This window comes from Pseudomonas syringae (genome assembly GCF_001698815.1).
Taxonomy (GTDB): Bacteria; Pseudomonadota; Gammaproteobacteria; order Pseudomonadales; family Pseudomonadaceae; genus Aquipseudomonas; species Aquipseudomonas syringae_A.
In genome coordinates this window covers 115,343-173,013 of sequence record NZ_LGSI01000051.1, presented here as the reverse complement: position 1 = coordinate 173,013, position 57,671 = coordinate 115,343, and the positions used below count along the sequence as shown (strand labels likewise).

Here is a 57,671-nt window from a genome sequence, read left to right as displayed (position 1 = left end):
CAAGTCATCGACCTGAGTCAGCGCCGGACGAATTTCGATTTGCGGGTCGACCAGCCCGGTCGGGCGTACCAATTGCTCAATGACCCGGCCGGCGTGCTCGGCTTCGTAATTGCCCGGCGTTGCCGAGACGAAAATGGTCTGCGGGCTGACCGCTTCCCACTCGTCGAAACGCATCGGCCGGTTATCCAGCGCTGACGGCAGACGGAAACCGTATTCCACCAGCGTCTCCTTACGCGAGCGGTCGCCTTTATACATTGCACCAACCTGCGGCACGCTGACGTGGGATTCGTCGATCACCAGCAAGGCATCGGCTGGCAGATAATCGTAAAGCGTCGGCGGCGGCGCGCCGGATGGGCGACCCGACAGATAGCGCGAGTAGTTTTCGATCCCGTTGCAGTAACCCAGTTCGAGGATCATTTCCAGATCGAAGCGCGTGCGTTGCTCCAGGCGCTGGGCTTCCACCAGCTTGTTGTTATTGCGCAGGTATTCCAGGCGCTCCTGCAACTCGACCTTGATGCCCTCCATCGCTTCGACCAGGGTTTCCCGAGGCGTTACGTAGTGGCTTTTCGGATAGAAGGTGAAGCGCGGCAGCTTGCGGATTACCTCGCCGGTCAGTGGATCGAACGCCGACAGACTTTCCACTTCGTCGTCGAACAGTTCGATGCGGATCGCTTCCAGATCCGACTCGGCCGGGTAAATATCGATCACATCGCCGCGCACCCGGAAGGTCGCGCGGGCGAAATCCATGTCATTACGGGTGTACTGCAAGTCCGCCAGACGCCGCAGCAACGCGCGCTGGTCGAGCTTGTCGCCACGGTCCACGTGCAACACCATGCGCAGATAGGTTTCCGGGCTGCCCAGGCCATAAATGCAGGAAACCGTGGTGACGATGATGGCGTCCTTGCGCTCCAGCAACGCTTTGGTCGCCGACAGCCGCATCTGCTCAATGTGGTCGTTGATCGAGGCGTCCTTCTCAATGAAGGTGTCCGACGACGGTACATAGGCTTCGGGCTGGTAGTAATCGTAATAAGAGACGAAGTACTCAACGGCGTTGTTGGGAAAAAACGCCTTGAACTCGCCATACAACTGCGCGGCCAGGGTCTTGTTCGGCGCCAGCACCAACGTCGGGCGCTGCACCTGAGCAATCACATTGGCGATACTGAACGTCTTGCCCGAACCGGTCACACCCAGCAACGTCTGGTGCGCCAGCCCGGCTTCGATCCCTTCGACCATCAAGCGGATGGCTTCCGGCTGATCGCCAGCAGGCTCAAAACGGGTGACGAGCTGAAACTCGGACATAACGTACCTCTGTGTGCGTTTTCGCCAGAGTGCGCGCAAAAACGAAAGAACCGCCAACGCCTGCTCCGTTTAAGGATCAGTCGTACAAAAAATGGTGTGATGGGACTACAAATGGAGTCTCCATTGCCGCCTTTCAAGCCGTGCCGCCGACATGCATTAAAGGATGTCGGCTGCAATGTGACTGACGGCGCGAAAATAACCGTAAAAACCTTGAAAAAACGCCGTCGCAGCTGTCGCCCCGGCCAGCGATGGCCTCTATACTAGCTCCCCGTTTGTGCACCGCTCTGGCGCATTCGGGTTAGAGCGGCATTCCCTCACTCCCCACTCAGAGCCGCCGCAAAAATGAGCCTGTTCTCCGCTGTCGAAATGGCACCACGCGATCCAATCCTGGGCCTCAACGAAGCATTCAACGCCGATACCCGCACCACCAAAGTCAATCTTGGCGTGGGCGTTTATTGCAACGAGGAAGGACGCATTCCCCTTCTACGCGCTGTTGCCGAAGCCGAGAAGATTCGCGTGGCTCAACACGCTCCCCGCGGTTACCTGCCGATTGACGGCATCGCCGCCTACGATCTGGCCGTACAAAAACTGCTGTTCGGCGCAGACTCGCCACTGATCGCGTCCGGTCGCGTCTTGACGACCCAGGCGGTCGGCGGTACCGGCGCACTGAAAATCGGTGCGGACTTCCTCAAGCAACTGCTGCCCGATGCCGTCGTGGCGATCAGCGACCCAAGCTGGGAAAACCATCGCGCCCTGTTCGAGACCGCCGGTTTCCCTGTTCAAAACTATCGTTACTATGATGCGACCAGCCACGACGTGAACCGTTCCGGCATGCTCGAAGACCTTGAGAACCTGCCGTCCGGTTCCATCGTCGTATTGCACGCCTGCTGCCATAACCCGACCGGCGTCGACCTGACCCTTGAAGACTGGAAAAAAGTCCTCGAAGTGGTCAAGGCCAAGGGCCACGTACCTTTCCTCGACATGGCCTATCAAGGCTTTGGCGACGGTATCGACGAAGACGCCATTGCCGTGCGCCTGTTCGCCGAGTCGGGCCTGACCTTCTTTGCCTCCAGCTCGTTCTCCAAATCCTTCTCGCTGTACGGCGAACGCGTCGGCGCGCTGTCGATCATTACCGAGTCAAAAGAAGAAACGGCCCGTGTGCTGTCGCAGGTCAAGCGTGTGATCCGCACCAACTATTCCAACCCGCCGACCCATGGCGCAATCATCGTCGCCGCCGTGCTCAACAGCCCGGAACTGCGCGCGATGTGGGAAGAAGAACTGGCCGAGATGCGCCTGCGGATTCGCGGCATGCGTGTGGCGATGGTCGAGCGTCTGGCGAACAATCCGGCTGGTCAGGATTTCAGCTTCGTCGGTCGCCAGAGCGGCATGTTCTCCTACTCCGGGCTGACCACCGAGCAAGTGCACCGCCTGCGTAACGAGTTCGGCATCTACGCCCTGGACACCGGCCGTATCTGCGTGGCTGCGCTGAACCAGAACAACATCGACACGGTGTGCAAGGCGATTATTCAGGTGATCTGAAGGCATTAGTGCCGTCCGTCACGATCCGTAGGACCGGCTTCAGCCGGGAGAGCGCTCTCCCGGCTGAAGCCGGTCCTACGGATTGCTGGCTCCTTGAAGAGAATTGTTTCTACCCCTTCTTCCGATACGCCATCGAATCATCGATCCGCTTGAGGATGTAATCCCCCGCTGCCACCGGCGGATACAGACTGCTCGCCGGATCAATCCCCAGATCACAAGGATCAACCACCGCGCTGTACGTCGGATCGTAAAAGGTTGCGATGGAATATCGCTCATGCCCGGATTTGTTGATCACCCGATGCAAGGTCGAGCGGAACCGGTTGTTCGACCAATGCGCCAGCAGATCACCGACGTTGACGACCAGACTGCCAGCGATTGGCGTTGCGTCGATCCAGTTGTTGGAGCCCAGCTCACGCACCTGCAAACCGCCGCTGTCGTCCTGATACAGCAAGGTGATGCAGCCGTAATCCGTATGCGGCGCGACACCGAATTGATCGGCTTCAGCCATGGGCGGATGCGGCGGGTAATAGACCATCTGTGTGCGTTGCAGCCGCTTGCTGTATTTGCCGACGAAAAAATCCTGTTCGATCCCCAGCCCGGCTGCCACGGACTTGAGCAGATCCGCGCCCGCCACACCGATGTGCGCGTAATAGTCGTCCAGCGCGCCACGCAACTCGGGCATGAACTCCGGCCATTGGTTCGGCCCGCGCAAGGCTTCACCGGCCAGCACACACGGATCGTCTTCCGGCAGCTCCAGGCCGATGCTGAAAAATTCCTTGTGATCAGGCTTGGTCGCTTCGTACATCAGCGCCCCGCCCAGCGCGTGCCAGCCGCGATGGCGTTTATTGACTGCGACCTGGCGCTTGACCTCGGCCGGATAAGCGAAAAAGCTCCGCGCAGCAGCCATGGCGCGATCAATAACCGCCTGAGGCACGCCATGATTGATGATGTAAAAAAATCCAGTCTCGCTGCACGCCTTGCGAATCGCGTCGCCGACGCGCTGAATGCTGGCAGGGTCGCCCTCGTGAACTCCGGTCATGTCGATCAAGGGCAGATTGGTATCGGTCATGCTGACTCCTGAAGAAACGGCAGGCGGTATATACAGGTGCAAGCATTTCCTGTGCCGGTCGACCAGACACTGGGTCGATGACTCAACCAACCTCCATATCGCGCCGATTTGCTGTTGGCCGCCTGACGAGTTGCCGAGTTCAGGCAGCGTTTCCAAGCGCCCCAACACTGGGCACGAGGATCACAAGTGGTGCAACTTTCGGTGACAGGTTCCAGGCATGCACAAACAGGCACGGTCGCCCGACCCGCGAATTCCGGGACAAGGTTGAACTGGCCCGGCTTTTGCGTTACCTGTATATACAGGATGATATGACTTAAAATGGTCAGTCGAAGTCAGCTCGAATTCGCCAGCATCCACCCGAATAACCAAAGCAGGAACAACGCCATGCCAGCTTCTCTTCTTCTCAAGCCCGGACAATTCGACCTCGATCAGCTGCGTGCGATCTATCAGCAGCAGGCGCCGTTTGAACTGGACCCTGATGCCCGGGAAGTGGTCGATGCCAGCACCCGTACGGTCAACGAGATCATCGCCAACAACCGCACGGTCTACGGCATCAACACCGGTTTCGGCCTGCTGGCCCGCACTTCGATCCCCACCGAATCCCTGGCCAAACTGCAGCGCAATCTGCTGCTGTCGCACTGCACCGGCACCGGCCCGCTGCTGGATGACGCCAGCGTCGCGCTGATCATGGCGCTCAAGGTTGGCTCGCTGGCCCGTGGCTTTTCCGGGATTCGCTGGGAAGTGATCCAGGCCATCAGCGCGCTGTACGCCGCCAAAGTTTATCCGTGCATTCCGTCCCAGGGTTCGGTGGGCGCGTCCGGCGATCTGGCACCGCTTGCGCACATGTCTGCGGTGCTGATCGGCGTCGGTCGCGTGCGTCATCAAGGCCGTGAAATGGACGCCGTGGAAGGTCTGGCGCTGGCCGGACTGGAACCGATGGTCCTCGGTCCGAAAGAAGGCCTGGCGCTGATCAACGGCACCCAAGTGTCGACCGCTTTGGCACTGCGCGGCCTGTTCGCCACCGAGAAACTGTTCACCGCCGCCGTGGTTGCCGGCAGCCTCAGTGTTGAAGCCCTCAAAGGCTCGGACGTGCCGTTTGACGCGCGTATCCAGGCGGTTCGCGGGCAACCGGGGCAAATCGACGTCGCTGTGCTGTATCGCGAATTGCTGGCGAAAAGTGAAATCCGCGACTCGCACATTGATTGCGGCCGCGTGCAGGACCCTTATTCCCTGCGATGCCAGCCACAAGTGATGGGCGCTTGCCTGGATCACATGCGCTTCGCTGCCAGCGTGTTCCTGCGCGAAGCCAACGCCGTGTCGGACAACCCGCTGGTATTCAGCGCCGATGGCGACGTACTTTCTGGCGGTAACTTCCATGCTGAACCGGTGGCCATGGCTTCCGACGTGCTGGCTCTGGCAATTTCCGAAATCGGCGCCCTGTCCGAGCGCCGCATCGCCCAGTTGGTGGACCCGGCCCTGTCCGGCCTGCCAGCGTTCCTGGTCAAGGAAGGCGGCTTGAACTCCGGCTTCATGATTGCCCAGGTAACCGCCGCGGCACTGGCCTCGGAAAACAAGACCCTGGCGCACCCGGCCTCGGTGGACAGCCTGCCGACCTCCGCCAACCAGGAAGACCATGTGTCCATGGCGACCTTTGCGGCACGCCGTTTGCTGGATATGGCCGGGAACAGCAGCGCGGTGGTGGGCATCGAGCTGCTCGGCGCGGCGCAAGGCGTCGACTTGCATGCGCCGCTGCACACCTCGGAAAAGCTCAGCGAAGTGCTGGCCATGATCCGCAGTGAAGTTGCTCACTACGATGAAGATCGCTACTTCGCCCCGGACATCGCCGCCGCGCGTGCCTGGGTCGAAAACGGTGCATTCACGCGCTGGTTGCCGTTCCAACGCCTGTACGGCTGATGCCTGACGGTCGGCGGACATGAAGTCCGCCGACTGCGCATTTCCTGTCCAGGTCCCTTTTTACTGTTCAAGGATTTGCATGCGCCGCTATCACACTGGCTCCGATTTCCGTCGCGCCCACAGCATCGCCGAACTCGCCGCCATGGCCCGACGCCGTTTGCCGCACTTCGCCTGGGAATACCTGGAAGGCGGAGCGGAAGAAGAACTCACCCTCAAGCGCAACCGTCAGGCATTTGGCGACATAGCCTTGCTGCCCAAAACCCTCGTGCCGTGCAGCGACGTCAATACCCGGCGCTCGATCTTCGGCCGTGAGCTGCCGCTGCCCATCGCCATCGGCCCAACCGGTTACAACGGCATGCTGCATCGCGATGCCGACATTCATCTGGCCCGCGCCGCTACCGAACGCGGCCTGCCCTTCACCTTGAGCACGGTGTCTACCAGTTCCATGGAACAGGTGGTGGCCGCAGTGCCTGACGCCAATTTCTGGCTGCAGCTGTATTGCCTGAAAGATCCGCATATCCAGGAAGACATGCTCCAGCGCGCCAGCGCAGTCGGCTGCCAGACGCTGCTGCTGACAAGCGATGCAGTGCTGCTGGGCAATCGCGAGTGGGACCGGCGCAATTTCGCCCGCCCCCGGCAGCTGAGCCTGCGCAACAAGTTCGACGTGCTGCGTCATCCCCGCTGGTTGCATCAGGCGCTTTGGCCGCAGGGCATGCCGAGTCTGGCGAATATCGAACGTTATCTGCCGCCGGAGCAGCGCAACGCCAGCGGCGGCGCGCACTTCATGGGTGCGCAAATGGACATGGGCCTGGATTGGGAATACCTGGCGCGCCTGCGTGATCGCTGGCCGCAACGTCTGCTGCTCAAAGGCGTAATGCACCCCGGCGATGCGGAAAAGGCCGTGGCGCTGGGTCTGGATGGCATCGTCGTAACTAATCATGGCGGACGCCAGCTGGATGGCGTACCAGCCAGTATCGATTGCCTGCCCGCCATCGCCGCGGTGGCCAAAGGCAAGTTGACGCTGCTGCTGGACAGCGGCATCCGGCGTGGCACCGACATTCTCAAGGCCTGCGCCCTGGGTGCCGATGCGGTGCTGCTGGGCCGGGCGACTTTGTATGGCGTCGCGGTAGGCGGTCAGGCTGGCGCGGGGCATGCGCTTGACCTGCTCGCCGAGGAGCTGCGCCTGGCGCTGTTTCTGCTGGGCCAACCCGATCTGGCCGCACTGCGTGCCGAGTTTTCCCCTTCCTGTACGGTGAGCTGACCGATGACCAATCTGCAACAGACCCTGGCTCAACTGCGCGAAGCCTTGGGTGAAGCGCAAGTCCTGACCGGCGACGCCATCAACGCTCGACACTACAGCGACTGGACCGGTCACGCGCCCGCCTGCCCGGCGGCATTGCTGCTGCCGCGCACCACCGACGAGGTGTCTGCCGCGCTGCGCATCTGCAACGCCGCGCAACAATCGGTGGTGCCACAAGGCGGCATGACCGGTCTGGCCGGGGGCGCCATTCCACGCACCAGTGATGTCGCCTTGTCCCTGGAACGCCTGCGCGGTATCGAAGAAATCGACGCCGCGTCAGCGACGATCAGCGTGCTGGCCGGCACCACCTTGCAGGACATCCAGCAGGCCGTGCATGACGCAGGCTTTCTGTTCCCGCTCGATCTTGGTGCGCGCGGCTCCTGCCAGATCGGCGGCAACATCGCCACCAATGCCGGAGGCAACGCCGTCATTCGCTACGGCATGACCCGCGAGCTGGTACTGGGCCTGGAGGTGGTGCTGGCCGACGGTCGGGTACTGAACCTGATGAACAAGATGATCAAGAACAACTGCGGTTATGACCTGAAACAGTGCTTCATCGGCAGCGAAGGCACGCTCGGGGTCATCACCCGCGCGGTGTTGAAACTCGCTCCGCAACCGGGCGAAACCACCACATTGCTGTGCGCCCTGCCCGACTACGCCAACGCGGTGAGCCTGTTGCGACGCCTGCAACGCGATGCTGGCACGCCGCAAGCCTATGAACTGATGTGGCAGGACTTCTTCCGCATGGGGGTTTCCTGGCTGGAAAACCCGGTATCGCCGATGCCCGACCACCATCCGCTGTACGTGCTGCTGGAATCGGTGGCTTCCCGCGAAGTTCTGGAACAGACCCTCGAAGCGGCGCTGGAAGCGGGCGAAGTGGTGGACGCGATCATGGCCAGCTCCCACACCCAGGCCCGCGCCTTGTGGAAGATTCGCGAGGCAACCGGCGAGTTTCCCGTGCGTCTGGCGCCGCTGAATTTCGATATCAGCCTGCCGATTGGCCAGATCGGCGACTTCGCACAGATGTGTCGCCAGCGCCTGGAGCAACAATGGCCGGGTAACCACAGCGTGTATTTCGGCCACATTGGCGACAGCAATCTGCACCTGACCGTGGATTGCAACTCCCTGCCGCAGCCTGCGCCGATCCTGGAAATCGAAAACTTGGTCTATACCGCCGTGGGTGAAATGGGCGGCGCGGTCTCGGCCGAGCATGGTATCGGCCTGCTCAAGCGCGAGTTTCTGCACCATTCGGTCAGCCCTGAAGCTTTGGCAACCATGCGCCAGCTCAAGGACTGCCTGGATCCAAGCGGCATTCTCAATCCGGGGAAGATCCTCGGCTGATTGCCGTTGCAGGGTTGTATATACCGGTATGGCACGCTAACTGCAGCGATAGTCACGGATATCACACCGAACCTGACTGAGACGAAGGAGTTACCCAATGCAACTGGATTCCCTGTTCAGTAAAACGTGCAAAAGCTTGAGCATCGCCGTGGCCCTGGCTGCAATGCCGCTGGTGGCTCACGCCGATCAGCTGGCCGACGTGAAGAAAGCCGGCGAGTTGGTCGTGGGTACCGAGTTGCAATTTGCACCCTTCGATTTCACCGAAAACGGCAAGCAGCAAGGCCTGAACTCCGAATTGTTCGAGCAGTTGGGCAAGGAATTGGGTGTCAAGGTCAAGTTCATCGACCTGCCGTGGCCGAGCGTGCTGCCGGGGCTTGAAGCGAAGAAGTTCGACATGGTTGCCGGTCCGATCATCGAGACCAAGGCGCGCCAGGAGCGTTACCACTTTGTCCTGCCAGTCGCCGAAGCGACGGTTGCGCTGATGGTCGGCGCCAAGGACGACAGCATCAAGAAACCCGAAGACATTTCCGGCAAGACCGTCGGCGCTGGCAAGGGCTCAGCACAGCTGGAAGAGCTGAAAAAGTTCGCCGAGACCCTGCCGGAAAAAGTCACCATCCGCGAATACGTGGACAACAACCAGGCCTACGCCGACCTGGCCGCCAAGCGCATCGTCGCAGTGGCCAATTCGCTGCCGAACATCTCTTACGTCGCGGCTAAACAAAAGGACAAGTACAAGGTGGTTGAGCCGCCGTTCGGCAAAAAATCCTACTTTGCCTATCTGGGCCGCAAGGACGCCGATGCCGACAGCCTGATCGCCGCCCTCGACGCCGCCATGCTCAAAATGCACGCCGATGGCCGCCTCGCCGCCCTGCAAAAGAAATGGCTGGGTGCCGAAATGGACGTGCCGAAAGCTGATTTCACGCCAACCTGGTAAGCCCGGATAACCGGGCCCGTTGGAGCGAGGCTTGCCCGCGAATCAGCCGTAGGAGCGACTTTAGTCGCGAAGGCGTCAATCGCCCTCCCGGCTAAAACCGGTCCTACAGCAAGCCTCACTCCAACAAGGGCTCGGCCCCTTTGTGCAAGAATTCTGGAGACACAATGTTCGACTGGCCCTTGCTCGCGCAAAACCTGCCGTTGATGCTCGAAGCGCTGTTGGTGACCCTTGAAGTCACCGTCGCGGCGCTGTGCATCGGTTTTGTGATCGGCATTCTGGTGGGCAGCCTGCGCTTGTCCCCCGTGCCCCTGCTCAGGCGTCTGGGTGGCGGCTATATTTTCGTGTTCCGCGGCATTCCGCTGCTGGTGCAACTGTTGTTCATCTATTACTTCCTGCCGCGCATTGGCCTGCCCAACGTATCGCCTACCGTGGCGGCGGTGATCGGCCTATCGCTGGCGGCAGGCGCTTACATTGCGGAAATCATGCGCGGCGGCTTCCTCGCCATCCCCGAAGGCCAGCTTGAAGCCGCCGGATTGCTGGGTTTGAGCGCCGGACAAATGCTGATCCGGATTCGCGTCCCGCAAGCCGTGCGCCTGACGCTGCCAGCCTTGATCAACGAAATGATCCTGCTGATCAAGGCCTCGTCACTGGTCTCGGTGGTCGGCCTCGCGGACTTGACCCGTACGGCGCAGAACATGGCGGCCAGCGACTACCTGTTCGTGCAGGACTACCTGATGCTGGCGGGCTTCTATTGCCTGATCAACATTCCGCTGGCGTTCTTCGGCGGCCTGCTTGAGCGGCGTTTGAAGGAGCAGTATTGATGATCTTCGATCCGCGAATCATCACTGATCATCTGGGCGAGATCGGCTCGGGATTCATGATTACGCTGGGCACCTGGACCGGCGGCGTCGTGCTCGGCCTAGGTCTGGGCATGCTGATCGCCGTCGCCCAGTTGTTCGGCAATGGCCTGGTGCGCGCGCCGTTACGGGTCTTCATCGAGTTGATCCGCAGCACGCCGTTTCTGGTCCAGTTGTTCCTGATCTATTACGCAGGCCCGACCTTCGGTTTGAGTCTCGACCCGATTCCGGCTGGCGTGTTGGGCCTGGGCATTTATGGCAGCGTCTATTTCGCAGAAATTTTCCGCACCGGCTTTCAGTCGGTGCCGCGCGGTCAGCTCGAAGCTGCCGATACCCTGGGCATCACCCGCAGCCAATGCATCATGCGCATTCAGGTGCCGCAGATGCTGGTGATCATCCTTCCGGCGCTGGTCAATCTGGTCACTATTCTGTGCAAGGAAACCGCCGTGCTATCGATCATTACCATTCCGGAACTGACCATGGTGCTGACCGGAATCGGCTCGGAAACCTTCGCCTTTGTCGAAACCTTGCTGGTGCTGTGCATCGGCTATCTGTTGTTGGTCGAAGCCTGTTCCCGGCTCGGCATGTTCCTTGAGCACAAGGTCGGCCGTTTCATGAACAGGCAAGCCCGATGAGCAGCGTTCAAATTTTGCAACCAGGTGAACTGATGAAAAGCTCCCAGCAACTGGCCGGCGACCGCGAACCCATGCTGACCTTGAACAAGGTCGGCAAAAGCTTCGGCCCCCTGCGCGTGCTCAAGGGGATCGACCTGCAGGTCCGCCATTCGGAAGTGGTGTGCCTGATCGGTCCTTCCGGGTCCGGCAAGAGCACCTTGCTGCGCAGCATGGCGTTTCTTGAAGAGTACGACGAAGGCGAAATCATCATCGAAGGCAAACTGCTCGGCTGGATGCCAGGCAATGGCGCGCCCGGCAAGCCTCGCAAACGCGCGCCGCAGGCGCAGATCAATCAGGTGCGGCGCAACGTCGGCATGGTCTTCCAGCAGTTCAACCTGTGGCCGCACATGACGGCCATCGGCAATGTCTGCGAAGCGCTGCGTCGGGTGCGCAAGTTGTCCGCTGATGAAGCCAACCAACGTGGCATGGCGATGCTCGATAAAGTCGGGCTGGCGCACAAGGCGGCGTCCTATCCGGCGCAGCTGTCCGGTGGCCAGCAACAACGCGTGGCGATTGCCCGGGCCTTGGCCATGGAGCCGCACATCATGCTGTTTGATGAGCCGACCTCGGCGCTGGATCCGGAACTGGTGGGCGAAGTGCTGCAAGTCATGAAAACCCTCGCCAAAGAAGGCATGACCATGGTCGTGGTCACCCATGAAATGGGCTTCGCCGCCCAGGTGGCCGACTCGGTGGTGTTTCTCGATCAGGGCGAAGTGGTTGCACGAGGCACGCCGCAGGAAATATTCCACAACGCCGAACAGCCACGCTTGCAGCAATTCCTGCAGAACTATCTGGATCGCAACGCGTTCTGGCAGGACAACAAGGAGGCCAGCAGCGTATGACCCTTGCAGACTGTGTGATTGTGAGCGCGTGATGAGCACTCCGACCCCGCAAGCCTTGTACCGGCGCGCCAAGGATTACGTGCAGGGCAAACTCAGCTGTGGCGAATGGAAACCGGGCGACCTGATCCCTTCGGAAAATCGCCTGGTGCAGGAGCTGGGCATGTCGCGCATGACGGTCAACCGCGCCCTGCGTGAACTGACCGAAGAAGGCCATCTGCTGCGAGTCTCAGGGGTCGGCACCTTCGTCGCCAAAAGCAAGCCGCAGTCGAACCTGTTGCGCATCACCAACATCGCTGACGAGATCATCGCCCGGGGCCATCGCTACAGCTGTGAGGTATTGCATCTGGCCCGGGAAGCGGCGTCGATGTCGATTGCCGCCGCGCTGTCGCTGACCACTGGCAGCTCGGTGTTCCATCTGCTTTGCGTGCATTGCGAAGAAGGCGTGCCGGTGCAACTGGAGGATCGCTACGTCAACCCGGAACTGGTACCGGATTTCCTCAAGCAGGCGTTCGGCGAACAGCTGCAGCCGGCCCGATATCTGTTGCAGACCATTCGCCCGGACGAAATGGAGCACATCGTCGAAGCCAGTCACCCAAGCGCCGACGAGAGCCGCTACATGCAGATCGACAGCCTGGAACCGTGTCTGGTCTTGATGCGGCGCACCTGGAGCAACGGCAAGATCGTGACCTTCGTACGCCTGACCCATCCTTCATCGCGCTATCGCCTGGGCAGCCGTTTGCCAGTCAACGGTGCGCATCGCGACAGCTGATCCTTTTCGCAACGGACAGTCGGTCACGAAAATGATCGAACGACCGCGCGCCATCGGCCTCGAATTCTTGCAAGCTTATGAATGAGAGGACACAACCATGACCGATCAAAGCCAGAAATCCGTCGACCGCAACGACCCCGCCATTGACCCTGAAAACCCCGATAACGAATTGGGTCAGGGCGAGCAATACCAAGACACCGCAGGCCAGTCCCAAGGCAAGCCGGTAGGCCAGCCTGATACGCAACTGGAGCAAACCCAGGAATCGGGCGGTAGCACCTTTACCCCGGATTATGAGCCAGAAGAAAAACCTGCAGACCAACGCAATCCGCAACCCACCCAAGGGCATGATGCGGATATCAATACTGATGGAGGCTAGTCATCACCCTGTTGGAGCGAGGCTTGCTGTAGGACCGGCTTTAGCCGGGAGGGCAATCGACGCCTTCGCGACTAAGGTCGCTCCTATGGCCGATTCGCGGACAAGTCGAAACGCCGCCCGCTCGCTCCAACAAATTACATCTCAAGTGAATTAATACAAAACATTGCGCAGCCATGCTGTAAACCGGCAGGATCGTTCTGGCGCCTGCTTCGCGGGCCTCTCCCTTGCGAAAAATCCTTCCGGAGCGTTGTTGGTAATGGCTCGACTCACACCCGAACTATCTGTCCCGGTCAGCAATAAACTGACGCCTCTCGAATTTCGCGGGATGGTTGCCATCCTGATTTCGATTGCCCTGGCAACGCTCGATACCGCCATCGCCAATACCGCCCTGCCCGCCATCGCGGCGGACCTGAATGCCTCGCCGGCCGCATCCGTCTGGATCATCAACGCCTATCAACTGGCGGCGGTGGCGACCTTGCTGCCGTTTGCCGCACTGGGCGGGGTGATCGGCCATCGCAAGGTGTATCTCGGCGGTCTGATTCTGTTCGTGGTGTCTTCGGCGCTCTGCACATTCTCCTGGTCGCTGCCCACGCTGACCATCGGCCGGGTTTTGCAGGGCTTGGGCGCCAGCGCGATCATGAGTGTCAATGCGGCGCTGATCAGCTCGATCTTTTCCCGCGAACGTTTGGGCCGAGGGCTGGGCATGAACGCCTTGGTGGTCGGTACGTCATTCGCAGCCGGGCCGACCATCGCTTCGCTGGTGCTGTCGGTGGCGAACTGGCCGTGGCTGTTCGCGATCAACCTGCCAATTGGCATCTTCGCACTGGTGTTCGCCTGGAATTCATTGCCAGTCGCCAAACCAGGCACCCTGACCTTTGATCCACTGACCGCGATGCTTAACGTCATCACCTTCGGCGCGCTGATTTTTGCCCTCAGCCAGGCGGCACAACTAGGTTCGTGGAACAGCGTGTTGATCGCGCTGGCTGTATTTCTCGTTGGGTTCGTGCTGATGCTGCGCCGTGAAGCCGGCCATCCCGCGCCAATGTTTCCTCTGGATTTGCTCAAGCGCCCGATGTTTGCCTTGTCGGCCATGACGGCTTTCTGCTCGTTCGCCGCGCAAGGCCTGGCGTTCGTCTCGCTGCCGTTTTTCTTCGAAACAGTGCTGGCCCGCGACCCGGTACAAACCGGCTTTCTGATGACCCCGTGGTCAGTGGTCGTGGCCATGATCGCGCCGTTTGCCGGGCGTCTTTCCGATCGCTACGCGCCCGGCCTGTTGGGCGGCATCGGCTTGGCTATCCTTTGCGCGGGCATGATTTCCCTGGCGTTCATGTCGCCGAATGCTTCGGCCTGGCAAATTTGCATCAGCATGATTATCTGCGGCCTGGGTTTTGGCTTCTTTCAGGCGCCCAACCAGAAGGCACTGATGACCAGCGCGCCCAGGGAACGGGCCAGCGGCGCCAGTGGCACCATCGCCACCGCACGCCTGATTGGTCAGGCGACCGGTGCGGCGCTGGTCGCCTTCAGTTTCGGGATCTCCGGCGAGCACGGCCCGGTACTGGCGTTGAGCATCGGTGCCGGTTTTGCGGCAGTGGGCAGCATCGCCAGCGGACTGCGACTGGTGACCAAAAACCAGCCTGGCTCGACATCCGCCCAATAGGCGAAGGCCGGATTAACGAGAAAATCTGCAGAGAGTTGACCCGGGTCAGAAAAAAATGTCTGCGTTCCACGACATCTTGGCTATGATGGCACATTGCCTTTAATTGACTGACTTCTCGAACGCATTCTGAGAAAACTCATGCACCACACCCTACAAGCAGAGCACCAACGCCTGGCCGCAGTGCGGGCGGTGCAGTGGCTGGAGACGGCCAACAACGAAAACTTCGACCGCATCTGTCGCCTTGCGGCCGCTTATTTCGATGTGCCAACGGTCCTGGTTTCCCTGGTCGAGGCCGACCGACAGTGGTTTGCCGCACGAGTGGGCTTCGTCCAGAGCGAAACGCCTATCATCCAGTCCTTCTGCGCCCACACCGCCAGGCAGCAGGGTGTGATGCAGGTAATTGATGCCTGCGAAGACACGCGCTTTGCCGACAACGACCTGGTGACCGCTCAGGACGGCATTCGCTTTTATGCCGGCGCGCCTTTGCTGACCCGCGATGGCCATGCCCTCGGCAGCTTGTGCATCATCGACAAGTCGCCTCATCAGCTGAGCCATACCGAAATCCGTGTGCTGGAAGATCTGGCCGAGATGATTATCTCGCAGATTGAACAACGGCAAATGATCCTGACGCGCAACCCGTTCTCGGGATTACCGAACCTGCGCCAGTTTCTGACTGACCACCAGGAACCTTGGCTGAATGAGGAATTCCCAGGCCGTTTGCTGGCCTTGATCGAAATTGTTGACAGTCAATACGAAACGGAACTGGCCCCGCTCAATAACATGACGTCCCTGCAGATGCGCGCCCAGGACATCGCCGGCCGCCTGGAGCAAGTGCTGCTCAGCAGCGTGGGCGTCTACCATGTCAGTGAGCGCCACTGCTGCCTGCTACTGCCGACCAACCGGACAGATAAGACCGAACTGATTCAGATCTTGAGCACGCTGATCTGCGAGCCATGCGCCGAGGATTCGATTTCGACGTTGCCCGCCACACGCATGGGCATCGCGTCTTGCGAAGACGGTAGCCAGTCCATGGGCGAGCTGCTGCGCAAAGCCCGGCACGCCGTCGAAGCGGCCAGTCGCGATGGCATCGACTGGGCGCTCTGGGACGAAAACGAGAACTGCGCCAACCGGCGCGCGCTCGCCCTGAGCCAAGACGTGGTCACGGCCCTCGCCAATGGCGATATCTATCTGATGTTTCAGCCGCGTTTTCGTCTGGAGGATGGCCGCCAGGTGAGTGCCGAGGCGCTGTTGCGCTGGAATCACAGCACGCTGGGGCCAGTCTCGCCTGCCGAGTTCATCCCGCTGATCGAGCGCTCGGGACAGATCAGCACGGTGACCCGTTGGGTCATCGATAAGGCGCTGGCCGCAGCGGCCGAGTGGGAGGATTGCGAATCGAAGGTTTCGCTGAACCTGTCGGCGCTGGACTTCCAGTCCATGGACATCGCCAATGCACTGCGCGACAGCTGCGAGCGGCACCGGATCGCCCCGCATCGGGTTGAAGTGGAAATCACTGAAGGCGAGTGGATCAGGGCGAGCACCACCGTGCTCGGCCAGTTGTCAGACATTCGCGCGCTGGGTGTCGATGTGGCCATCGATGACTTCGGCACCGGCTACAGCAACTTCGCCTACCTGCACGAAATCCCGGCTAATGTCATCAAGCTGGACAAGTCGATCATCACCGACCTGGAAAACAAACCACGCAATCGCATCATTGCCCAATCCATCTTCAAACTGGCCCATGAACTGGGTTACCGCACCGTCGCCGAAGGCATCGAGACTTTCCAGTGCATGGATCTGGTCAGGAGCTTCGGTTGCCATGAAGCCCAGGGATTCTTCTTCTGCCGCCCGCTTTCCGGAGAGCAGATCAAGGGCCTGACGGTTGGCAGCCACATCAAACTGCGCGCTTGAACGGTCGCTTACTTCTCGTCGTCGTAAGGTGGGTATTGGTCGTCATCCACGCGTTTTTCCGAGCCAACGTCCTGACCGTCATCAGGCGCTTTGGCCGGACCGATGGGATCGATTTGCGGGTCGGCAACGTCCGGTGAATCGGGATCGAAGCCGGGATCGTTCCTGGGATCATGCTGATTTGTCGCCATGTTGGTCATCAGTGGCACCTCACACCAAGAGCCCAGAGACGCCTGGGCCATGATTATCGGAAGCCTGTCAGCCAATAGAGTGCTGCGCGCCTGACCAATGGTCGTCCTGCCTCACGCCCCTGAAAAGATCAGCTTGACGCCTTGATGGCCGTCACGGTCATTTCCACCAGCCAACCCGGCGGGACCAGGCGGATAACCTGCGCACGGGTTCGGGTGGGCACGTTCGGCTGAGCAGGTGTGCCGAAATATTGGTTGTATATGGCCGAGAACCCCTCGAAGTCCGCAACGCCGTCCGCAGCCGGGTCCGCCACCAGAAGCGCCTGCATGCTGACAATGTCGCCCAGCCCATAACCGTGGCGAGTCAGCGTCGCTTCGATTTGCCGGATGACGCTCAGCGTCTGCACCGCCGTATCGCCGTAAGCCTGCACGGAACCCGCTGGGGCAGCGTCGTCGACAACCTGTGGCCCGACGCCACTCAACACCAGTTGACGCGCGTTCACCGGCACTTCAATGGCTTCAGCGAACTCCCGGGCCCATGGCTCACTGACGCTGGCGGGGTGCAGGTGACGGATGAGGGGATTGTTGGCTTGAGTTGTCATGTGAAACGGACTCCTGTCATACGAGCATGGACGGGGCGCAGCGGCATGGCTTTGCCCAGCGGTATTTCCGAACTAGCGACCTTCCAGCAACAGCGCGGCCTGATCGAGCAGTGCCAGCGGGTTCTCGGCCTTGTGAATATCCACCGAGAGCAACTGGCGAAAGCGCCGCGCACCAGGAAAACCCTGGCCCAGGCCAAGCACATGGCGGGTGATGTGATGCATCGAGCCGCCGCTGGCAATATGCGCCGCGATGTAAGGACGCAAGGCTGCCAAGGCTTCAGCCCGGCTGATCACTGGCGCGTTGCTGCCAAACAGCTGCTGGTCGACCTGCGCCAGCACATAAGGATTGTGATACGCCTCGCGACCCAGCATCACGCCGTCGAAAATCTGCAAGTGTTCCTGACATTGCTCAAGGGTCTTGATGCCACCGTTGAGGATGATTTCCAGCTCGGGGAAATCCGCTTTCAGTTGCGCCACCACGTCGTAACGCAACGGTGGAATATCCCGATTTTCCTTGGGCGAGAGACCTTCCAGAATCGCGATCCGCGCATGCACGGTAAAACTGGTGCAGCCAGCCTCGCGAACGGTACCGACGAAATCGCACAGCTGCGCATAACTGTCCCGGCCATTGATGCCGATGCGATGCTTGACCGTGACCGGAATCGCGACCCGGTCCTGCATGGCCTTGACGCAATCGGCCACCAGTTGCGGATGCGCCATCAGGCAGGCGCCGATCATGTTGTTCTGCACCCGGTCACTGGGGCAACCGACGTTCAGGTTGACCTCGTCATACCCCGCGTCCTGCGCCAAATAGGCGCACGCCGCCAGATCGGCCGGAACGCTACCGCCCAGCTGCAACGCCAATGGATGCTCGGCTTCATCGTGACGCAGGAAACGTTCATGGTCGCCATTGAGCAACGCGCCAGTGGTGACCATTTCGGTATACAACAAAGCATTTTTCGACAGCAGGCGCAGGAAAAACCGGCAATGGCGGTCAGTCCAGTCCATCATGGGGGCAACGGAAAACCGACGGGAAAGCGTAGAGGCGGGGTTCATCTGCGTGGCGGTTGTCTGTGACATTAGCTCTACGTGTCTCGAAGTCTGTGTGGCGAAGGGCTGCAAGTCTACCAAGAGAAGCCGCCTCATGGAAAAACGCCGAACGCCAGCGGTCCAGGTTTCGCAAATAATCGGGAACAAGCAGCCTGACTGAGGCTCAAAACCAGCACAATCGAGTCGTTGCCCTCTCGCGGATTTACACAGCTCGCTTGAGAGGCCGGCAATGCTCGGGTAATGTCATCCAACCGCACAGGACAGAGCACACTCATGACTTCCAAGCTGGATCAACTCAAAGAATTCACTACCGTTGTCGCCGACACTGGCGATTTCGCAGCGATTGAAAAGCTCAAGCCGGTCGATGCCACGACCAACCCTTCCCTGCTGCTCAAAGCCGCATCGAGCGACAGCAACGGCGACCGCCTGAAAGAAGCGTTCAGTGGCAGCAACGGCGATATCAGCCTGGCCTGTGACCGTTTCGCTGTCGCAATCGGTCAGGAAATCCTCAAGGTTGTGCCGGGTCGCGTGTCCACCGAAGTCGATGCGCGTCTTTCCTTCGACACCGACGCCTGCATCGAACGCGCCGAGCGCCTGGTCGGCCTGTACGACAAGGCTGGCATTGGCAAGGATCGCATCCTGATCAAGCTGGCCTCGACCTGGGAAGGCATCCGTGCCGCCGAAGTGCTGGAAAAGAAAGGCATCCAGTGCAACCTGACCCTGCTGTTTTCCTTCGCCCAGGCCCAGGCCTGCGCCGATGCCGGTGTGTTCCTGATTTCGCCGTTCGTGGGCCGCATCTACGACTGGTACAAGAAAGCCGAAGGCAAGGACTATGTCGGTGCCGAAGACCCGGGCGTGCAGTCAGTGACGCGCATCTACAACTACTACAAGTCCAATGACTACAAGACCGTGGTCATGGGCGCCAGCTTCCGCAATATCAGCCAGATCGAACAGCTGGCCGGTTGCGACCGCTTGACCATCAGCACCGACCTCTTGCAGAAGCTGGCCGACGACACTGGCTCGCTGCAGCGCAAGCTGGCACCTGGCAATGCCGGTGAGCCGCGTCAAACCTTGACCGAAAGCCAGTTCCGCTGGGCTTCCAACGAAGACGCGATGGCCACCGAAAAACTGGCCGAAGGTATTCGTCAGTTTGCTCGCGATCAGGAAAAGCTTGAGGCGTTGCTCTCAGCCAAGGTCTGAATGCACTAAAGGGCGACACCCTCGCGGGTGTCGCCCTTTTTGTTGCCTGCGATTCGGCGCTGAGCCCTAGTGACGCTCCAGGGCGTTGACCAGATCGTGAAAGGCTTCACGGTTGGAATCGTTGAGACCCATGAGGATCTTGTGCGCTTCCAGCACCTTGGCCTTGACCACTTCCTCGCATTGATCCTGGGACGGCAGGTCCGTCAGACACTCAGGACGCGGAATCGGACGGTCAACGATGTTGAACACCTGATCGAAACCCATCGACTGCAAAAGCCGGGTGATGTCTTCATGAGTGGTCACGACCGTCGGCAACAGCCCGACCTTTTGCCGAGACAAAATAGACAACTTGGCCAACAGGCCAAGGGTTGTACTGTCGATGCTGCGGGTTTCGGTCAGATCGATGACGACAGCCGAAAAATTCAGCGCAGTGAAGATCCGCTCAATCGTCGCATCCAAAGCCGAACAAAGGGTCAGACGCACTTCCCCAACGAACTTCAGGACGAAGGTGCCGTCCTGCTCGGCGAACTGGATTCTACCGGTACTCATTCAAGGTTCCTGCTCAGCACTAACAAGGCGATATCATCCGGCATCTCCCCTAGCGTGGCCAATCCAAAAATCTGCCGCAGGCCATCCAGGCTGCCGCCCGCCGTTTTTACCAACTCTGGTAACACGGCCTCTTTCTCTTTGAGTGTATCACCGGGCAGAAGGTCCAGAATGCCATCTGATAGCAGGGTCAAGCTGAACGACTCCGGCAAATCAACTTCATGGTCCTGATACGTCGCCTCATTGAACAAGCCGACTGGCAAACCACGACCACCCAGATAACGCGCCTCACCCGGCGTGTACAGCACCGGCAACGGCAAATGGCCGCCAACCGCGTAGGTCAACTTGCCGGTGTCTTCATCGATGACACCGCCCACCATGGTCACGTGTTTGCCCAGCTTACAGCTGATCAAGCCTCGGTTGATATGGCCCAGCACATCCGATGGCTTGAATTCAGGCAATGTGCCACCGCGCTTGGATTCGAACAACAGGCGCGTGGTCATGAACTTCAGCAGCACCGTAATGAACGCCGAAGAAGCGCCATGCCCGGAAACATCCGCCAGATAGAACGCAACCCGGCGTTCATCGACGCGGAAGTAATCCACGAAATCCCCGGACAGGTACAACGACGGGATGATTTCGTGGGCAAACCTGAATTCATCGATCGCCCAAGGGCTGATCGGCAACATGTTCATCTGCACCTGGCGACCGGCGTCCTGGTCTTCCTGCAACAGATGAAGACTGGCTTCGAGTTCGCGATTGGCGGTTTCGAGCTTTTGCCGATAAACCTGGTTTTCCTGCAACAGGCGGGCGCGATCCAGTGCACGACGGACCGAGTGCTCGAGAACCGCAAGGTCTTCAAGAGGCTTGATCAGGTAATCAGCAGCACCCAGACGCAGCGCTTCGACCGCGTCGTTCATGACACCGGCGCCCGAGACGACGATGACCGGCGTTTCGGGAGCAAGGCTGGTGACCTGACGGATCAGTTCGAGTCCACCCATCTGGGGCATGCGCAAGTCGCAGATCACCAGATCAGGCTTTTCCTTCTCGAACAGCTCGATACCCTGCAAGCCATTGCTCGCTTGCAGGACGCTGAAGCCACTGTCTTCCAAATAGGCGGCGAGGCTAGCTCGCACCACTTCGTCGTCATCGATTATCAGCAGCGTGGCACTGGTTTTTTGCATGTGGGCAAACGGCGCCAGATTAGGTTGGCGTAAACGACTCGTTGTACGGGTCAGCTTACTGGATTCGCTTCTAGCCTCTCTGAACCGCGCGCCGTGCTTTTCGCCCTGCGCATGCCATTTCAGAGGTGCCCTTCAAGGCGCAGACGGTACTCCCATCCGCCGGGCGTTTCAAGCATGCTCCGGCGGTCGCTTTGCGTCTTTACATCGCAAATCACCCAGAGTTATAAGAACAGGCAAATAAGCAACTAAAGTGAAGGACAAACCATGAGCCGAAATGATCGAGACTACGACGAAAAGCGCGATTACATCCGCATGCGTGTGGATGCCGACATCAGCTTGCTGTACGCCGGCCAGATCATTCCCGCCGTATGCATTGATTTGTCCAGCTCCGGCATGCAGGTGCAGGCGCCGCGCACCTTCAAGATCGGTGACAAACTGAGCGTCAGAATCGATTCGGAGCACGCCGCACTCAAAGGACTTGAAGCGGAAACGGAAGTGGTCTGGCTGACCGACCTGGAAGACGGCGGGCAGAAACTGGGGCTGACCATTGTGTCCATGAGCTGAGCCGCAGCGGAACTGGCTCACAGTCCACAAAGAATAAAGGCGACCCTGGGGTCGCCTTTATTCATTCAAGCCGGGTCGATCAGAAATCGTCCTTGACCTGACCATCCTTGACCTTGAACTCGCGATTCTGCAGATACGCATTGCGGATGAAGGTGTATTTGTCACCGGTGATCAGGCGCTCAGCCGACAGCAGGCTGGCGCGGGTGTCGACGACGTTCACGGCGCGTGCGGTGTTACGGGTCGGTACGTGATCAATGTAGTGATACGCCGAAGTGTAGGTGTCCGGATAAATCGCAACTGTGTCACGCACCGTGCTTGGGCCGAGCAATGGCAGCATCACAAACGGGCCGCTTCCTACACCCCAGTAACCCAACGTCTGACCGAAGTCTTCATCGTTACGTTGCAGGCCCATTTTGGTCCCCACGTCGATGAAGCCCAGTACGCCAAAAGTGGTGTTGAAAATCAGGCGAGCCGTGTCCACGCCAGCGTCGGCAGGTTTGGCCTGCAGAACGTTGTTGGCCAGGTTGCGCACATCACCGATGTTGTTGAAGAAGTTATGCACGCCGTCTTCGACAAACTGCGGTGTAACGTATTGATAACCCTGGGCGATTGGCTTCAAGGCATAGGTATCGATCGTATCGTTGAAACGGAAGATGGCGCGGTTGACGCCCTCCCATGGATCTTCCTCGGCAGCCTGGGCGGCCATTGGAACCAGCGCTACACCGGCGCAAAAACACAGCTGAGCGAGACGATCAAAAAAGCCTGCACCGGTTACGGGCATAGCTGACACTCCTAGTCAAAGTAATCAAGCGGGTGCTACGCCCCCACGTCAAGGCGGGCAGTATAAAGCCATATCGGCAAAATAAGGCAGCATCACTGACGGCCAGGACTGTCAGAACCGCAAAACATTTTATACGCCATCATCAGACGTTCATCTCGCTGTCACAAAAGGCCAGTAGCGTTTCTCGGTATTTCAGAGAGATCATCATGCTTGCGCCGGTCACTGCTCCCCTGCCCGCCTTTACCGCCGTATTGTTCGGCCTGAGTGGCTGTCTGGTGGATTTCGGCGCGCAGGCCTCGAAGAAGCTGATCACCAGCGACCAGGGCCAGGCTACAGCGGGCGCTCTGCAGGTATTGCAAGGCCTGAGCAGACAAGGCGTTCCTTGCGCGTGGCTGGATGAATTACCGGAAACAGTCAGCGAATTGCTGGCCCGCTCGCTGACTTCATTGATCGTGCCTGCGCCAAGGGCATCAACGCCTTGGCCAGCCCCGAACGCTTGCTGGCAGGCACTCATGGCGCTGGGGGTCGATCAGCTCGACGGCAGCGTGTTGGTCAGTGGCGAACCGAAACTGTTGCAGGCCGGCCTCAACGCCGGGTTATGGACGGTCGGCCTCGCGTCCTGCGGCTCTCTGTGCGGGGTGTCTCAGGCGCAGTGGCAGGCACTGAGCAATGCCGAGCGCGAATACCGTCGCGGTCAGGCCACCTTGCAGCTCTACGCATTGGGCGTGCATTCGGTGATCGATCATTTGGGCGAGTTTGAATCCTGCCTGGCTGACATTGCCCTGCGCCGCAGCAAGGGCGAAAAACCCTGAGCAGTGTCTCGGCGTTGATCAACATCATGCAGGCCGCGCCGTAGTGGATTAGTCTTACACCCATAGCGGACCTTTCGCCCGGCGACGAGGTCCATGGGACAGACTTATCAATGAAGGAGCACGTCATGCCTGCCCGCGAACTGCAAGAACAACTCAACACCCTGCGCGAGCAACTGGAGCAGAACCCGCCGCTGTCCGAGAGCGAGCGCGACAACCTGCATCAGCTGATGCAACAGATTGAATCGCAAATCGAACTGGAAAGCGCCACTCAGGATTCCAATCTTGCCGACGACGTCAACCTGGCGGTAGAGCGCTTTGAACTTGACCACCCAGGCATTGCCGGGACCTTGCGCAACATCATCGTGACACTGGGCAATATCGGGATTTGATTCAGCTCGTTGGAGCGAGGCTTGCCCGCGAATCAGATCACCTCGGTGCGCCAGACTCACCGCGTTATCGTTCTTCGCGGGCAAGCCTCGCTCCAACAAATTCCGGTTTACTGCCGCGCCAGCCGGCGATTCTCGAAACTGATCGTTTCGGTGCTGCGATACGGGTTGATATCCAGCCCGCCACGGCGCACGTAACGCGCGTAGACAGTCAGTTTTTCCGGCTTGAGCAGGCGTTGCAGATCCAGAAAGATACGTTCGACACATTGCTCGTGAAAATCCGAATGTTGCCTGAAGCTCACGATGTACGCCAACAGGCTCGCGTGATCCAGGGCAGCGCCCCGGTACTCCACCGCAACGCTGCCCCAATCCGGCTGACTGGTCACCGGGCAATTGGATTTGAGCAAGTGACTGTGTACCGCCTCCTCCACCACGCGCGAATCATCGCAACGCAGTAATTCAGGTTGCGGGCGATCGTAGCTGTGAATCGTCACGTCCAGATCATCAATGCAAACGCCCGGCAGCGCCGCGACGCCCTCAGCCTCGATATCGGCCAGACTGCGAATCCGCACGCCCACCGGTTTGCCCGCTGCTGCGGACAGATCCTTTTTAAGCGTGGCAACCAGTTCGGCGCGATCGGCGAACGGCGTCTGGTTCAGCGAGTTCAGGTACAGCTTGAAGGATTTGGATTCGATGATATTCGGCGAACTCGCGGGAATACTGAACTCGGCAATCGCCACCACCGGCTTGCCGGAAGGCAGCAGCCAAGACAATTCGAAACAGTTCCAGAAGTCGACACCCTGATACGGCAAGGTCTGCGCCGTCAGTCCCAACTCGGCCCATTTGGCAGCGCGAGGGATGGGAAACAGCAGCGACGGCGTGTAGGTGGCGATGTATTCACTGGACTTGCCCAGCGGCGAGTGTTCGGCTGCGGGATGCATGACGGTACCTGGATCACATGAAGCGGACGGAATAGACCGGCAGTTTATAGACTTTATGTCCGGTTTTCAGCGACTACTCGGTGATCGTCAGCTTGCCCACCATCCCGGCCTGATAATGGCCGGGGATATTGCAGGCAAATTCCAGGTCGCTGGCTTTGGCGAAGGTCCAGGTCAACTCGGCGGTTTTACCCGGTTCGACGAACACGCTGTTGGGATCGTCATGCTGCATTGCCATCTTGCCATTGCCCATCTCATGCGCCATGTCCTTATGGCTCATTGCGGTTGGCGTCAGCATGCCGCTTTCCTGCATCTTGAGCATTTCCTGCTGATGACGCGCGTGCATGGCCGCATCGCCGAGATTGAACTCGTGCAGCAACTGGCCTTTGTTGACCAGCACGAAGCGCACGGTTTCACCGGCTTTGACCTGCACGGATTTGGGCTCGAAATACATATCGCCCAGCATCAGCTCAACGGTACGGGTCGCCTGAGCCGCAGGCGCAGCATGGCCGAAGTCAAAAGACGACACGGGCGATGCGAGCAAGGGCTGACTTGCGGCCAGCATTGCAACGACCAGCGTGAGGCGAGCGAGGGAACGCATAGGTGTCTCCAAATGAGCGACAATCAATCGTCACACATTACAAGCCGGGCACTGGCAACGAGCTGACGGCAAGATTACAACTTTGTCAGCTTCGCGCCCGCACACACCGCCCGCGCTATAAAGCAGCCTTCGTTGAAGCGTATGAGTCACTCATGAAATTACTGATCGTCGAAGATCAACCGAAAACCGGCCATTACCTGCGTCAAGGCTTGAGCGAAGCCGGTTTCAGCACCGAACTGGTGGCTGACGGCACCAGCGGCCAACACCTGGCACTGACCGGCGATTACGCACTGTTGATTCTCGACGTCATGCTGCCAGGGCGCAGCGGCTGGCAGATTCTGCAAGCCGTGCGCAGCGCTGGTCTGGAAACCCCCGTGCTGTTTTTGACCGCGCGGGATGCCGTGGAAGATCGGGTAAAGGGCCTGGAACTGGGCGCCGATGACTATTTGATCAAGCCTTTTGCCTTCTCCGAATTGCTCGCCAGGGTGCGCACCTTGCTGCGTCGTGGCAGCAGCGCCGCTCAGGAAACCCATTTACAGCTCGCGGACCTGCGCCTGGACTTGCTGCGTCGGCGGGTCGAACGCGACACCCGACGCATCGACCTGACCGCCAAGGAATTCGCGCTGCTCGAATTGCTCATGCGCCGCCAGGGCGAAGTGCTGCCCAAGTCGCTGATTGCTTCGCAAGTCTGGGACATGAATTTCGACAGCGACACCAATGTGATCGAAGTGGCGATACGCCGCCTGCGCCTGAAAATCGATGACGATTTCCCCAACAAACTCATTCATACCGTGCGTGGCATGGGCTATGTGCTTGAAGAGCGCGCACCATGATCCGCCGGATTTCCCTCGCCAGCCGTCTGGCGTTGCTGTTCGCGGCCTGCACTGCAGTGGTTTCCCTGACCGCCGGCGTGCTGTTCAATCACGCCAGCGAAACGCATTTCATGGAACTGGACCAGCAATTGCTCGACAGCAAACTGCCGCAGTTGCGCAGCGTGTTGAGCGGGGTATCGACTCGTGAAGGATTCATCACCCGGGAAGCGCAACTGCGCGCGGAACTGGGCCGTCAACCGGACCTGGCCTTGCGGGTCACTGGCGGCGATGGGGCGATGTGGTTCGATAATTCAAACCTGAAGGTCGAGCAACTTGCTCACTCGGGACTGCACACGCTCAGTGACTCCGAGGCGGCCTATCGTATCTATAGCGTGCCGTTGCAGGAGCAATCAGCTGATTCGCCACAGCTGACATTGATGCTCGATATCACCCATCACCAGCACTTCCTGCAACGCATGCAGCGTTTGATCTGGCTGACCATCGGCCTGTCAGCGCTGGCCACTGCGTTACTCGGCGCCTGGGCGGCGCGCAGTGGATTACGCCCGCTGCGCCAGATGAGCCAGATCGCCGCCAGCGTTTCGGCCAGCTCGCTCACCACCCGCCTGCCGCAAGAGCAAATGCCCAGCGAGCTGGCGGAACTGACCCTGGCCTTCAACGCCATGCTCGGTCGGCTGGATGATGCCTTTCAGCGGCTCTCGGCATTTTCCGCCGACATCGCCCATGAGTTGCGCACGCCGTTATCCAATTTGCTGACCCACACCCAGGTCATCCTGACCCGGGAACGCCCACTGGAAGATTATCGTGAGGCGTTGCTGGGCAATCTGGAAGAAGTGCAAGGCATGGCGCAGATGGTCAATGACATGCTGTACCTGGCCAAGGCCGAACATGGCTTGCTGATTCCGGTGCGCGAACGCTTGCAGCTGCATGAGGAAGCCAGCGCGGTGCTTGAGTACTTCGCGCCTCTGGCCGAAGACGCGCAGGTCAGCATGAGTTGCGAAGGCCAAGCCACCCTCGCTGGCGACCGCACGATGCTGCGTCGGGTGTTTTCCAATCTGCTGGACAACGCCCTGCGCTTTACTCCGGCAGGCGGTTACGTGTCGGTAAAGCTTGGCAGTACGCGGGATGAAGTTGCGATCAGTATCGAAAACAGCGGCCCGACGATTGCCCCAGAGATTCTGCCGCGCCTGTTCGATCGTTTCTACCGCGCCGACCCGGCCCGTCGCGAAAGCAATGAACATGCGGGATTGGGTCTGGCGATCACCCGCTCGATCATCCAGGCCCATGGCGGGAGGATTCGCTGTGAGTCAGCCAGGGGCGTGACGCGGTTTGTGATTGAGTTGCCGTTGTAGGAGATTCCCCGTCGTCTTGATGCCGCGCTGTCGCGAAGCAAACACCGGCCCCGTTGGAGCGCGGCTTGCCTGCGAAGAACGATGACGCGGTAGATCTGGGGCACCGAGGCGCCTGATTCGCGGGCAAGCCACGCTCCAACGATCCGCATATGTGTCTAGCCCCGCAGGTTACTCATACCGCAACGCATGCGCCGGCTGGATCTGCGCCGCGCGCCAGGCCGGGTAGACCGTGGCAAGGAAGCTGAGGATGAAACCGGCGCTGCAGATCAGCAGCACGTCGCCGGCTTGCAGCTCCGAAGGCAGGTTATTGATGAAATACACATCGGAACTGAAGATATGCTGGCCGCTGACCCGCTCCAACCAGCCCACCAGACTGCTGACGTTGATGGCGGCGATCACGCCGAGTACGCCACCGACCAAGGTTCCGACGATACCGATCACCGTGCCCTGCACCACGAAGATCGCCATGATTTGCCCTGGTGTGGCGCCAAGGGTGCGCAGGATCGCGATGTCCGCGCCCTTGTCGTTCACCACCATGATCAGCGTCGCGATAATGTTGAACGCGGCCACGGCGACGATCATCAGCAACAGCAGACCGATCATGGTCTTTTCCATTTTCATGGCGCTGAACAGGCTGCCCTGGGTGTGAGTCCAGTCATCGGCGCGATAATCAGCGCCCAGCCCGGTGGCGATCTGGCTGGACACTTGTGGCGCAGCGTACAAATCTTTCAGAGCCAGACGCACGCCTTGCACCTGATTGGGCTGCCAGCGCTGCATCTGCGCGGCGTCAGCGACGTTGATCAACGCCATCGAGCCATCGAGTTCGGCGCCGACCTTGAACACGCCAACCACAGTCAAACGCTGCAGGCGCGGGGTAATCCCGCCCGGTGCGCTGCTGACTTCAGGAACGATCAGGGTCAGTTTGTCGCCGACATTGAGACGAAAACGCCGGGCGGTCAGCTCGCCGACGACCACACCGAATTCACCGGCTTTCAGATCTTCGAGTTTGCCTTGCACGATGTGCTGCGCAACGATCGAGACTTCGTGCTCCAGCGCAGGATCAACGCCGCTGATTTGAATCGGTTGCATCGAGCCTTTATAGGAAAGCATGCCTTCCATTTCCGTAAACGGCACGGCGGCGGTCACTTCCGGGTTCTTCAAGGCGGCGGCAGCGACGGGCTTCCAGTCGTCCAGCGGCGTCACGCCAGCGATGACCGCGTGGGGCACCATGCCGAGAATCCGCGAGCTCATTTCGCGCTGGAAGCCATTCATCACCGACAGCACGACGATCATCGCCAGCACGCCCAGCGCCAGCCCGATCATCGAGGTCATGGAAATGAACGAGACAAATCGGTTGCGGCGCTTGGCACGGGTGTAGCGCGCGCCTATGAAAATCGATAACGGTCGGAACATTCGAATAACACCGTAGCAAAAAATGCCGCAGAAAAAGTGACCCGGCGCGCTCAGCTGCGCCGGGTTGCGCGATCAGGCGGCGACCAGGTGGCCGTCCTCCAGACGCAACACGCGATCCATCTGCCGCGCCAGGCTCATATCGTGGGTCACCACCAGAAACGCGGTGCGCGACGAGGTGCTCAACTCCAGCATCAGATCCTGAATACCTTGTGCGGTGTGATGGTCGAGGTTGCCGGTCGGCTCGTCGAGCATCACCAGACCCGGCTGGTTGACCAGCGCACGGGCAATCGCCACGCGCTGACGTTCACCGCCGGACAGTTCCGAAGGCTTGTGCTGCAAACGATGCCCCAGGCCAACGCGCTCCAGTAGCGCCGTGGCCTGTTGCCGGGCTTTCGGGATCGCGGTCTTGCCGATCAGCAGCGGCATGCAGACGTTTTCCAGCGCGGTGAACTCGGGCAGCAAATGGTGAAACTGATAGACGAAACCCAGCGAGCGGTTACGCAGCAGGCCACGGGCTTTTTCGCCCAGCGCCGAGAGTTCTTCACCGGCCAGCCAGACACTGCCGGCAGACGGCGTGTCCAGCCCGCCGAGCATGTTCAGCAAGGTACTCTTGCCGGAACCGGAACTGCCGACAATGGCCACGCGCTCACCCGGAAACAACTCAAGCTGCAGGTTGGCCAGAACCACCACCGATTCCGGACCTTCCTCGTAGGACTTGCCCAGGTTACGGCAACTCAATACTGCTTTATCACTCATGCCCGACTCACTCATAACGTAACGCCTCCGCCGGCTGCGTGCGCGCTGCGCGCCAGGCCGGATACAAGGTGGCGAGAAAACTCAGGATCAATGCGGCACCGCAGACCAGCAATACATCTTCGGCCAACAACTGCGATGGCAGGTAGTCGATGAAGTACACGTCGGCATTGAGAAACTTGTGGCCGATCAGGCCTTCGAGGGCGGAAATCGCGGCACTGACGTTCAGCGCGGCAAAAATCCCGAGCACGGCGCCAATGAGCGTCCCGACCACGCCGATCACGGTGCCCTGCACCATGAAGATCGCCATGATCTGTCCTGGCGTGGAACCCAGCGTGCGCAGGATGGCGATATCGCCCTTCTTGTCGTTCACCACCATGACCAGCGTGGAAATGATGTTGAACGCGGCGACGGCGACGATCAGCAACAGCAGCAGGCCGATCATGGCTTTTTCCATACGGATCGCCTGATACAGATTGCCGTGGGTGCGTGTCCAGTCACGGGCGTAATACTGATGCTCGCCGAGGGTTTGCGCGATCTCATAAGCGGTACGCGGTGCCTTGAACAGGTCGTCGAACTTGAGGCGCAGACCTTGCACCTGCTCGGGCTTCCAGCGATGCAGCTTGGCAATGTCATCCAGATTGGTCAGGCCCAGGTAGCCGTCCAGTTCGCCAGCGCCAACATGGAAAATGCCGACCACCGTGAAGCGCTTCATGCGCGGGAACATGCCTGCCGGCGTCACCGTAACTTCCGGTGCAACGAAGGTCAGCTTGTCGCCCATCTTCACGCCCAGCTTGGTCGCGGCCTTGTCGCCAATGACGATGCCGAAGCTGCCGGGGGTCAGATCGTCGAGTTTGCCCTGCTTCATGAAGTTGTCGATGATCGAAACTTTACGTTCCTGAACCGGGTCGATGGCATTGAGCAGGACTTTTTGCACGTTGCCATTGCTGGTCAGCAGGCCCTGCATCTGGGTGAACGGCGCAACGGCCAGCACCTGCGGATTGCGCTGGACCTTGTCGGCCAGGGCTTTCCAGTCGCTGATGGGCTCGGCGGACTCGATGGTCGCGTGCGGCACCATGCCAAGAACGCGGGTACGCATTTCGTGATCGAAACCGTTCATGACCGATAACACGACTATCATCACCACTACGCCAAGGGCGAGCCCGATCATGGAAGTCAGCGAAATAAAGGAGACGAAATGGTTACGGCGTTTTGCACGGGTATAACGCGTGCCGATGAATACAAAAAGAGGTCTGAACATTTAGGGACTTGTTCGGAGGAATGGGAACGTCCTTGTGGCGGGCCTTGGCGCGCAGCTCTACACTCGAAAACATTCTAGGTACTGCTGAGCAACCACTATGACAACCGCCGCTACCATGGGTTCGCCATGTCGACATTAGATGAAGAAGAACGCCGCGAATACTACCGTATCGAGGACAGTGTCGCACTGGAAATTAACCTGCTGGCCGGTGCCGGTGCGGCCGACCTGAAAGCCATGCGCGAGACCTCAGGCCTCTTTGAGCTGCTCAGCGAACTGCACATCAATGAGTTCGAGTCCCAGCATTTGCTGCGTCAGCTGGACGAGCGTGACCGGGTGTTGAGCAGTCTGCTCAAATCGTTGAGCAAACGCATCGACCTGCTCGGCCAGGTGGTCGCGCAAACGGCGCTTGCCAAGCTGGGCGCCCCGCAGCCAGTGATCATTTCTGAAGGCGGCGTGCAATTTTCGTCGCCACAGGCGTACGCAATCGATGCGCAACTGTCGATCAAAATGGTGCTGATGCCGCAGGCGTCGGCTTTGATGCTGCACGCCAAAGTCACCCATTGCGATGCTCTGGCGGGCGGCGAATTCGACGTCGGTACCGAGTTCATCGAGCTGCCTGACTCGCAACGTCAGCTGCTTGCCCGATACATCTTGCAACGACAAGCCCAGCAGCGACGTCAGGCGCTTGAGCAGCAGGAATTGCCGGCCGCCAATCGCTGAACATTCTGCCCATTTCCCAGATAGACCTGACTGCACTCGCAGCAAGAATGACGCCTTGAAGGCCACCAGGAGTAAACGTGACCCTTATTTACGGCCACCGCGGCGCCAAAGGCGAAGCACCGGAAAACACCCTGACCAGTTTCCAGGAATGTCTCAAGCACGGCGTGCGCCGTTGCGAACTGGATTTGCACTTGTCCCGTGACGGGGAATTGATGGTCATCCACGATCCGACCCTCAAACGCACCACCGACCGACGCGGCAAGGTCAACGAAAATCTGGCGGCGGATCTGGTGACTTACGACGCGCGCAAAGGCGGCCCGGGCTGGGTCAATCCTTGCCCGATTCCGACCCTCGAAGAACTGTTCGAGAAATGCGACTTCGAACATTGGCAGCTGGAAGTCAAAAGCGCCTCGCGCACCCGTGCGGCCACGACAGTGCTGGCGATCCGCGAACTTGCGCAACGCCATGGCCTCTTGGACAAGATCACCATCACGTCGAGTTCACGGGAAGTATTGCGTGCGGCATTGGACCTGACGCCGGATATCGCCCGCGGACTGGTGGCCGAATATGCCTGGCTGGACCCATTGAAGGTCGCGCAAAGCTATGGCTGCGAGATTCTGGCGTTGAACTGGACGCTGTGCACCCCGGAGCGGCTGAAGAAAGCCCAGAATCAGGGTTTGCATGTGTCGGTCTGGACAGTCAACGAACCCGCGCTGATGCGCAGGCTCGCCGACTTCGGCGTAGACAGCCTGATTACAGACTTTCCCGGTTTGGCCAGCGCCACGCTCGGGAATTACTGAAATCGGTCTCCCCGGCCGGCTCAGGCCACCGGCCGGAGTCGCTTAAAAAAGCCGGTTGAGGCCATCATAAGCAGCGACCCGATAGGCTTCGGCCATGGTCGGGTAGTTGAACGTGGTGTTGACGAAATACTTCATGGTGTTGGCTTCGCCGGGCTGGTTCATGATTGCCTGGCCGATGTGGACGATCTCGGACGCCTGGTCGCCGAAGCAATGCACGCCCAGCACTTCCAGGGTTTCACGGTGGAACAGGATCTTCAGCATGCCGACCCGCTCGCCGGAAATCTGCGCCCGCGCCATGCCCTTGAAGAACGCCTTGCCCACTTCGTACGGCACCTTGGCCTGGGTCAGCTCGTGTTCGTTCTTGCCGATGGAGCTGATCTCCGGAATCGTGTAAATCCCGGTAGGCACATCATTCACATAACGCCAGCTGCCGTTATCGACCACGCTGCCGGCCGCTGAACGCCCCTGGTCATACGCAGCACTGGCCAGGCTCGGCCAGCCAATCACATCGCCTGCGCCATAGATGTTCTGCACGCTGGTGCGATAGTTATCGTCGACTTCGATCTGGCCACGGCCGTTGGCCTTGATGCCGACGTTCTCCAGGCCCAGCTTGTCGGTGTTGCCGGTACGGCCGTTGCACCAGAGCAAGGCATCGGCCTTGATCTTCTTGCCGGATTTGAGGTGCAGGATCACGCCGTTATCCAGGCCTTCGACCTTTTCATACTCTTCGTTGTGGCGAACCATCACGTTGTTGTTGCTGAAGTGATAACTCAACGCCTGGGAAATTTCCGAATCCAGGAAGCTCAGCAACTGGTCGCGGTTGTCTACCAGCTCGACCATCACCCCCAGTCCGCTGAAGATCGAGGCGTATTCACAGCCGATGACACCAGCGCCATAGATGATCAGTTTGCGCGGGGTGTGGCCCAGGCTGAGGATGGTGTCGCTGTCGTAGATACGCTTGTGGGAAAAATCGATATCGGCTGGACGATAAGGTCGCGAGCCTGTGGCGATGATGATCTGGTTGGCGACGAGTTTTTCCACGACGCCGTTGGAGCACACCACATCGATGCTGCGTTCGTCAGCGAAACTGCCGGTGCCGAAGAACACATCAACGCGGTTGCGGGCGTAGTAGCCGGTGCGCGACGAAACTTGTTTGGCGATGACGATTTCGGCGTTTTTCAACACATCCGGAAACGAAAACCAGCGCGGCTCGCCAATGGCCCGGAACATCGGGTTGGTGTTGAAGTGAATGATCTGCTTGACCGAATGACGCAATGCCTTGGACGGGATGGTTCCCAGGTGAGTGCAATTGCCGCCGACCTGCCGACGGCTATCGACCATCGCGACCTTGCGCCCCGCCTTGGCGGCATTCATTGCCGCGCCTTCACCAGCAGGGCCGGAACCCAGTACCACTACGTCGTAGTTGTAGACAGCCATGCGTACTCCTTAGAACAGGCCGAGCTGCCACTCTGGCATCTCTGGCTAAATCACATCGCGGCCAGCGACATGAAGGATCGAAACTTGGGGCGCAGTCTAAACCTGCGCCGAGGCGGGGAACATTAACCCTTGGTCGCGTCGTTAGCCAATTTTGTCGGCACTGCATCACCTCCAGACAACTGATCAAAAGCGCGATTGCTGCGAATGATAAAGCCCTTGTCGTCACGAATCACAAAAAAAGCAGCGATATGGTGCTGTTCGGCGTAATCCCAACCGCGCTCCGGGCCGAGAATCAGCAGCAAGGTCGACAGCCCATCAGCCATCAATGCCGAAGAATGCATGACGGTGACCGACGCCAACGCATGCTCGACCGGCGCACCGGTCAACGCATCCAGGGTGTGAGAATAGCGATGACCGTCGCGCAGGAAATACTTGCGGTAGTCACCGGACGTGGAAACCCCATAACCATCAACGGCGATGACGCGCTGGGCAATCCGCTGATCATCGCGGGGCTGTTCCAGCCCTATAAGCCAGGGCGAGCCGTCGGCCTTTTTGCCCACGGCCTTGAGCTCGCCGGTGGCCTCGACCAGATAATCATTGATACCCATGGCTTGAATTCGAGCACTGATCCGGTCAACCGCATAGCCGGCCGCGATGCTGTTGAAGTCGACTTCCACCGCCGCATCCTTGCACAAACGTTGGTCCTCGATGCGCAAATGCTGATGACCGACGCGCAGCCGCGCCTGAGCCAACTGGTCAGCGTCCGGCACTTGCTCCGTTCGGGATTGCGGGCCGAAGCCCCACAGATTCATCAAAGGCTCGACAGTCAGGTCGTAGCGCCCTTCGCTTGTCTGAGACAACTGCTCGCCGAGGCGAACCAGCTGCAGAACCGGCTCCGGCATCGCCTGGCAACTGTCGGCGGGCAAAGCGTTGAAGCGCTCGATGTCCGAATCGCTGCGCCAGGTGGACATTTGCCGGTCGACTTCGGCCAGTATGGCCTGGACTTCGGGCTGCACCGCGGCCACATCGGGCTGATCGGCCCGGCGTACATAGCTGACCGAATAGCTGCTGCCCATGGTCGGCCCGCCGAAACTTTCCAGCCGGGAACCCTGCGTCCCCGGATCAGCTCCTGAATCACAACCAGCCAGACCGGCTGACAAAAGCCCGAAGACACAACCGCGCAGCCACTCCAGTTTCCGCAAGTTCAAAAGACCGCCCTGTTCAACGAAACGATGTGAGATCAAAAAAAGGCCAGGAGAGTGCCTTGCCCACACAAGTGCGGGCAAGGCCTGCATGCGGACTCAGCGCGTCAGCACCAGAAACAACCGTTGGGCCACCTCCTTGCTGATTGTGCTGCGATAAATGTTGACCACTTCCCGATTGTCTTTTGCGGCACGGACCAGCGCCTTGTAGCCAAGCAGGCGCTGGTCTGGCAATTTCAGGTGGGCTGCGGTGAAGGACTGGGCGTCGGCATCTTCGGCGCCATAGTGAAAATGTGCCCACCACAACAAGTGATTGTCCCGGTCACGCAAAGAGTACTCCTGAATAAAATCATCGCGCTTGCTTCCGGACATGTTCTTGCGACCATCAAAGCGGGCAATATTTACCTCGTTTTGTCGATGCAAATAGCTGACGCGTGCAGCGGTTGGCGGCTGCACCTTGATCATTGCGACTCGAAGATTCCTGCCTTCGCTGGTCAACCGGGCGGCTGCCGTACGTAAATCGCTTGCTGTCTGGGTCAATTGCGACGAGATCGGCGCCGGTGTTCGAGCATCGCTGGCGCTGTGCGCCATCTGTTCGGCAAGCGCAGTGAGTTTTTGCGCCTTGAACACCAGGATATCTTCGACGTCTTCAGGTTCGTATGCACGGGTGGATTGCTGACGAGCCGTGGCAATCGAACCCTCGACGCTGTCCAGCAGGATCTGGGCCTGTTTCTTCAGTTCGCCCGGTGCCAGCAATACGGGTTTAGGCGTTGGCGGCAGCTGCGCAGGCGGTATCGTCTCGATTTCCACCCAATCACCGTCGGCATGCTGGTGCCACGACGTAATCACTTCATCGGTCAGCGGATTGGTGACGTCAACCACCGGTTCGGGCGAATCGTTGCCGCCTTCGCGCAGCCGTCCGACAAAGGCGCGGTGATCTCGAGTTCTGACAATCCGTTTGTCAGGCTGCGGTACACGAGGCACCTGCGTAATGACCACCGCTGCGGACTCCAGCTGGTCATGAATTAACGCGGTCAGGCGGGTTTCGGTCGACTCGCGCAGCATTGTGAAGTCGCGGAAGAACTGTTCAAAGTAATCGCCCTGCTCAACGGCCAGTCCCGCTGACTCTACGTAGGCTGCTATATCCAAAGCTCTGTCGTACTCACGCAACGCACTTTCCAGGACCTCAATCTGCTCCTGCACAGAGTAGTCATTGGGTTTGTCCAACTCAGCCTGGGATATGAATGCGCCGTGCAGATCCTTGTCTACACGCAGCGCTTTCAACATCCTCAGTTCGTCCACCTCGAGAATATCGGCCTTGCTGAAACACAGTTCCAGCAACGACATCATTCGCTGGGTCCTCCATTCCTGACTGGTAAAAAGTTTCACCCTTTGAAACTCTAGAACCTCGTTGCGCCAGAACTGCTCTCCGACCTTCGGCACCGCGCGCAACCGGGACCAAAGCGATTCACGCACTTGCGACCAGTGCAGCCCGCGCGCTTGATTGGCCAGCAACTTTTTGAACATGTCGATATAGACGTCGACGTTGCTGGCCACTACAACACTTTTAGCCTGACTCAACTGCAAACCAATGGAATCCCTGATCACGTGGAGGTTTTCTTCCACCAGGATAATTTCCAGGCACACCACATGACTGGCCAGACGCTTGATCTCTGCGGCTTCGTCCCGTTCTGGCAGCCGGTCTCCCGGCCTGAGCTGCCGCGACAATTCGAGCCGCTGTTGCACAACGTCGACCAACTCCGTCAATTCGCTCTCACTTCGATCGAAAAATAACGGTCGAACCTCACCCTTCGCCGTCCGTAATTGTTCGTAATATCCGGCAACTCTCCCAAACAGCGCCGTCTTGCGGGTATCCAGCAAGGCTACCTGCTCGGTGATACGAGCCACATTGGCGGCATTTTCCTCAGCCAGCTTACGCAGGGTCTTCTTCGGGCCGCCGCCGCGTAAACGCAAACCAAGGTCAAAACGCCAGTGATCTGCGTCTTGCGCCAGATGTGGCCCTTTGGTTGACGGATCATTGGGACGCACCACCACTACACCCTCTTCATCGACGACGACGCGGAACAAGTCGGTGCTTACCCAGCCCAGCCATTCATCCTTATAGGCATACAGCCCGGAATAAGGCCCATGGGTCAGTTTTTGCCCGAGGTGCGGATGCGGCCAGTATTTGAACCGCTCCAGTTGCCTGTTTTGCCGCTCGGTGAGTCGATTGACCGGTCGCGACCAGGAGAAATCCAGAAGGGTCTGCGCATCGGCCAACACGGCACTCGCACGGGGTGATGCCTGGTGAACAGCCACCGGTGCAGCGTGCGCAGGCTCCGCCAACAAGTGGGTAGCCGCCGGAAAACGCCAACGTGCCGCACCACGCAGGGCAAGGCTGTGATGCAGCAACAGTAATGAAATGTTCATCAGCAAATCGGCGAGCATCGCCGACCGAACCCGGGTATCCACTGTGGCAGGCGTGGCGAACAACTGGTTGACACTTGCCAGCAATTGACCGAGCCACAGGGCGTTGGCAACTGTGCCACCAAACAGCGGCAATAGAGTACTGAGCAGCAGCCAGCCGCCTTCCTTGAGCATCATCCAGCGGTTTTCAGCATTGGAAATCGCGCTGCGATCCGCCAGGGTGATCAGCGCCTGAGCATTGGCATTGAACAGCGTATTAAAGATATCTTCACTGACCCAATCGGTAGCCAGCGCCGCAGGCCGAGGACGGTCCAGCGGGGCGAACTCCGAGCCAAGGCCAAAACGGACAATGTGCGGCTCGACAAAACCGCCATTGGCGTAGATCGGGCGCGCGATGTCACTGAGCCAGGTCAGGACGCTGTTCTGCAATGCGCCGGGTTGCGCGATGGCTGCCAGCAACGCCGCCCCGTCGGAGAATTCGGCCAACGGCGTACGCGACAACGGTCGATAGAGCACATGCGGACCTGAAACGCTGTCGGCAGGCCCGATGACAAACATATTGGCGACGACGTCGGCGCTGCGCCCAGGAGCGCTGACAAACGCCAGGGGACGCAAAACAATGGGGCGAGCGCCCACTGTGCGCTCGGCCACACGCGGTTTCATGACGGCCTCGACCGTTTGCCAACCTGCGAGACTCAGCTGCCCCTTGATCTTCAGTTCCAGCGCCAATAACGGCAGTTGCACACGCAGCTGATCGGCAAACAGCCGCTCCCGCCGTTGCGCTTGCGCCATGTCGGTGACCAGATAGCGCTTGAGCAAATCAGGATAAACCTGGCCGATATCGGCGCGGGCCACGAGTTGCTGCAGATAGCCGGCGGTCATCCAGTCCGGCAAGTCACCTGAATCGGTGCGTTGCAGCGAGATGTTTCCGGCGGGCAAGCCTGCCAGGTTCTCCAGGGCAAACTCGGCGAGCGTCATGTAAACCGGTTCGACACTGCCCACCGCGAACGGCTGACCGCCTCCTGGAACGGCCTCGGCGACGACTTTATCGATCCGGACCTGAACATGGCCGACGGAAAAATCCATGTCCTGCGGATGGTCCTTGTCGATTTCCTCGGTCAATGCCGTGGCCGAAAATTCAAGAATCGGCGGCAAATCATCAGTGAAAAACCTGCCATCGGCCTGGCGCTGGACCACCGCCAAAGCGGTGAGCAGGCGGCCGTACGCAGTGCGGTCGACCTGCGATGCACCGATGAGCCAAGGCGGCAAGTGGTCAATGCTTACCTGCGAAGGGCTCGCCAGCTCTTCCTCGGCCTGAAACCAGCCACTGACGTCAGTAACCGCTGCCAATGCCTGTTCCAGGTAGTCGAGCTGGTAAAAATGCTCGTTCTTGATTTGCTGGATGTCAGCCAGCTGGCTTTCGAGCAGCGTCTGGGTCAGCACGTCGAAGATGTCGTCTTCCGGCTCGTATGCCGTCCACTCAAGGTCATGCACCAGGCTATCAACTGCGAGCAGGTTTTCCAGACTCTGCTCCCACGTACGCAGTGAGGGCCAGAACTCGCAGCGTCCCGATATCCCACACATCAGCACTCGCTCACCACTGAACACCACCAGTGCGGGCAGCAACAGCACCCCGTTACCCGTTTGCTTCCCTGCTTTGAGCTGAACAATGCACACCCGAGGCATCGGCGCTCGTACCAGCGCCAGTTGCCTGTCGAGCTTCAACGGAAAGCGAATGATGTCGTGCAGCACCAGCCGGGCGTGGGCATCCGCCGGGCGCGAGGGCGTTGCATTCAACCCGTCGGTTATCTGCTGCCAGACCCGTTCAGCCAGCCAGGCCCAGCGATTGCGGCAGCCAGCGCCGCCAACCGCGCAGCTGTGCCAGTAATCCACCAAGGCCTGCTTGAAATATTCGAACAAGCCTAAAGCGATCCGGTCCACCAGCGCACCGACCTGGATGATATCTACCGGCAGCGGCGTAGCAGCGTCTGATCTGGACAACAGCGTGGTTTGCTCCGGCCGCCATTTGACCGTCGATTGCTCGGCAAAATGGTCCAGCAGGCAGTCGCTAAGGGTTTTTGCCGAATGCGCAAGCGTTGCGACCTCCGGGTCGATGGTCAGCGTCGGATACAGCTCGCGCAATCCGTCCCGCAAGGCAGCGCTGGCCACGCTGCGCAGGGTCGGCCGGTGAGCAAATTCTTCTGCAACTTCTAAGGCAATAGTCATGAGATTCCAGCTTGCTTGTGGATGACCACCCATCAAGGCCTGGGGCCGTGGGTGAACTTCACAGAAGCTAAAACCATCGGTAAGCACTGCAAGCGCTAAACAAATACCGCATCCCGCAAAGCCAAATCCATGCCTTGAGAGTGCGCGATGAAAGGCAGATGGTTGTCATTGCAGATCAATACACATATTGTTACAAATATGCTTCGCGTGCAGGCAGGAGCCTTGGCCGGTGCAAACAGGACATAAATACAACGGATCCCCTAGAAATAAAGCCTAAGCGAGTAATTCCAATGGCCTCCAATACAGGCAAAGGCAAGGCGATTTTTCGCGTTGTCAGCGGCAACTTTCTTGAAATGTTCGACTTCATGGTCTACGGCTTCTACGCCACGGCCATCGCCAAGACCTTCTTCCCGACCGACAGTGCGTTCGCCTCCCTGATGCTATCGCTGGCAACCTTTGGCGCCGGCTTCCTCATGCGTCCGCTGGGGGCAATCTTTCTCGGCGCCTACATTGACCGTCACGGTCGTAAAAAAGGTCTGGTCGTCACCTTGGCCATGATGGCCATGGGCACCGTGCTGATTGCCTGCGTGCCGGGTTACGCAACGCTTGGCGTCGCGGCCCCGCTGCTGGTCCTGCTGGGTCGCTTGCTGCAGGGCTTCTCCGCTGGCGTAGAGCTAGGCGGTGTGTCGGTGTACCTGGCGGAAATCTCCACGCCGGGTCGCAAAGGCTTTTTCGTCAGCTGGCAGTCCGCCAGCCAACAGGCAGCGGTGGTGTTTGCCGGCCTGCTGGGCGTCGGTCTGAATCACTGGCTCAGCCCTGATCAAATGGGTGAATGGGGCTGGCGCGTGCCGTTCCTGATCGGCTGCCTGATTGTGCCGGTGATTTTCGTGATCCGTCGTTCGATGGAAGAAACCCCGGAATTCCAGGCCCGCACCCATCGCCCAACCCTGGGTGAAGTGGTGCGCTCCATTGGCCAGAACTTCGGGCTGGTGCTTGGCGGCATGGCACTGGTGATCATGACCACGGTGTCGTTCTACCTGATCACGGCCTACACGCCGACGTTCGGTAAAAACGAGTTGCACCTGTCCGACCTCGACAGCTTGATCGTCACCGTGTGTGTCGGGATCTCGAACTTTATCTGGCTGCCGGTAATGGGCGCGTTTTCGGATCGTATCGGCCGCAAGCCGCTGCTGGTCGGCGCAACCGTTCTCGCGATTGCCACTGCCTACCCTGCCCTGTCGTGGCTGGTCGCCCATCCAAGCTTCGGCAACCTGTTGATGGTCGAGTTGTGGTTGTCGTTCCTTTACGGTTCGTACAACGGCGCAATGGTCGTGGCGCTGACCGAAATCATGCCGGTCGCCGTACGCACCACGGGCTTCTCCCTGGCCTATAGCCTGGCGACGGCAACCTTCGGCGGCTTCACTCCGGCGGCCTGTACCTACTTGATCCATGTTCTGGACAACAAGGCAGCACCCGGCATCTGGCTGACCGGCGCGGCGATTCTGGGTCTGGTAGCGACGCTTGTACTGTTCCGCAAGGGTGGTCAGAAGCTCCAAGCGCCTGAGGCTGTGGCCGCCGGGTAATCCGTCTCTGCTGGAGCGAGGCTTGCCCGCGAAGAACGATAACGCGGTATGTCTGCCGAACCGCGTCAACCAATTCGCGGGCAAGCCTCGCTCCAACAGAAGCCCCTCAGACCGAATACCGCAACAAAAAACGCCCCGACCGGAAACCCGGTCGGGGCGTTTTTTGTAGGACCGGCTTTAGCCGGGAGAGCTGCCTCGCGGCTAACGCCTCTCCTGTGTCTTACTTCGGAAACGCTGGCGGGTTGACGCCCGCCATGTCTTCCATCACACGAACCACCTGGCAGCTGTAACCGAATTCGTTGTCGTACCAGACGTACAGGACGACCCGGTTATCGTTGGCGATGGTCGCTTCAGCGTCGACGACACCGGCGTGACGCGAGCCAACGAAGTCGGTGGACACCACTTCCTGCGAATTAACGAAATCGATCTGCTTGTGCAAGTCCGAGTGCAGCGCCATGTAGCGCAAGTACTCGTTGATTTCTTCGCGGGTCGTCGACTTCTCAAGGTTGAGGTTGAGAATCGCCATGGAAACGTTCGGCGTCGGTACACGAATCGCGTTGCCGGTCAGTTTGCCAGCCAGTTCAGGCAGCGCCTTGGCGGCAGCAGTGGCGGCACCGGTTTCAGTGATAACCATGTTCAGCGCGGCGCTACGACCACGGCGATCGCCTTTGTGGAAGTTGTCGATCAGGTTCTGGTCGTTGGTGTACGAGTGAACCGTTTCGACGTGACCGTTGATGATGCCGAACTTGTCATTCACAGCTTTCAGCACCGGCACGATGGCGTTGGTGGTGCAGGAAGCGGCGGAGACAATCTTGTCATCAGCAGTGATTTCGCCATGGTTGATGCCATGCACGATGTTCTTCAGCTTGCCTTTACCAGGCGCAGTCAGAACCACACGGTCGATACCAGGGCAGGAAAGATGCTGGCCCAGGCCTTCGGCATCACGCCATACACCGGTGTTGTCCACCAGCAACGCGTTTTGAATGCCGTACTGGGTGTAATCCACTTCAGTCGGGTTTTTCGCGTAGATAACCTGGATCAGGTTGCCGTTGGCGGTGATGGTGTTTTCGGCTTCGTCGATGGTAATTGTGCCATCGAACGGGCCGTGCACCGAGTCACGACGCAACAGGCTGGCACGCTTGACCAGATCGTTGTCGGCGCCTTTACGGACGACAATTGCACGCAGACGCAAGCCGTCGCCACCACCGGTTTTCTCGATCAGGATCCGCGCCAGCAGGCGACCGATCCGACCAAAACCGTACAGCACGACGTCGGTGCCCTTGCGGCTGTTGGAGTTTTGCTGACCAACCACATCGGCCAACTCTTCACGCACGAACTGCTCGGCAGTTCGGCCGTTGCCTTCGGTTTTGAACTTCACGGCCAGCTTGCCCAGGTCCACCGAAGCGGCACCCAGTTTAAGCTCGCTCATCGCCTTGATGAGCGGGAAAGTCTCGTGTACGGACAACTCACTCGCATCGGACTGGCGATGACGGGCAAAGCGGTGGGCTTTGAGTATCGCGATCACTGAACGGTTGATCAGGCTGCGGCCATAGATCGAGCTCACCACATTGTTATTGCGGTAGAGCTGACCGATTAGCGGGATCATCGCTTCGGCTAGGGCTTCACGATCGATCCATTCACCAAGACACTGGTCGGGCTTCTGAGTCACGGGAACCTTCCACATGTAGGGGCTGAAAAAAGGGGCTACATTATGCCGCCGCCTTTGTTTATGAGCAATGCACGGCTATCAGATTGCACGGCACTACATTTTTCCGGCTCTCGTAAAACAGACAACCGATACCTGCGTTAGTTACAATCGCCGCCCCGTCGCAACGCTTGGAGCTCTATCTTCCGTGCCCGTTCTGCGCCTACCGCTTCTTCCTGCTGCTGCAGGCAAACAACACTGGGGCAATCTTCCCGGTGCCGCCCTGAGCCTGGCCATTGCCGAGGCTGCCAGCGCCGCCAAGCGCTTTACCCTGCTTTTGACCGCCGACAGCCAGAGCGCCGAGCGGCTGGAGCAGGAGTTGAAGTTCTTCGCACCGAGTCTTCCGGTCCTGCATTTCCCGGATTGGGAAACGCTGCCCTACGATTTGTTCTCGCCGCACCAGGACATCATTTCCCAGCGCATCGCCAGCCTTTATCGCTTGCCCGAGCTGGAACATGGCGTTTTGGTAGTGCCGATAACCACCGCCCTACACCGTCTGGCGCCGACCAAATTCCTGCTCGGCAGCAGCCTGGTGCTGGACATTGGCCAGAAGCTCGATATCGAAGTGATGCGCTCGCGGCTTGAGGCCAGCGGCTATCGCTATGTGGACACGGTGTACGAGCACGGCGAATTCACGGTACGCGGCAACCTGATCGATCTGTTCCCGATGGGCAGCAAACTGCCGTACCGGATCGACCTGTTCGACGACGAAATCGAAACCCTGCGCACCTTCGACCCGGAAACCCAGCGCTCCATCGACAAGGTTGAATCGGTTCGCCTGCTGCCCGCCCGGGAATTCCCGCTGCAAAAAGAAGAAGTCACCCGCTTCAAGGCGCGTTTTCGCGAACGTTTCGACGTGGACTTCCGACGCTGCCCGATCTTTCAGGATTTGAGCAGCGGCATTACCCCGGCCGGTATCGAGTATTACCTGCCGCTGTTTTTCGAAGAAACCTCGACTTTGTTCGATTACTTGCCCCAGGACACCCAGGTGTTCTCGCTGCCGGGCATCGAACAAGCGGCGGAAAACTTCTGGAACGACGTGCGCGGCCGTTATGAAGAGCGTCGCGTCGACCCGGAACGTCCTTTATTACCTCCGGCGGAGTTATTCCTGCCGGTTGAGGATTGTTTTGCGCGCCTGAAAAACTGGCCGCGCGTGGTTGCCAGCCAGCAGGATGTCGATGCCGGCACGGGTCGCGAGCGCTTCCCGGCGCAGCTGTTGCCTGATCTGGCCATCGAAGCCAAGGCCAACCAGCCACTGGCCGCCCTGGCGAATTTCCTCGATGAATTCCCCGGCCGGGTGCTGTTCACCGCCGAGTCTGCCGGACGCCGGGAAGTCCTGCTGGAACTGCTGGAACGTCTGAAGCTGCGCCCGAAAACCGTGGACAGCTGGAATGACTTCGTCGAAAGCAAGGAACGCCTGTCGATCACCATCGCCCCGCTGGATGAAGGCCTGGTCCTCGAACAACCGGCACTGGCGCTGATCGCCGAAAGTCCGTTGTTCGGTCAGCGCGTCATGCAGCGTCGCCGCCGGGAGAAACGCACCGATGGCGGCAACAACGATGCGGTGATCAAAAACCTCACCGAGCTGCGCGAAGGCGCGCCGGTGGTGCATATCGATCACGGTGTCGGTCGCTACCTCGGGCTGGCTACGCTGGAAGTCGAGAACCAGGTCGCGGAATTCCTGATGCTGGCTTATGCGGAGGACGCCAAACTTTACGTTCCGGTGGCCAACCTGCACCTGATCGCCCGCTACACCGGCAGCGATGACGCCCTGGCGCCGCTGCACCGCCTGGGCTCGGAAACCTGGCAGAAAGCCAAGCGTAAGGCCGCTGAACAGGTACGCGACGTGGCGGCCGAACTGCTGGATATCTACGCCCGCCGCGCGGCTCGCGAAGGTTATGCCTTCGAAGATCCGAAAGCCGATTACGCGACCTTCAGCGCGGGCTTCCCGTTCGAAGAAACGCCGGACCAGCAAACCACCATCGACGCCGTGCGCGCCGACATGCTCGCGCCCAAACCCATGGATCGACTGGTCTGTGGCGACGTTGGTTTTGGCAAGACCGAAGTGGCGATGCGCGCCGCATTCATTGCCGTGCACGGCGGGCGGCAGGTGGCAATCCTGGTACCGACCACCCTGCTCGCCCAGCAGCATTACAACAGTTTCCGCGACCGCTTCGCCGACTGGCCGGTGACTGTTGAAGTCATGAGCCGCTTCAAGTCAACCAAAGAGGTCAACGCCGCAGTTGCTGACTTGGCAGAAGGCAAGATCGACATCGTTATCGGCACCCACAAGCTGCTGCAGGACGACGTCAAGATCAAGAATCTCGGCCTGGTGATCATCGACGAAGAACACCGCTTCGGAGTGCGTCAGAAAGAACAGCTCAAGGCGCTGCGCAGCGAGGTCGACATCCTGACCCTCACCGCAACGCCGATCCCGCGCACGCTGAACATGGCAGTCTCGGGCATGCGCGACCTGTCGATCATCGCCACGCCACCGGCGCGACGTTTATCGGTGCGCACCTTTGTCATGGAGCACAACAAGCCTACGGTCAAGGAAGCCTTGCTGCGTGAGCTGTTGCGCGGCGGGCAGGTCTATTACCTGCACAACGACGTGAAAACCATCGAGAAATGCGCCGCCGATCTGGCGGAACTGGTGCCCGAAGCGCGGATCGGCATCGGCCACGGCCAGATGCGCGAACGCGATCTCGAACAGGTGATGAGCGACTTCTATCACAAGCGTTTCAACGTGCTGATCGCCTCGACCATCATCGAAACCGGGATCGACGTTCCCAGCGCCAACACCATCATCATCGAGCGCGCCGACAAGTTCGGCCTGGCGCAGCTGCACCAGTTGCGCGGCCGCGTAGGTCGCAGCCACCACCAGGCGTATGCTTATCTGCTGACGCCGCCGCGCAAGCAAATTACCCCGGACGCCGAAAAGCGTCTGGAAGCCATTGCCAACACCCAGGATCTGGGCGCGGGTTTTGTGCTGGCCACCAACGACCTTGAGATTCGCGGCGCGGGCGAGCTGCTCGGCGACGGCCAGAGCGGCCAGATCCAGGCCGTAGGTTTCACGCTGTACATGGAAATGCTCGAACGGGCGGTCAAGTCGATCCGCAAGGGCGAGCAGCCCAATCTGGACCAGCCGCTGGGTGGCGGACCGGAAATCAACCTGCGTCTGCCGGCATTGATTCCCGAAGCCTATCTGCCGGATGTCCATACACGGCTGATCCTCTACAAGCGCATCGCCAATGCCGCCGACGAGGATAGCCTCAAGGATTTGCAGGTGGAGATGATCGACCGTTTCGGGCTGTTGCCGGAACCGACCAAGAATCTGGTGCGCATCACTTTGCTCAAATTGCAGGCCGAGCAGCTGGGCATCAAGAAGGTCGATGGCGGACCGCAAGGCGGGCGCATCGAGTTCGCGGCCGACACACCGGTAGATCCGCTGACGCTGATCAAGCTGATTCAGGGGCAACCCAACCGTTACAAATTCGAAGGCGCCACGATGTTCAAATTCATGGTGCCGATGGAACGCCCGGAAGAGCGCTTCAATACTATTGAAGCGCTCTTCGAGCGCCTGACCCCGAAAACTGCTTGAAGGATTCATCCATGCGTGTGTTTCGTTCACTCCTGCTGCTGCTGACGCTGGTTGCGCCAACAGCTTTCGCCGATGGCAGCTATCAGGTCGAGATGATCCTGTTCCGCCAGTTGGGCGAACCGGCCGCGACGCGTCAGTTCGCGCCCGAGGGCTGGGCAGCCGATGCGCAAAGGATCAATGCGCAAAACGAGCGCAGCGTGGCCCTGAGCGAGCTGGCCAGCAAGCTTGAAGCCAGTGGCACCTATAAAGTGCTGCTGCATCGGGCCTGGAGCCAGAATCTGACAGCCGAGCCCGGCAAGATGGCGATCAGCAGCGGCCAGGAACAGTTGGGGCACTTCCCGATCGAAGGCACCCTCAGCATCGGCATTGCGCGCTTCACCGATATCGCGGCAGACTTCTGGGTCAACCAGCTCGATAGCCATGGCGTCCTGATCAGCAGCGAACGCATGAAACAGACAACCCGGGTAAAAAACGGGGAATTGATCTACATGGACTACGGAAGTCTGGCCATGCTGATCAAGATTGCACCCCTGTAACCATCAAGGAGCGCATAGCGCGTTCCTTGCCCTTTTGAGCATCGCTACGGCGTAGGCTGTCCAGAACTGTGTCGTCCAATCTCGAAAAAGTCCTCGCCCTGGCGTGGACAGACAACTTTACCGACAAGACTCTTGAGCGGGGGCTCGACTACGCCCTGCAACAACGCATCATCCTTGAAGAACTCAATCCCGATCTGGTTCGCACCGCGTGCCGGGGTTCCGGTCTGGAGATCTATCACCAGACGTTGATGTTCAAGGATCCAGGCCGATTCAAGAACACCCTGATCTGCAAATGCACCTGCCCGGTGCGGGAAAACTGCAAACATTGCGCGGCGGCCTTGTACTACCTGCAGGATCCGACGAATCAACCGTCGATCCTGGCGGTATTGAACGAATCCCGACGCGAGGTACCACCCCGGATCGAGCCAAAACCCGCGCTGCCCGAACGGCTGATCGATACCATCAAGCCCAAACCAAGGCTGATCCTGGCGAGTATCGAATACAGCGCCTACGAACCGCGTAACGGTCGCATGCAGCGTCATATCCAGCACCGCGCGGCACTGGCGTTCGGTTACGGCGAGCATTTCGCCATTGGCACGGCCAATGTCAGCATTCTGGTCAGTTCCCTGGGCAGTGATCTGGTTAACCAGAAAAGCGACATCATCGAGCATCACGCGACTGAAACCCTGCGCATTCGACGTCAGGGCGAACTGGAGCGTCAACAGCGCCAGGTTCTGCAGGACATGGGTTTCAGGGTCGCGACCCGGCAGAGCAAGGCGCTGCCCGAAACCGCCGGTGACATGTTCGAACTGCCCAACGACAAGGCCTGGCTGAATTTCGTGCTCAAGGATTTGCCCCGCCTTGAAGAACAAGGCTGGGATATCGAGATCACCGAGGAATTCGCCTTCGACGTCACCCCTGTCGATGACTGGTATGCGGTCATCGACGAAGAGGCCGAACGCGACTGGTTTGATCTGGAACTGGGCATCATCGTCAATGGCGAACGCCTGAGCCTGCTGCCGATCCTGATCAACCTGATTCGCACCCATCCGGAATTGATGAGTGCGGCCGGCATCGCCAAGCGTGCTGACGACGAGCAACTGCTGGTGCAGATCAACCACTTCACCCAGCGTGGCGGCGGCCCGATCCAGATCGCCCTGCCCTACGGCCGACTCAAGCCGGTGCTGGCAACCCTCGGTGATTTCTACTGGCGCGACGAAGGCAACAACGCGTTGCGCATGAACAACGCCGACGCGACGCGCCTGGGTGAACTCGAAGACCTGCCACTGAGCTGGCAAGGCGGCGACCGGCTGCGCCAGTTCGCCGACCGGCTGGCCAATATCAAGGACGCACCGGTGGTGGTGCCGGAAGACCTGAACGCCACATTGCGGCCCTATCAGCTCGAAGGCCTGAGCTGGATGCAATCGCTGCGGGAACTGGAAGTCGGCGGCGTACTGGCCGATGACATGGGCCTGGGCAAGACTTTGCAGACCCTGGCGCACTTGCTGATGGAAAAACAGGCCGGACGGCTGGATCGCCCGGCATTGGCCGTGATGCCTACCAGCTTGATTCCCAACTGGATGGACGAAGCGGAAAACTTCACGCCGCAGCTCAAGGTGCTGGCGCTGTATGGCGCCAATCGTTCGCAGGATTTTGCCAATCTGCAGGATTACGATCTGATCCTGACCACTTATGCCCTGCTGCCTCGGGACGTGGAGGTTTTGGCAAAACAGCCGCTGCACACGCTGATCCTCGATGAAGCGCAGTACATCAAGAACCCCAACAGCAAGGCTGCCCAGGCCGCTCGCGAACTCAACGCCCGCCAGCGTTTGTGCCTGAGCGGTACGCCGCTGGAAAACCACCTCGGCGAGCTGTGGTCACTGTTCCACTTCCTGATGCCGGGCTGGCTGGGCAGCAGCAAGGAATTCAACAGCAACTACCGCAACCCCATCGAGAAACACGGCAACATGGATCGCCTGCAGCACCTGAACGCGCGGATCAAGCCGTTCCTGCTGCGCCGCACCAAGGAGCAAGTGGCCACCGAACTGCCGCCAAAAACCGAAATCATCCACTGGGTCGAGCTCAACGATGCCCAGCGCGACGTGTACGAAACCGTGCGCCTGGCCATGGACAAGAAAGTCCGCGACGAAATCACTCGCAAAGGCGTGGCGCGCAGCCAGATCATCATCCTCGAAGCGCTGCTCAAGTTGCGTCAGGTGTGCTGCGACCTGCGTCTGGTCAGCAGCGAACAGGCGAATCCGCGTCACGGCAGTTCAGCCAAGCTGCACAGCCTGATGGAAATGTTCGAAGAGCTGCTGGCCGAAGGTCGCAAGATCCTGCTGTTCTCGCAATTCACCTCGATGCTCACGTTGATCGAAGCCGAACTCAAACAGCGCGGCATTGAGTATGCGCTGCTGACCGGTGCGACCCGAGATCGCCGCACGCCGGTGCAAGCCTTCCAGGCCGGCAAGCTGCCTATCTTCCTGATCAGTCTGAAAGCAGGCGGCACCGGTCTGAACCTGACGGCGGCGGACACCGTGATTCATTACGACCCGTGGTGGAACCCGGCGGCGGAAAACCAGGCCACCGACCGCGCGTATCGCATCGGTCAGGACAAGCCGGTGTTCGTCTACAAGATGATTGCCAGGGGCACCGTCGAAGAGAAAATCCAGCGCTTGCAGCAGGAAAAATCAGCACTGGCAGCAGGAGTTCTGGACGGGCGGATGACCGGCGACTGGAAGCTGCAAAGCGAGGACATCGCGGCACTGTTCGCGCCGCTGCCGTTGCCGGCGAAGAAGGTCAAACGTTAAGAACCACTGCATACACCTCGTTGGAGCGACCGGGGTGGCGATCCACCTTGCCCGCGAAGGCATCAGGTCAGACGATACATATGTCGACTGTGATACCGGTTCGCGGGCAAGCCTCGCTCCTACGGGTTTTAGTCAAACCGCCCCCAAAACCCGCGCCAGGGTTGCCTTCACTTTGCCCATTCCGTCGTGCAATGCCTGCTCGATCTCGGCCATGGTGATCACCGCCGAAGACTTGCCGGCTGCCGGATTGACCACCAGCGCCAAACAGGCGTATTCCAGCTCCAGCTCACGGGCCAGCGCCGCTTCCGGCATGCCGGTCATGCCGACGATGTCGCAGCCATCGCGCTCAAGACGCACAATCTCGGCCACGGTTTCCAGACGCGGCCCTTGGGTGCAGGCGTAAACCCCGCGGTCACTGAACTCGCAACCTTCCGCTGCCAGCGCGGCAATCAGACGCGCGCGCAACGCTTCGCTGTACGGGTAGCTGAAATCGATGTGCGTCACCTGCTCCAGATCATCCGCGAAATAGGTGTGCTCACGACCACTGGTGTAGTCCACCAGATCATGGGGCACACAGAAATGACCGGTGCCCATGGCCGAATGAATCCCGCCCACGGCGTTAACCGCCAGAATCGCTTCGGCGCCAGCCTGCTTCAATGCCCAGATATTGGCTCGGTAGTTCACCTGATGCGGCGGAAAACGGTGCGGATGCCCGTGGCGCGCCAGGAACATCACTTCGCGACCGGCATAGTCGCCGATCTGGATTTCGCCGGAAGGCGCACCATACGGCGTGTTCATCGGCAGGGACTGACGAATGTTCAGGCCCTCCAACTGCGTCAGGCCGGTACCGCCGATAATCGCGTAAACAGTCATGAGTAATCCTTAGTCGATCAGTTGCGCAGCACGCAGCGCTTCGAGCGCCGTCAGCCAGCGCGGATGTTGGCGGTATTCTGTATTGGCGTATGCCTGGCCGCGCATGCGTGCGATGCGCGGCGAAGGCTTGACCTTCAGCCGTTGTGCCGCAGTGAGCGCCAGCTCGGCAGCCGCACGGTCGTTGCACACCAGCCCCATGTCGCAGCCGGCACTCAATGCCGCTTCAATACGGCTCGCGGCGTCGCCAACCACATGCGCGCCCGCCATGGACAGGTCATCACTGAAGATCACCCCGTCAAACTGCAGCTCGCCGCGCAGGATGTCCTGCAACCAGCGGCGGGAAAAGCCTGCCGGCTGCGAATCGACCTTGGGATAGATCACATGCGCGGGCATCACCGCAGCGAGCTGCTTGCTCAAGCGCGCAAAGGGCACCAGATCATTGGCGCGAATCTGTTCCAGACTGCGCTCGTCGGTGGGGATCGCCACGTGGGAATCGGCTTCAGCCCAGCCGTGACCGGGAAAATGCTTGCCGGTGGCCGCCATTCCCGCAGCGTTCATGCCACGAATGAACGCTCCAGCGAGCAGCGCTGCCCGCTCGGGATCACCTTCGAACGCACGGCTACCGACCACGGCACTGCGCTGATAATCCAGATCCAGCACCGGGGCGAAGCTCAGGTCCAGGCCCACCGCGAGGACTTCGGTGGCCATCAACCAGCCGCAGTGCTCGGCGAGGGTTTCCGCATTCGGATTGTCGGCAATTGCGCGCATGGCCGGCAAACGCACGAAGCCCTGGCGCAAACGCTGCACACGCCCGCCCTCTTGATCGACAGCCAGCAGCAGGTCCGGGCGAACCGCACGAATCGCTGCGCTCAGCTCCCGAACCTGACGCGGATGTTCAATGTTGCGAGCAAAAATGATCAGGCCGCCCACTTCGGGCTGACGCAGAAACTGGCGATCTTCGGCGGTCAACCACGTGCCGGCGACATCCACCATCAAAGAGCCTTGCAGGCCATAACTCATATGAAAACACCATTGCCTATATCCAATCCGGGCAATGGTGCTTGATCATCGGGTCTGGCGCAATGCGCGAAGGGTCAGGCCTTGGCAGTCGCGGGGACGCTGGTGCTGCTTTTGGTGCGCGGCTTGAGCTGCGCCGAGATCATCGCGGCATCGCTGACACCGGTTTCAGCGCGCATGCCGGCCGCGAGAAACGGCACCATCAGACGCATGACCTGTTCGATAGAGGTGTTCACCCCGAAATCGGTTTCGGCGATAGCCCGCAATGCCTTGATCCCGGACATGCTGAAGGCTGCGGCACCGAGCATGAAATGCACGCGCCAGAACAGTTCGATAGGGGGAATACGCGGCGCGGCTTCGTTGACCAGCGTCATGTAGCGGCGGAACACCTTGCCATACATGTCTTCCAGATAACGCCGCAAGTGACCCTGGCTCTGGCTGAAGGCCAGTCCCAGCAAACGCATGAAAATCGACAGATCGTTACCGCTGCGTGGCTGAACCACAAGCGCCTGTTCGACGAGGATTTCCAGCAGCTCTTCAAGCGTCGGCTTGTTTTCCGGCTTGGCCTGGCGTCGCTCCAGCTCACGATCGAGGCTGATGCAGAACGGCCCGAGAAAGCGCGAAAAAACCGCCTGGATCAGGGCTTTCTTGGAACCAAAGTGATAATTCACCGCAGCCAGATTGACCGATGCCTTGCTGGTAATCAGCCGCAACGATGTTTCGGCAAAGCCTTTTTCCGCGAATAACTGCTCGGCAGCATCGAGAATGCGTTCAACTGTTTCCGACTGGGCCATGGTTTCCTGCCTGACAAACACTTGTTTGAAACATACGTATTACACGGGCTACTTGTCAAGTCTGGCCGTTCACTTTCTGCCTGTACGGTCACGTATTTAACCATATCCGCCAACCCCTGTAGCCATTAGCTGACGACCGCTTGCAAAGCCCAAATCCACCCTTCCCGAGTACCGCCCGGCAGCGGAAACAAAAAGGACGATTGCCAAGACGCAATCACTGTATATAATCCCAGTCACTGTATAAAAAGCCAGAGCGCTCAACATGATCAAACTGACGCCACGCCAAGCAGAGATTCTGGGTTTCATCAAACGTTGCCTTGAAGACAACGGTTATCCGCCTACCCGTGCGGAAATCGCCCAGGAGTTGGGTTTCAAATCACCCAACGCTGCAGAAGAACACCTCAAGGCCCTTGCTCGCAAAGGCGCTATCGAAATGACTCCCGGCGCTTCCCGGGGCATTCGTATTCCGGGCTTCGAGGCCAAGGCCGACGAGAGCAGCCTGCCGATTATCGGCCGGGTTGCAGCCGGTGCGCCGATCCTTGCCCAGCAGCATATTGAAGAATCCTGCAACATCAACCCTGCGTTTTTCCATCCCAGTGCCGATTACCTGTTAAGAGTGCATGGCATGAGCATGAAAGACGTCGGCATTCTCGATGGCGATCTGATTGCCGTGCACACGACGCGCGAGGCCCGCAATGGCCAGATCGTTGTGGCTCGAATCGGGGACGAAGTAACGGTGAAACGCTTCAAGCGTGAAGGCAGCAAAGTCTGGCTGATCGCTGAAAACCCGGATTTCGCCCCGATCGAAGTGAACCTCAAAGATCAGGATCTGGTTATCGAAGGCTTGAGCGTCGGCGTGATTCGCCGTTAAGGAGACGTTATGCAGTTCACCCAAACACCGCATGCGCAATTGCCACTGTTCGAGGCATTCATGGCGCAGCCTATCGCCCCGATGCTCAAGGTTCCGGTCGAAACGAGCTGGAACAATGAGCCAGAAGTCTTCAGCGAATTGTCATTGCGCGGCGCTGCCGGGAACTGCCTGAGTCTTCTGGCACCGATTCTGCGGGAACTCAGCGAGGACAAGGACGCCCGCTGGCTCACGTTGATCGCACCGCCCTCAAGCCTGACGCAAACCTGGCTACGAGATGCTGGGCTCAATCGCGAGCGCATTCTGTTGCTGCAACCACGGGGCACGCAGAGTGCACTGGAGTTGACGCGTGAGGCTCTGCGCCTGGGGCGCAGTCACACGGTAGTAAGCTGGATCAATCCGATCAATGCGGCAGCGCGTCAACAGTTGATTGGCGCGGCAAGGATTGGAGATGCGCAAAGCTTGAACATCCGCCTTGGCTGAAGCGGAATCAATGGAGTACGCGGGGACCGGCGTCTTTTTCAAGCTCGCCTTCAGCCATGCGACCGGCCATTTGAACCCCAACGCTCAACATCGCTTTGGCGACTTCAACGTGTTGACCCTGCAGAAAGGCCTTGGCGTCCTCGGAAAAATTCAAGGTCACCAATGAGCCCTCGTCTTCGGCACGACGAAGCTCGATACGGCCATCAGGCAGTTCGACAATTTCCAAAAATGATGTAGGCATCAGCAATACTCCACGAAAGGCCGGCATTGTAGCAGCCAGTCGACTCAGGCCCTAGCCCATCCATCATTGCGTTTCAGCACTCACTCAGACCTTCGCGAAAGCGAATGGCCAAGGCTTTGAGCTGCTGACGCCAGTTTTCCAGTTCCTCACGACCCAGTTCCAGCACCGGTTCTTCATCGAGATTGACTGCCACGATCAGCGGCTGGGTAACGTCGCCCTTGGGTTTTTTCGGGGCGCGAGGCGGCTGGAACAGCGCGTTGTAGGCTGCCAGCAACTGGGCGAGCCAGGTTTCGCGATGCTGGGCCAGTTCGATCAGCTCGGCCATTTCCGGGATTGCTATCGCGTCCAGCACTTCCTGGGTCAGCAGCAGCTCGGCGCGCGGCGCATTGGCCTGAGGCAGACGGTAGAAGCCTGCAATCTCATGACACAAACCCAGCAGCGCGCCATACAGATGGAACAGTGCAGATTCGCGCTCGGCCTGGACCAGCGCCTGGGAATTCATCGCGCGGCCTTCCTGAGCCTTGCCCAAGGCTTCGAGTGCCAGACCTGCAAAATAAATCTTCTGATTGGTGCGGGTATAGAGTTCGTGGGCCATGACGGCATCCTCCATAACAATGAAATAAGACGAGCACTACCTGAATGGCGAAAAACCCCCGATGCGACCAGCACACCGAGGGTTTGCGTTGATTGATGCCAGCTGCTCCGCAGAGCAGCTCATGTTAGTGCATCAACGCTTGTCTTCGACTTTCCAGGCCTTGCCATCGTAGAACGCGCGCCAGCCGGTAGGCTTGCCTTCCACTTCGGTCTGTACATATTGCTCTTTGGTCTTGCGGCTGTAACGAATCACCGCAGGACGCCCGTCCGGATCTTTCTTCGGTGCTTCACAGAGGAAGTGGTACTTCGGATCGATCTCGTCCTTGTGCGGCGCGATTTCCATGACCAACGGCGCACGGGTTTCGCGGTTTTTCGGGAACTGGCTGGCGGCCAGGAACAAGCCCGAAGCGCCGTCACGCAGGATATAGGTGTCGTCGACCTTGTCGCACTTGAGTTCCGGCATCTTCACCGGGTCCATCTTCGGCGGCGCCGCGTCACCGCTCTTGAGCAGCTTGCGCGTGTTTTTGCATTCAGCATTGGTGCAGCCAAAGAACTTGCCGAAACGACCAGTCTTGAGCTGCATCTCGCTGCCGCACTTGTCGCACTCCAGGCTCGGACCTTCGTAGCCCTTGATGCGATAAGTGCCCTCCTCGACTTCAAAGCCTGTGCAATCCGGGTTGTTACCGCAGATGTGCAGCTTGCGCTTCTCGTCCAGCAGATAAGCATCCATCGCCGTATTACAGATATGGCAGCGATGCTTGCCGCGCAGTACGCGGGACTCGGATTCACCCTCGTCGTCCTCGGCAATTTCATCGCCGGGTGTCAGATTGACCGTGGCCTTGCAGCGTTCTTTCGGCGGCAGGCTGTAGCCCGAACAGCCGAGGAATACACCCGTGGATGCAGTACGAATCTGCATCGGACGCCCGCAGACCTTGCAAGGAATGTCGGTCATCACCGGTTCGTTGGAACGCATACCGCTGTCAGGCGCTTCGGCTACTTCCAGCTTCTTCTTGAAGTCGCCGTAGAACTCGTCAAGCACGTTCTTCCAGTCACGCTCGCCCTGGGCGACGTCATCGAGATTTTCTTCCATGCCGGCGGTGAAGCCGTAGTCCATCAGGTTGGAGAAGCTCTCGGAAAGACGCTCGGTGACGATATCGCCCATTTTTTCCGAGTAGAAGCGGCGGTTATGCAGCGCTACGTAGCCACGGTCCTGAATCGTCGAGATGATGGCTGCATAGGTCGAAGGACGACCGATGCCGCGCTTTTCCATCTCTTTTACCAGGCTCGCTTCCGAATAACGCGCAGGCGGCTTGGTGAAATGCTGGCTTGGGTCGAGCTTGATCAATTTCAGGTTGTCGCCCTGAGCCATGTCCGGCAGCACGTCGTCATCGCCGGGCTTGGTCATTTGCGGCAGAACGCGGGTGTAACCGTCGAACTTCAGGATGCGGCCCTTGGCGCGCAGCTCGAAGGTACCGGCAGCAACGCTGACTGTGGTAGACAGGTATTGCGCTGGCGGCATCTGGCACGCCACGAATTGGCGCCAGATCAACTCGTACAGGCGCTCAGCGTCGCGCTCCATGCCCGTCAGCTTGCTCGGGTGGGTATTGACGTCGGAAGGACGAATCGCTTCGTGAGCCTCCTGCGCACCCTCTTTGCTGCTGTAGACGTTTGGCGATTCCGGCAGGTACTTCTTGCCGAACTCGGTTTCGATGTAGTCACGCGCCATACTGACCGCGTCAGCCGACAGGTTGGTCGAGTCGGTACGCATGTAAGTGATGTGGCCCGCTTCATACAAGCGCTGCGCCATCATCATGGTTTTCTTCACGCCGAAGCCCAGGCGATTACTGGCTGCCTGTTGCAGAGTCGACGTAATGAATGGTGCCGAAGGCTTGCTGCTGGTCGGCTTGTCTTCACGCTTGGCGATGCTGTAGGCGGACGCCTTGAGCTTCTCCAGCGCGACCATGGCCGAGGCTTCGTTCAGCGGCTTGAAGGCCTCGCCGTTTTCCCGAGCCACTTCGAAGCGCACATTGGCGCCCTTGGCGGTGCCCAGGTCGGCGTGGATTTCCCAGTATTCTTCAGGGTTGAACGCACGGATTTCGCGTTCCCGCTCGACCACCAGTTTCACGGCAACCGATTGCACGCGACCAGCAGACAGGCCACGGGCAACTTTCTGCCAGAGCAGCGGCGACACCATGTAACCCACAACCCGATCGAGGAAGCGCCGCGCCTGCTGAGCGTTGACCCGATCGATATCGAGTTCGCCCGGCTTGGAGAATGCTTCCTGGATGGCTTTCTTGGTGATTTCGTTGAACACCACGCGCTTGTAGCGGCTGTCATCACCACCAATGGCTTCGCGCAGGTGCCAGGCAATGGCTTCCCCCTCGCGATCCAAGTCGGTTGCGAGATAGATGATGTCAGCATCCTTGGCGAGTCGGCGCAGCTCTTCGATCACCTTCTCCTTGCCGGGAAGGATTTCGTACTTGGCTTTCCAGCCATGGTCCGGATCGACACCCATGCGCGAGACCAGCTGACGCTTGGCCTTTTCCTTGGGAGTAAGCACCGGCCCGTCGCCCGCGGCAGCTTTGCCTCGCTTGGCGGCAGGGTCTTTGCTGGCGCTAGCCGAACCGCTGGTGGGCAGGTCTCGGATATGGCCGATACTCGACTTCACCACGTACTGGTTGCCCAAATACTTGTTGATGGTCTTGGCCTTAGCCGGGGATTCCACGATGACCAGCGATTTGCCCATGGATCAGAAAATTCCTGAATACTGAAAATGAAAGACGGTTGGAGCCTGTCGAGGCCCCGCTATATATAGTG

49 protein-coding genes (1 of these 49 cut by a window edge) are annotated in these 57,671 nt (G+C 59.4%); 26 read left to right on the top strand and 23 right to left on the bottom strand.

From position 1 onward, the window contains the following. Nucleotides 1-1,299: the 5' portion of an excinuclease ABC subunit UvrB gene (gene uvrB / locus AFK24_RS18020; protein WP_065834512.1), read on the bottom strand. Its footprint begins 717 nt before the window's first position; the window shows 1,299 of its 2,016 coding nt (coding positions 1-1,299); the start codon lies at nt 1,297-1,299; its stop codon lies off the left edge, out of view. A 342-nt stretch (nt 1,300-1,641) separates the two neighbouring features. Between uvrB and AFK24_RS18015 the strand changes: the two genes are divergently transcribed. Next, nucleotides 1,642-2,838 (top strand): amino acid aminotransferase, encoded by a 1,197-nt coding sequence (locus AFK24_RS18015; protein ID WP_065834511.1) that lies wholly within the window; start codon nt 1,642-1,644, stop codon nt 2,836-2,838. 109 nt (nt 2,839-2,947) lie between these two features. Here the strand turns inward: AFK24_RS18015 and AFK24_RS18010 are convergent, their stop codons facing one another. Continuing rightward, complete coding sequence (locus AFK24_RS18010) at nt 2,948-3,907, bottom strand: isopenicillin N synthase family dioxygenase (protein ID WP_065834510.1); 960 nt, start codon at nt 3,905-3,907, stop codon at nt 2,948-2,950. A gap of 384 nt (nt 3,908-4,291) precedes the next feature. Here AFK24_RS18010 and hutH point away from each other — a divergent pair, with 384 nt between their 5' ends. The 11 genes from hutH to AFK24_RS17955 all read left to right on the top strand — a co-directional run bounded on the left by hutH (nt 4,292) and on the right by AFK24_RS17955 (nt 16,479). Beyond that, complete coding sequence (gene hutH / locus AFK24_RS18005; RefSeq protein WP_065834606.1) at nt 4,292-5,821, top strand: histidine ammonia-lyase; 1,530 nt, start codon at nt 4,292-4,294, stop codon at nt 5,819-5,821. Nucleotides 5,822-5,900: 79 nt separating this feature from the next. Beyond that, nucleotides 5,901-7,082 carry an alpha-hydroxy acid oxidase gene (locus AFK24_RS30830; RefSeq protein WP_065834509.1) on the top strand — a complete coding sequence of 394 codons (1,182 nt, stop codon included), beginning with the start codon at nt 5,901-5,903 and terminating at the stop codon, nt 7,080-7,082. A gap of 3 nt (nt 7,083-7,085) precedes the next feature. Further along, on the top strand, nt 7,086-8,462 hold the full coding sequence (locus AFK24_RS30825) for an FAD-binding oxidoreductase (protein WP_065834508.1): 1,377 nt from the start codon (nt 7,086-7,088) through the stop codon (nt 8,460-8,462). A 97-nt stretch (nt 8,463-8,559) separates the two neighbouring features. Continuing rightward, on the top strand, nt 8,560-9,396 hold the full coding sequence (locus AFK24_RS17990; RefSeq protein ID WP_065834507.1) for a transporter substrate-binding domain-containing protein: 837 nt from the start codon (nt 8,560-8,562) through the stop codon (nt 9,394-9,396). A 164-nt stretch (nt 9,397-9,560) separates the two neighbouring features. Beyond that, complete coding sequence (locus tag AFK24_RS17985; RefSeq protein WP_065834506.1) at nt 9,561-10,217, top strand: amino acid ABC transporter permease; 657 nt, start codon at nt 9,561-9,563, stop codon at nt 10,215-10,217. Continuing rightward, the gene (locus AFK24_RS17980; protein ID WP_065834505.1) at nt 10,217-10,888 is read left to right on the top strand and encodes an amino acid ABC transporter permease; all 672 of its coding nucleotides are present in this window, start codon (nt 10,217-10,219) and stop codon (nt 10,886-10,888) included. Before AFK24_RS17985 ends, AFK24_RS17980 begins: the two co-directional genes overlap by 1 nt. 32 nt (nt 10,889-10,920) lie before the next feature. After that, nucleotides 10,921-11,769, top strand: coding sequence for an amino acid ABC transporter ATP-binding protein (locus AFK24_RS17975; RefSeq protein WP_065834605.1), 849 nt, complete (start codon nt 10,921-10,923; stop codon nt 11,767-11,769). 31 nt (nt 11,770-11,800) lie between these two features. After that, a complete protein-coding gene (gene hutC, locus AFK24_RS17970) occupies nt 11,801-12,538 on the top strand; it encodes a histidine utilization repressor (RefSeq protein ID WP_065834504.1) in 738 nt (245 codons plus the stop codon). Nucleotides 12,539-12,635: 97 nt separating this feature from the next. Then, complete coding sequence (locus AFK24_RS17965; protein ID WP_065834503.1) at nt 12,636-12,914, top strand: hypothetical protein; 279 nt, start codon at nt 12,636-12,638, stop codon at nt 12,912-12,914. A 325-nt stretch (nt 12,915-13,239) separates the two neighbouring features. Then, a complete protein-coding gene (locus tag AFK24_RS17960) occupies nt 13,240-14,571 on the top strand; it encodes an MFS transporter (RefSeq protein WP_065834502.1) in 1,332 nt (443 codons plus the stop codon). A 138-nt stretch (nt 14,572-14,709) separates the two neighbouring features. After that, entirely contained in the window at nt 14,710-16,479 is a 1,770-nt protein-coding gene (locus AFK24_RS17955; protein ID WP_065834501.1) for a sensor domain-containing diguanylate cyclase, read from the top strand. Nucleotides 16,480-16,487: 8 nt separating this feature from the next. Here AFK24_RS17955 and AFK24_RS17950 read toward each other — a convergent pair whose 3' ends face one another. The 3 genes from AFK24_RS17950 to dusA all read right to left on the bottom strand — a co-directional run bounded on the left by AFK24_RS17950 (nt 16,488) and on the right by dusA (nt 18,322). Next, nucleotides 16,488-16,676, bottom strand: coding sequence for a DUF6021 family protein (locus tag AFK24_RS17950; RefSeq protein WP_065834500.1), 189 nt, complete (start codon nt 16,674-16,676; stop codon nt 16,488-16,490). Nucleotides 16,677-16,795: 119 nt separating this feature from the next. Further along, on the bottom strand, nt 16,796-17,266 hold the full coding sequence (locus tag AFK24_RS17945) for a RidA family protein (RefSeq protein ID WP_065834499.1): 471 nt from the start codon (nt 17,264-17,266) through the stop codon (nt 16,796-16,798). 72 nt (nt 17,267-17,338) lie between these two features. Next, entirely contained in the window at nt 17,339-18,322 is a 984-nt protein-coding gene (gene dusA, locus AFK24_RS17940; protein WP_139110534.1) for a tRNA dihydrouridine(20/20a) synthase DusA, read from the bottom strand. Between the two features lie 267 nt (nt 18,323-18,589). Here dusA and tal point away from each other — a divergent pair, with 267 nt between their 5' ends. Continuing rightward, the gene (gene tal, locus AFK24_RS17935; protein ID WP_065834497.1) at nt 18,590-19,516 is read left to right on the top strand and encodes a transaldolase; all 927 of its coding nucleotides are present in this window, start codon (nt 18,590-18,592) and stop codon (nt 19,514-19,516) included. A 66-nt stretch (nt 19,517-19,582) separates the two neighbouring features. On the opposite strand, the gene rssC is transcribed toward tal, so the two are convergent. Continuing rightward, a complete protein-coding gene (rssC, locus tag AFK24_RS17930; RefSeq protein ID WP_020294101.1) occupies nt 19,583-20,065 on the bottom strand; it encodes an anti-sigma factor antagonist RssC in 483 nt (160 codons plus the stop codon). Beyond that, nucleotides 20,062-21,246: a two-component system response regulator RssB gene (gene rssB / locus AFK24_RS17925; protein WP_065834496.1), complete on the bottom strand. Its 1,185-nt coding sequence runs from the start codon at nt 21,244-21,246 to the stop codon at nt 20,062-20,064. The genes rssC and rssB overlap by 4 nt, the downstream gene beginning before the upstream one ends. A 264-nt stretch (nt 21,247-21,510) precedes the next feature. Here rssB and AFK24_RS17920 point away from each other — a divergent pair, with 264 nt between their 5' ends. Further along, entirely contained in the window at nt 21,511-21,810 is a 300-nt protein-coding gene (locus AFK24_RS17920; protein ID WP_065834495.1) for a PilZ domain-containing protein, read from the top strand. A 79-nt stretch (nt 21,811-21,889) separates the two neighbouring features. Here the strand turns inward: AFK24_RS17920 and AFK24_RS17915 are convergent, their stop codons facing one another. After that, nucleotides 21,890-22,591, bottom strand: coding sequence for an MlaA family lipoprotein (locus AFK24_RS17915; RefSeq protein WP_065834494.1), 702 nt, complete (start codon nt 22,589-22,591; stop codon nt 21,890-21,892). A gap of 206 nt (nt 22,592-22,797) precedes the next feature. Between AFK24_RS17915 and AFK24_RS17910 the strand changes: the two genes are divergently transcribed. Further along, nucleotides 22,798-23,403: a phosphatase gene (locus tag AFK24_RS17910; protein ID WP_065834493.1), complete on the top strand. Its 606-nt coding sequence runs from the start codon at nt 22,798-22,800 to the stop codon at nt 23,401-23,403. 125 nt (nt 23,404-23,528) lie between these two features. After that, a complete protein-coding gene (locus tag AFK24_RS17905) occupies nt 23,529-23,792 on the top strand; it encodes a DUF4404 family protein (RefSeq protein ID WP_065834492.1) in 264 nt (87 codons plus the stop codon). A gap of 107 nt (nt 23,793-23,899) precedes the next feature. On the opposite strand, the gene queF is transcribed toward AFK24_RS17905, so the two are convergent. Then, a complete protein-coding gene (queF, locus tag AFK24_RS17900) occupies nt 23,900-24,730 on the bottom strand; it encodes an NADPH-dependent 7-cyano-7-deazaguanine reductase QueF (RefSeq protein WP_065834491.1) in 831 nt (276 codons plus the stop codon). A gap of 73 nt (nt 24,731-24,803) precedes the next feature. After that, nucleotides 24,804-25,328: a cupredoxin domain-containing protein gene (locus AFK24_RS17895; RefSeq protein ID WP_065834490.1), complete on the bottom strand. Its 525-nt coding sequence runs from the start codon at nt 25,326-25,328 to the stop codon at nt 24,804-24,806. A 152-nt stretch (nt 25,329-25,480) separates the two neighbouring features. On the opposite strand from AFK24_RS17895, the gene AFK24_RS17890 reads away from it, so the two are divergent. Both AFK24_RS17890 and AFK24_RS17885 read left to right on the top strand, forming a co-directional pair. Further along, entirely contained in the window at nt 25,481-26,161 is a 681-nt protein-coding gene (locus AFK24_RS17890) for a heavy metal response regulator transcription factor (protein ID WP_065834489.1), read from the top strand. Continuing rightward, nucleotides 26,158-27,510 (top strand): heavy metal sensor histidine kinase, encoded by a 1,353-nt coding sequence (locus AFK24_RS17885; protein ID WP_170826356.1) that lies wholly within the window; start codon nt 26,158-26,160, stop codon nt 27,508-27,510. The genes AFK24_RS17890 and AFK24_RS17885 overlap by 4 nt, the downstream gene beginning before the upstream one ends. A 168-nt stretch (nt 27,511-27,678) precedes the next feature. On the opposite strand, the gene AFK24_RS17880 is transcribed toward AFK24_RS17885, so the two are convergent. The 3 genes from AFK24_RS17880 to AFK24_RS17870 form a co-directional block, all read right to left on the bottom strand. After that, nucleotides 27,679-28,923, bottom strand: a complete 1,245-nt coding sequence (locus tag AFK24_RS17880; protein ID WP_065834488.1) for a lipoprotein-releasing ABC transporter permease subunit — start codon at nt 28,921-28,923, stop codon at nt 27,679-27,681. 72 nt (nt 28,924-28,995) lie between these two features. Continuing rightward, entirely contained in the window at nt 28,996-29,679 is a 684-nt protein-coding gene (gene lolD, locus AFK24_RS17875) for a lipoprotein-releasing ABC transporter ATP-binding protein LolD (protein ID WP_170826355.1), read from the bottom strand. Between the two features lie 7 nt (nt 29,680-29,686). Next, nucleotides 29,687-30,937, bottom strand: a complete 1,251-nt coding sequence (locus AFK24_RS17870) for a lipoprotein-releasing ABC transporter permease subunit (protein ID WP_065834486.1) — start codon at nt 30,935-30,937, stop codon at nt 29,687-29,689. Between the two features lie 126 nt (nt 30,938-31,063). Between AFK24_RS17870 and AFK24_RS17865 the strand changes: the two genes are divergently transcribed. Both AFK24_RS17865 and AFK24_RS17860 read left to right on the top strand, forming a co-directional pair. Beyond that, on the top strand, nt 31,064-31,657 hold the full coding sequence (locus AFK24_RS17865) for a PilZ domain-containing protein (protein ID WP_065834485.1): 594 nt from the start codon (nt 31,064-31,066) through the stop codon (nt 31,655-31,657). A 77-nt stretch (nt 31,658-31,734) separates the two neighbouring features. After that, nucleotides 31,735-32,457, top strand: coding sequence for a glycerophosphodiester phosphodiesterase (locus tag AFK24_RS17860; protein WP_065834484.1), 723 nt, complete (start codon nt 31,735-31,737; stop codon nt 32,455-32,457). Nucleotides 32,458-32,499: 42 nt separating this feature from the next. Here AFK24_RS17860 and sthA read toward each other — a convergent pair whose 3' ends face one another. From sthA to AFK24_RS17845, 3 genes are all read right to left on the bottom strand, one after another. Continuing rightward, nucleotides 32,500-33,894 (bottom strand): Si-specific NAD(P)(+) transhydrogenase, encoded by a 1,395-nt coding sequence (gene sthA, locus AFK24_RS17855; RefSeq protein ID WP_020294116.1) that lies wholly within the window; start codon nt 33,892-33,894, stop codon nt 32,500-32,502. Between the two features lie 122 nt (nt 33,895-34,016). Continuing rightward, nucleotides 34,017-35,102: an FAD:protein FMN transferase gene (locus tag AFK24_RS17850; RefSeq protein WP_080482206.1), complete on the bottom strand. Its 1,086-nt coding sequence runs from the start codon at nt 35,100-35,102 to the stop codon at nt 34,017-34,019. 93 nt (nt 35,103-35,195) lie between these two features. Next, the gene (locus tag AFK24_RS17845; protein ID WP_065834483.1) at nt 35,196-39,749 is read right to left on the bottom strand and encodes a dermonecrotic toxin domain-containing protein; all 4,554 of its coding nucleotides are present in this window, start codon (nt 39,747-39,749) and stop codon (nt 35,196-35,198) included. A gap of 290 nt (nt 39,750-40,039) precedes the next feature. Between AFK24_RS17845 and AFK24_RS17840 the strand changes: the two genes are divergently transcribed. Continuing rightward, nucleotides 40,040-41,332 (top strand): MFS transporter, encoded by a 1,293-nt coding sequence (locus AFK24_RS17840; RefSeq protein WP_065834482.1) that lies wholly within the window; start codon nt 40,040-40,042, stop codon nt 41,330-41,332. A 220-nt stretch (nt 41,333-41,552) separates the two neighbouring features. Here AFK24_RS17840 and AFK24_RS17835 read toward each other — a convergent pair whose 3' ends face one another. Further along, complete coding sequence (locus AFK24_RS17835; RefSeq protein WP_065834481.1) at nt 41,553-43,016, bottom strand: glyceraldehyde-3-phosphate dehydrogenase; 1,464 nt, start codon at nt 43,014-43,016, stop codon at nt 41,553-41,555. Between the two features lie 169 nt (nt 43,017-43,185). Between AFK24_RS17835 and mfd the strand changes: the two genes are divergently transcribed. The 3 genes from mfd to AFK24_RS17820 all read left to right on the top strand — a co-directional run bounded on the left by mfd (nt 43,186) and on the right by AFK24_RS17820 (nt 49,984). Continuing rightward, nucleotides 43,186-46,638, top strand: coding sequence for a transcription-repair coupling factor (mfd, locus tag AFK24_RS17830; RefSeq protein ID WP_065834480.1), 3,453 nt, complete (start codon nt 43,186-43,188; stop codon nt 46,636-46,638). An 11-nt stretch (nt 46,639-46,649) separates the two neighbouring features. Next, nucleotides 46,650-47,174, top strand: coding sequence for a CsiV family protein (locus AFK24_RS17825; RefSeq protein ID WP_065834479.1), 525 nt, complete (start codon nt 46,650-46,652; stop codon nt 47,172-47,174). A gap of 68 nt (nt 47,175-47,242) precedes the next feature. Further along, nucleotides 47,243-49,984, top strand: coding sequence for a DEAD/DEAH box helicase (locus tag AFK24_RS17820; protein WP_065834478.1), 2,742 nt, complete (start codon nt 47,243-47,245; stop codon nt 49,982-49,984). Between the two features lie 132 nt (nt 49,985-50,116). On the opposite strand, the gene AFK24_RS17815 is transcribed toward AFK24_RS17820, so the two are convergent. The 3 genes from AFK24_RS17815 to psrA form a co-directional block, all read right to left on the bottom strand. Beyond that, complete coding sequence (locus tag AFK24_RS17815; protein WP_065834477.1) at nt 50,117-50,857, bottom strand: S-methyl-5'-thioinosine phosphorylase; 741 nt, start codon at nt 50,855-50,857, stop codon at nt 50,117-50,119. A gap of 9 nt (nt 50,858-50,866) precedes the next feature. Continuing rightward, entirely contained in the window at nt 50,867-51,865 is a 999-nt protein-coding gene (nagZ, locus tag AFK24_RS17810) for a beta-N-acetylhexosaminidase (RefSeq protein ID WP_170826359.1), read from the bottom strand. 86 nt (nt 51,866-51,951) lie between these two features. Continuing rightward, nucleotides 51,952-52,668, bottom strand: coding sequence for a transcriptional regulator PsrA (psrA, locus tag AFK24_RS17805; RefSeq protein ID WP_065834475.1), 717 nt, complete (start codon nt 52,666-52,668; stop codon nt 51,952-51,954). A 262-nt stretch (nt 52,669-52,930) separates the two neighbouring features. Here psrA and lexA point away from each other — a divergent pair, with 262 nt between their 5' ends. Both lexA and sulA read left to right on the top strand, forming a co-directional pair. Next, entirely contained in the window at nt 52,931-53,539 is a 609-nt protein-coding gene (gene lexA, locus AFK24_RS17800) for a transcriptional repressor LexA (RefSeq protein ID WP_020294126.1), read from the top strand. Between the two features lie 9 nt (nt 53,540-53,548). Beyond that, on the top strand, nt 53,549-54,019 hold the full coding sequence (sulA, locus tag AFK24_RS17795; RefSeq protein ID WP_065834474.1) for an SOS-induced cell division inhibitor SulA: 471 nt from the start codon (nt 53,549-53,551) through the stop codon (nt 54,017-54,019). A 7-nt stretch (nt 54,020-54,026) separates the two neighbouring features. Here sulA and AFK24_RS17790 read toward each other — a convergent pair whose 3' ends face one another. From AFK24_RS17790 to topA, 3 genes are all read right to left on the bottom strand, one after another. Beyond that, nucleotides 54,027-54,260 (bottom strand): hypothetical protein, encoded by a 234-nt coding sequence (locus AFK24_RS17790; protein ID WP_020294128.1) that lies wholly within the window; start codon nt 54,258-54,260, stop codon nt 54,027-54,029. A gap of 73 nt (nt 54,261-54,333) precedes the next feature. Next, a complete protein-coding gene (locus AFK24_RS17785; protein WP_065834473.1) occupies nt 54,334-54,855 on the bottom strand; it encodes a DUF6586 family protein in 522 nt (173 codons plus the stop codon). A gap of 132 nt (nt 54,856-54,987) precedes the next feature. Continuing rightward, nucleotides 54,988-57,600, bottom strand: a complete 2,613-nt coding sequence (topA, locus tag AFK24_RS17780; RefSeq protein ID WP_065834472.1) for a type I DNA topoisomerase — start codon at nt 57,598-57,600, stop codon at nt 54,988-54,990. Between the last annotated feature and the right edge of the window lie 71 nt (nt 57,601-57,671).

Bases quoted from the DNA above. Each gene is read 5' to 3' on its own strand.
- AFK24_RS18015 (WP_065834511.1), top strand. From the start codon at position 1,642: ATGAGCCTGTTCTCCGCTGTCGAAATGGCACCACGCGATCCAATCCTG.
- AFK24_RS18010 (WP_065834510.1), bottom strand. From the start codon at position 3,907: ATGACCGATACCAATCTGCCCTTGATCGACATGACCGGAGTTCACGAG.
- hutH (WP_065834606.1), top strand. From the start codon at position 4,292: ATGCCAGCTTCTCTTCTTCTCAAGCCCGGACAATTCGACCTCGATCAG.
- AFK24_RS30830 (WP_065834509.1), top strand. From the start codon at position 5,901: ATGCGCCGCTATCACACTGGCTCCGATTTCCGTCGCGCCCACAGCATC.
- AFK24_RS30825 (WP_065834508.1), top strand. From the start codon at position 7,086: ATGACCAATCTGCAACAGACCCTGGCTCAACTGCGCGAAGCCTTGGGT.
- AFK24_RS17990 (WP_065834507.1), top strand. From the start codon at position 8,560: ATGCAACTGGATTCCCTGTTCAGTAAAACGTGCAAAAGCTTGAGCATC.
- AFK24_RS17985 (WP_065834506.1), top strand. From the start codon at position 9,561: ATGTTCGACTGGCCCTTGCTCGCGCAAAACCTGCCGTTGATGCTCGAA.
- AFK24_RS17980 (WP_065834505.1), top strand. From the start codon at position 10,217: ATGATCTTCGATCCGCGAATCATCACTGATCATCTGGGCGAGATCGGC.
- AFK24_RS17975 (WP_065834605.1), top strand. From the start codon at position 10,921: ATGAAAAGCTCCCAGCAACTGGCCGGCGACCGCGAACCCATGCTGACC.
- hutC (WP_065834504.1), top strand. From the start codon at position 11,801: ATGAGCACTCCGACCCCGCAAGCCTTGTACCGGCGCGCCAAGGATTAC.
- AFK24_RS17965 (WP_065834503.1), top strand. From the start codon at position 12,636: ATGACCGATCAAAGCCAGAAATCCGTCGACCGCAACGACCCCGCCATT.
- AFK24_RS17960 (WP_065834502.1), top strand. From the start codon at position 13,240: ATGGTTGCCATCCTGATTTCGATTGCCCTGGCAACGCTCGATACCGCC.
- AFK24_RS17955 (WP_065834501.1), top strand. From the start codon at position 14,710: ATGCACCACACCCTACAAGCAGAGCACCAACGCCTGGCCGCAGTGCGG.
- AFK24_RS17950 (WP_065834500.1), bottom strand. From the start codon at position 16,676: ATGACCAACATGGCGACAAATCAGCATGATCCCAGGAACGATCCCGGC.
- AFK24_RS17945 (WP_065834499.1), bottom strand. From the start codon at position 17,266: ATGACAACTCAAGCCAACAATCCCCTCATCCGTCACCTGCACCCCGCC.
- dusA (WP_139110534.1), bottom strand. From the start codon at position 18,322: ATGAACCCCGCCTCTACGCTTTCCCGTCGGTTTTCCGTTGCCCCCATG.
- tal (WP_065834497.1), top strand. From the start codon at position 18,590: ATGACTTCCAAGCTGGATCAACTCAAAGAATTCACTACCGTTGTCGCC.
- rssC (WP_020294101.1), bottom strand. From the start codon at position 20,065: ATGAGTACCGGTAGAATCCAGTTCGCCGAGCAGGACGGCACCTTCGTC.
- rssB (WP_065834496.1), bottom strand. From the start codon at position 21,246: ATGCAAAAAACCAGTGCCACGCTGCTGATAATCGATGACGACGAAGTG.
- AFK24_RS17920 (WP_065834495.1), top strand. From the start codon at position 21,511: ATGAGCCGAAATGATCGAGACTACGACGAAAAGCGCGATTACATCCGC.
- AFK24_RS17915 (WP_065834494.1), bottom strand. From the start codon at position 22,591: ATGCCCGTAACCGGTGCAGGCTTTTTTGATCGTCTCGCTCAGCTGTGT.
- AFK24_RS17910 (WP_065834493.1), top strand. From the start codon at position 22,798: ATGCTTGCGCCGGTCACTGCTCCCCTGCCCGCCTTTACCGCCGTATTG.
- AFK24_RS17905 (WP_065834492.1), top strand. From the start codon at position 23,529: ATGCCTGCCCGCGAACTGCAAGAACAACTCAACACCCTGCGCGAGCAA.
- queF (WP_065834491.1), bottom strand. From the start codon at position 24,730: ATGCATCCCGCAGCCGAACACTCGCCGCTGGGCAAGTCCAGTGAATAC.
- AFK24_RS17895 (WP_065834490.1), bottom strand. From the start codon at position 25,328: ATGCGTTCCCTCGCTCGCCTCACGCTGGTCGTTGCAATGCTGGCCGCA.
- AFK24_RS17890 (WP_065834489.1), top strand. From the start codon at position 25,481: ATGAAATTACTGATCGTCGAAGATCAACCGAAAACCGGCCATTACCTG.
- AFK24_RS17885 (WP_170826356.1), top strand. From the start codon at position 26,158: ATGATCCGCCGGATTTCCCTCGCCAGCCGTCTGGCGTTGCTGTTCGCG.
- AFK24_RS17880 (WP_065834488.1), bottom strand. From the start codon at position 28,923: ATGTTCCGACCGTTATCGATTTTCATAGGCGCGCGCTACACCCGTGCC.
- lolD (WP_170826355.1), bottom strand. From the start codon at position 29,679: ATGAGTGATAAAGCAGTATTGAGTTGCCGTAACCTGGGCAAGTCCTAC.
- AFK24_RS17870 (WP_065834486.1), bottom strand. From the start codon at position 30,937: ATGTTCAGACCTCTTTTTGTATTCATCGGCACGCGTTATACCCGTGCA.
- AFK24_RS17865 (WP_065834485.1), top strand. From the start codon at position 31,064: ATGTCGACATTAGATGAAGAAGAACGCCGCGAATACTACCGTATCGAG.
- sthA (WP_020294116.1), bottom strand. From the start codon at position 33,894: ATGGCTGTCTACAACTACGACGTAGTGGTACTGGGTTCCGGCCCTGCT.
- AFK24_RS17845 (WP_065834483.1), bottom strand. From the start codon at position 39,749: ATGACTATTGCCTTAGAAGTTGCAGAAGAATTTGCTCACCGGCCGACC.
- AFK24_RS17840 (WP_065834482.1), top strand. From the start codon at position 40,040: ATGGCCTCCAATACAGGCAAAGGCAAGGCGATTTTTCGCGTTGTCAGC.
- AFK24_RS17835 (WP_065834481.1), bottom strand. From the start codon at position 43,016: ATGTGGAAGGTTCCCGTGACTCAGAAGCCCGACCAGTGTCTTGGTGAA.
- AFK24_RS17825 (WP_065834479.1), top strand. From the start codon at position 46,650: ATGCGTGTGTTTCGTTCACTCCTGCTGCTGCTGACGCTGGTTGCGCCA.
- AFK24_RS17815 (WP_065834477.1), bottom strand. From the start codon at position 50,857: ATGACTGTTTACGCGATTATCGGCGGTACCGGCCTGACGCAGTTGGAG.
- psrA (WP_065834475.1), bottom strand. From the start codon at position 52,668: ATGGCCCAGTCGGAAACAGTTGAACGCATTCTCGATGCTGCCGAGCAG.
- lexA (WP_020294126.1), top strand. From the start codon at position 52,931: ATGATCAAACTGACGCCACGCCAAGCAGAGATTCTGGGTTTCATCAAA.
- sulA (WP_065834474.1), top strand. From the start codon at position 53,549: ATGCAGTTCACCCAAACACCGCATGCGCAATTGCCACTGTTCGAGGCA.
- AFK24_RS17790 (WP_020294128.1), bottom strand. From the start codon at position 54,260: ATGCCTACATCATTTTTGGAAATTGTCGAACTGCCTGATGGCCGTATC.
- AFK24_RS17785 (WP_065834473.1), bottom strand. From the start codon at position 54,855: ATGGCCCACGAACTCTATACCCGCACCAATCAGAAGATTTATTTTGCA.
- topA (WP_065834472.1), bottom strand. From the start codon at position 57,600: ATGGGCAAATCGCTGGTCATCGTGGAATCCCCGGCTAAGGCCAAGACC.